General features: G+C 68.2%; 32 protein-coding genes and 1 pseudogene (2 of these 33 cut by a window edge). 6 read left to right on the forward strand and 27 right to left on the reverse strand.

Annotated elements, in window-relative coordinates; genetic code table 11:
• The 10 genes from trpB to AC07OY_RS22065 form a co-directional block, all read right to left on the reverse strand.
• Positions 1–497, reverse strand: partial view of a tryptophan synthase subunit beta gene (gene trpB / locus AC07OY_RS22020; RefSeq protein WP_495044715.1) — the beginning only. 757 nt of this gene lie to the left of the window's left edge; 497 of the gene's 1,254 nt are visible here — the first part of the coding sequence; it begins with the start codon at positions 495–497; its stop codon lies off the left edge, out of view.
• Positions 498–506: 9 nt separating this feature from the next.
• Positions 507–1,136: a phosphoribosylanthranilate isomerase gene (locus tag AC07OY_RS22025; protein WP_495044716.1), complete on the reverse strand. Its 630-nt coding sequence runs from the start codon at positions 1,134–1,136 to the stop codon at positions 507–509.
• Positions 1,133–1,915 carry a tRNA pseudouridine(38-40) synthase TruA gene (gene truA / locus AC07OY_RS22030; protein WP_495044717.1) on the reverse strand — a complete coding sequence of 261 codons (783 nt, stop codon included), beginning with the start codon at positions 1,913–1,915 and terminating at the stop codon, positions 1,133–1,135. The genes AC07OY_RS22025 and truA overlap by 4 nt, the downstream gene beginning before the upstream one ends.
• 56 nt (positions 1,916–1,971) lie before the next feature.
• Complete coding sequence (locus AC07OY_RS22035; protein ID WP_495044718.1) at positions 1,972–4,482, reverse strand: motility hub landmark protein FimV; 2,511 nt, start codon at positions 4,480–4,482, stop codon at positions 1,972–1,974.
• Between the two features lie 324 nt (positions 4,483–4,806).
• Positions 4,807–5,919 carry an aspartate-semialdehyde dehydrogenase gene (gene asd, locus AC07OY_RS22040; RefSeq protein ID WP_495044719.1) on the reverse strand — a complete coding sequence of 371 codons (1,113 nt, stop codon included), beginning with the start codon at positions 5,917–5,919 and terminating at the stop codon, positions 4,807–4,809.
• Between the two features lie 92 nt (positions 5,920–6,011).
• Positions 6,012–7,106: a 3-isopropylmalate dehydrogenase gene (gene leuB, locus AC07OY_RS22045; protein WP_495044720.1), complete on the reverse strand. Its 1,095-nt coding sequence runs from the start codon at positions 7,104–7,106 to the stop codon at positions 6,012–6,014.
• Position 7,107: 1 nt separating this feature from the next.
• Complete coding sequence (gene leuD / locus AC07OY_RS22050) at positions 7,108–7,755, reverse strand: 3-isopropylmalate dehydratase small subunit (RefSeq protein ID WP_495044721.1); 648 nt, start codon at positions 7,753–7,755, stop codon at positions 7,108–7,110.
• A 4-nt stretch (positions 7,756–7,759) separates the two neighbouring features.
• Positions 7,760–9,172, reverse strand: coding sequence for a 3-isopropylmalate dehydratase large subunit (gene leuC, locus AC07OY_RS22055; RefSeq protein ID WP_495044722.1), 1,413 nt, complete (start codon positions 9,170–9,172; stop codon positions 7,760–7,762).
• Positions 9,169–10,062, reverse strand: a complete 894-nt coding sequence (locus tag AC07OY_RS22060; RefSeq protein ID WP_495044723.1) for a LysR family transcriptional regulator — start codon at positions 10,060–10,062, stop codon at positions 9,169–9,171. The genes leuC and AC07OY_RS22060 overlap by 4 nt, the downstream gene beginning before the upstream one ends.
• Positions 10,063–10,146: 84 nt before the next feature.
• Positions 10,147–11,478 carry a hypothetical protein gene (locus AC07OY_RS22065; RefSeq protein WP_495044724.1) on the reverse strand — a complete coding sequence of 444 codons (1,332 nt, stop codon included), beginning with the start codon at positions 11,476–11,478 and terminating at the stop codon, positions 10,147–10,149.
• A 286-nt stretch (positions 11,479–11,764) separates the two neighbouring features.
• Between AC07OY_RS22065 and AC07OY_RS22070 the strand changes: the two genes are divergently transcribed.
• A complete protein-coding gene (locus AC07OY_RS22070; protein ID WP_495044725.1) occupies positions 11,765–12,997 on the forward strand; it encodes a Yip1 family protein in 1,233 nt (410 codons plus the stop codon).
• A 13-nt stretch (positions 12,998–13,010) separates the two neighbouring features.
• On the opposite strand, the gene AC07OY_RS22075 is transcribed toward AC07OY_RS22070, so the two are convergent.
• The 9 genes and pseudogenes from AC07OY_RS22075 to scpA all read right to left on the reverse strand — a co-directional run bounded on the left by AC07OY_RS22075 (position 13,011) and on the right by scpA (position 22,499).
• Positions 13,011–13,472 carry a VOC family protein gene (locus AC07OY_RS22075; protein ID WP_495044726.1) on the reverse strand — a complete coding sequence of 154 codons (462 nt, stop codon included), beginning with the start codon at positions 13,470–13,472 and terminating at the stop codon, positions 13,011–13,013.
• A pseudogene (locus tag AC07OY_RS22080) lies at positions 13,472–15,570 on the reverse strand (ATP-binding protein). Before AC07OY_RS22080 ends, AC07OY_RS22075 begins: the two are co-directional and overlap by 1 nt.
• A 10-nt stretch (positions 15,571–15,580) precedes the next feature.
• Complete coding sequence (locus AC07OY_RS22085) at positions 15,581–15,871, reverse strand: helix-hairpin-helix domain-containing protein (RefSeq protein WP_495044727.1); 291 nt, start codon at positions 15,869–15,871, stop codon at positions 15,581–15,583.
• On the reverse strand, positions 15,868–17,040 hold the full coding sequence (locus AC07OY_RS22090; RefSeq protein ID WP_495044728.1) for a hypothetical protein: 1,173 nt from the start codon (positions 17,038–17,040) through the stop codon (positions 15,868–15,870). The genes AC07OY_RS22085 and AC07OY_RS22090 overlap by 4 nt, the downstream gene beginning before the upstream one ends.
• Positions 17,010–18,542 (reverse strand): acyl-CoA carboxylase subunit beta, encoded by a 1,533-nt coding sequence (locus AC07OY_RS22095; protein ID WP_495044729.1) that lies wholly within the window; start codon positions 18,540–18,542, stop codon positions 17,010–17,012. The genes AC07OY_RS22090 and AC07OY_RS22095 overlap by 31 nt, the downstream gene beginning before the upstream one ends.
• 6 nt (positions 18,543–18,548) lie before the next feature.
• On the reverse strand, positions 18,549–18,944 hold the full coding sequence (locus AC07OY_RS22100; protein ID WP_495044730.1) for a VOC family protein: 396 nt from the start codon (positions 18,942–18,944) through the stop codon (positions 18,549–18,551).
• A complete protein-coding gene (gene meaB / locus AC07OY_RS22105) occupies positions 18,941–19,903 on the reverse strand; it encodes a methylmalonyl Co-A mutase-associated GTPase MeaB (protein WP_495044731.1) in 963 nt (320 codons plus the stop codon). The genes AC07OY_RS22100 and meaB overlap by 4 nt, the downstream gene beginning before the upstream one ends.
• Positions 19,900–20,325 (reverse strand): GNAT family N-acetyltransferase, encoded by a 426-nt coding sequence (locus AC07OY_RS22110; RefSeq protein ID WP_495044732.1) that lies wholly within the window; start codon positions 20,323–20,325, stop codon positions 19,900–19,902. The genes meaB and AC07OY_RS22110 overlap by 4 nt, the downstream gene beginning before the upstream one ends.
• Positions 20,325–22,499 carry a methylmalonyl-CoA mutase gene (gene scpA, locus AC07OY_RS22115; protein WP_495044733.1) on the reverse strand — a complete coding sequence of 725 codons (2,175 nt, stop codon included), beginning with the start codon at positions 22,497–22,499 and terminating at the stop codon, positions 20,325–20,327. Before scpA ends, AC07OY_RS22110 begins: the two co-directional genes overlap by 1 nt.
• A gap of 82 nt (positions 22,500–22,581) precedes the next feature.
• Between scpA and AC07OY_RS22120 the strand changes: the two genes are divergently transcribed.
• From AC07OY_RS22120 to AC07OY_RS22135, 4 genes are all read left to right on the forward strand, one after another.
• A complete protein-coding gene (locus tag AC07OY_RS22120) occupies positions 22,582–23,244 on the forward strand; it encodes a GntR family transcriptional regulator (protein WP_495044734.1) in 663 nt (220 codons plus the stop codon).
• A 323-nt stretch (positions 23,245–23,567) separates the two neighbouring features.
• Positions 23,568–33,911, forward strand: a complete 10,344-nt coding sequence (locus AC07OY_RS22125; protein ID WP_495044735.1) for an SPM autocatalytic domain-containing protein — start codon at positions 23,568–23,570, stop codon at positions 33,909–33,911.
• Between the two features lie 343 nt (positions 33,912–34,254).
• Positions 34,255–48,045 carry a beta strand repeat-containing protein gene (locus AC07OY_RS22130; RefSeq protein WP_495044736.1) on the forward strand — a complete coding sequence of 4,597 codons (13,791 nt, stop codon included), beginning with the start codon at positions 34,255–34,257 and terminating at the stop codon, positions 48,043–48,045.
• 194 nt (positions 48,046–48,239) lie between these two features.
• Positions 48,240–49,007 (forward strand): DUF2306 domain-containing protein, encoded by a 768-nt coding sequence (locus tag AC07OY_RS22135; RefSeq protein WP_495044737.1) that lies wholly within the window; start codon positions 48,240–48,242, stop codon positions 49,005–49,007.
• A 4-nt stretch (positions 49,008–49,011) separates the two neighbouring features.
• Here AC07OY_RS22135 and AC07OY_RS22140 read toward each other — a convergent pair whose 3' ends face one another.
• The 5 genes from AC07OY_RS22140 to AC07OY_RS22160 are packed head-to-tail and all read right to left on the reverse strand — an operon-like array spanning position 49,012 to position 53,939.
• Positions 49,012–50,058 (reverse strand): GSCFA domain-containing protein, encoded by a 1,047-nt coding sequence (locus tag AC07OY_RS22140; RefSeq protein WP_495044738.1) that lies wholly within the window; start codon positions 50,056–50,058, stop codon positions 49,012–49,014.
• Positions 50,042–50,875, reverse strand: coding sequence for a hypothetical protein (locus AC07OY_RS22145; RefSeq protein WP_495044739.1), 834 nt, complete (start codon positions 50,873–50,875; stop codon positions 50,042–50,044). Before AC07OY_RS22145 ends, AC07OY_RS22140 begins: the two co-directional genes overlap by 17 nt.
• Entirely contained in the window at positions 50,872–51,552 is a 681-nt protein-coding gene (locus tag AC07OY_RS22150; RefSeq protein ID WP_495044740.1) for a class I SAM-dependent methyltransferase, read from the reverse strand. The genes AC07OY_RS22145 and AC07OY_RS22150 overlap by 4 nt, the downstream gene beginning before the upstream one ends.
• Positions 51,553–51,573: 21 nt before the next feature.
• A complete protein-coding gene (locus AC07OY_RS22155) occupies positions 51,574–53,031 on the reverse strand; it encodes a hypothetical protein (RefSeq protein WP_495044741.1) in 1,458 nt (485 codons plus the stop codon).
• Positions 53,031–53,939 (reverse strand): glycosyltransferase family 2 protein, encoded by a 909-nt coding sequence (locus AC07OY_RS22160; protein WP_495044742.1) that lies wholly within the window; start codon positions 53,937–53,939, stop codon positions 53,031–53,033. The genes AC07OY_RS22155 and AC07OY_RS22160 overlap by 1 nt, the downstream gene beginning before the upstream one ends.
• A gap of 108 nt (positions 53,940–54,047) precedes the next feature.
• Here AC07OY_RS22160 and AC07OY_RS22165 point away from each other — a divergent pair, with 108 nt between their 5' ends.
• Positions 54,048–54,845 carry a glycosyltransferase family 2 protein gene (locus AC07OY_RS22165; protein WP_495044743.1) on the forward strand — a complete coding sequence of 266 codons (798 nt, stop codon included), beginning with the start codon at positions 54,048–54,050 and terminating at the stop codon, positions 54,843–54,845.
• Between the two features lie 121 nt (positions 54,846–54,966).
• On the opposite strand, the gene AC07OY_RS22170 is transcribed toward AC07OY_RS22165, so the two are convergent.
• The 3 genes from AC07OY_RS22170 to AC07OY_RS22180 form a co-directional block, all read right to left on the reverse strand.
• Positions 54,967–55,518: a hypothetical protein gene (locus tag AC07OY_RS22170; protein ID WP_495044744.1), complete on the reverse strand. Its 552-nt coding sequence runs from the start codon at positions 55,516–55,518 to the stop codon at positions 54,967–54,969.
• A gap of 128 nt (positions 55,519–55,646) precedes the next feature.
• Positions 55,647–56,321 carry a hypothetical protein gene (locus AC07OY_RS22175; RefSeq protein ID WP_495044745.1) on the reverse strand — a complete coding sequence of 225 codons (675 nt, stop codon included), beginning with the start codon at positions 56,319–56,321 and terminating at the stop codon, positions 55,647–55,649.
• A gap of 196 nt (positions 56,322–56,517) precedes the next feature.
• Positions 56,518–57,671: the 3' portion of a hypothetical protein gene (locus AC07OY_RS22180; protein ID WP_495044746.1), read on the reverse strand. Its footprint extends 193 nt past the window's final position; the window shows 1,154 of its 1,347 coding nt (coding positions 194–1,347); its start codon lies off the right edge, out of view; it ends in the stop codon at positions 56,518–56,520.

The following is a 57,671-nucleotide window of genomic DNA, read 5'->3' on the forward strand; positions in this document are numbered from 1 at the left end:
ACGGTCGCACCGAGCAGCTTCATGCGGTAGACGTTGGGGCTCTGGCGCTTGACGTCCTCGCTGCCCATGTAGACCACGCATTCCAGGCCGTAGCGGGCGCAGATGGTGGCGGTGGCCACGCCATGCTGGCCGGCGCCGGTCTCGGCGATGACGCGCGGCTTGCCCATGCGCTTGGCGAGCAGGGCCTGGCCGATGACGTTGTTGATCTTGTGCGCGCCGGTGTGGTTGAGGTCCTCGCGCTTCAGATAGATCTGGGCGCCGCCGAGTTCACGGCTCAGGCGGTCGGCGTGATAGATGGGGCTGGGTCGGCCGACGAAGTGCTTGAGCTCCTTCTTGAACTCGGCGAGGAACTCCGGATCGTTCTGGTAGTGCGCGTAGGCGTCCTTCAACTGGTCCAGCGCGTGGACAAGGGTCTCGGAGACGAAGCTGCCGCCATAGGTCGGCTGGCCGAGCGCGCGGAAATGCCCGGTCGCGTCGGGCTGGTCGTACTGGAACATGGTCTTCCCCTATCGGGACAGTTCCGCATCGGCGCATCGCACCGCTTTGCAGAACTCGTAAATCAGGTCGGCGCTCTTGATGCCCTTGGACACCTCGACGCCGGAACTCACATCAACGGCCCAAGGCCGCACCCGGGCGATGCCATCGCCGACGTTTGCTGCATTCAACCCACCAGACAAAACGAGGTGAGAGGCTGCGTTTGGTGGAATGAGTGACCAATCGAAGACCTTGCCGCCGCCGCCATAACCTTCGACGGGGGCGTCGAGCAGGATGGCCTGGGCGCTGGAAAAACGAGAACTGAAGTCTACCAAGTCCAGGTCGGGCGCCATGGCAGCGGCGCGCAGATAGGGGCGGCGCACCCGCTCGCAGTCGGCCGGCGTCTCGTCGCCATGGAACTGGACAAGCATGTTCGGCAATGCTTCCAAGCCCGCCTGCAACTCGGCATCCGTCGCATTGACGAAGAGGCCGACCGGCGTCACGAAGGGCGGCAGCAGGCGCGCCAGCGCCCTCGCGCGCTCCGGTGTCACGGCGCGCTTGCTCTTGGCGTAGAAGACAAAGCCGATGGCGTCGGCGCCGGCCTCGACGGCAGCTTCGACGTCGGCCTCGCGCGTCAGGCCGCAGATCTTGATTCGGGTCATGGCAACCAGTCGAGGGCGGCGACATGCCGCGGGATGTCCAGCTCGGCATCGTAGGTCGGGCCGAGGAAGTAGAGGCCGTCAGGGGCAAAGGTCGGCGCCGCCACCTTGCGGTCGCGCGCGGCCAGCACCTCGCTGACCCACTCCGGTGAGCGCGTGCCGCTGCCGACGGCCAGGATGCAGCCCATCAGGTTGCGCACCATGTGATGCAGGAAGGCGCTGGCCTCGAACTCGAAACGCCAGTAGACGCCGCGGCGCTGCACCTTGATCTCGCGCAGGGTCTTGATGGGCGACGCGGCCTGGCATTCGGAGGACCGGAAGGACGAGAAATCGTGCTCGCCGATCAGGCGCTCGGCGGCCGCTTCCAATGCGGCTTGCTCCAGCGGCCGGAAGATCCAGCCGCATTGGCCGGACTCGATGGCCGGCCGCACGGCCGACTCCAGCAGCAGATAGGCATAGCGCCGCCCGCGCGCGGAGTTGCGCGCATGAAAGCTGTCGCCCGGGAAGCGGCACCACTGGATCGCAATGTCGGGCGGCAGATAGCGGTTGCTGCCGCGCACCCAGGAGAAGGGCTCGCGCTCGACCTCGGTGTCGAAGTGGATGACCTGGTTGATGCCATGCACGCCGGTGTCGGTACGGCCGGCGCAGAGGGTACGGATGGGCTGGGCCGCGAAGGCGGACAGGCCCTTCTCGAGGGCGTCCTGCACGGTGCGGCCATTGGGCTGGCTCTGCCAGCCGTTGTAGCCGCCGCCGCGGTAACTCACGCCAAGTGCAACTCTCATGGATTCGGAAATAAAAAACGCCCGGCCAGGCCGGGCGTTGAGTATCGAGGCTGGGATCAGCGCAGCTCGTTGAGCATGGCCTGCGCCTTGTCGCGCAGCGGGCCGGAAGCGCGCTGGATCAGCTCCTGCAGCACCTCTCGGGCGCCTTCGGTGTCGCCGATCTGGCGGAACTCGTCGGCCAGCTCGAGCTGGCGCATCAGCGGGTCGCCCTCGTCGTCACCCAGGGCATCCAGAGCCTGGCCGAGCACGTCCGGATTGGTCTCGCCGGGCTGGGTGGGCTCGCCGAGATCGAAGTCCAGGTCGGTCGACGCCTCGGCCGGTGCCGCGGGCGACAGGCTGCCCATGCTGCTGATGTCGAAGCTCAGGTCCGGCGCGGGCGGCGCGGTGCGCGTGCCACGGCTGGAGATGTCGAAATCCATCGTCATCGGCGCCTGCTCGATGGAAGCCGGCATGGCCTGGGTGGCGGCCATCGCGTTCGGCGAGACCGGCTCGGGCGCATCCAGGTCCAGGTCCAGGGCCAGGTCGAAGCCGCTCACCGGTCCGGTGTCCGGGCCGCCGCGCATGGCGTCGGTGGCCAGATGAGCCGCGGCCGCGGCAGCGGCGGCGGCACCGCTCGGCAGAGCCGTCTGCGGCAGCGTGCTGGCGTTCATGGGCTCGGGACGCAGCTCGGGGCCGTCTTCCACATGGGCAGGGGCGCCACCGGGCTGGTAGAGCGGATTGTCCGGGTCGATGCCACGGCCCAGCTCCTGGGCCTTGGCCCAGTCCTCGCCAGCACCCTTGGTCTCGGCGTAGAGCTGCACGGCCAGTTGCTCGAAGCCCTTGGTGTCGCGGCGCTTGGCGTAGACCTCCAGCAGCTTCAGGCGGATGGCCAGGCGCGTCGGGTTGGCGCGCAGGGCTTCCTTGAGGATTTCCTCGGCCTGCAGATCGCGGCCATAGGCCAGGTAGACGTCGGCCTCGGCGACCGGATCCACATCGCCGATGGCGTCGAGCTGGCTGAGCGAATAGCTCATCGACGACTGCCCGCTGTTCTGTGCGTCGCGCGTGTCGACGCGCTGGCCACCGGTGCCACCGAAGAAGGAATCGGGCTGCAGGCGGCTTTCGTGGAAGCCGGTCTCGGCCGCATTGGGCGGCCGGCGCGAACGCAGGCGGTACAGGCCCAAGCCGCCGAGCACGGCGACCAGGACACCGGCCAGAGGCAGCACGATGGGGCTGTCGAGCAGCTGCTCAATGAAGCCCGGCGGCTCGGCAACCGGCGGCGGTGCCAGCGGGGCGCTGGCGCGCGGCGCGGGACGGGAAGCGGCGGCACTGGCGGCAGCCGCAACCGGCGCCGATGCAGGGACGGAAGCAGGCTCGGCCGTGGCCACGACGGGCGCGGGCAATGCGGGAGCCGGCGCCGGCGTCGCGGCGGCGGGCGCCGCGGAAGCCGTGGGCGCGGGCTTGGCCGCGCTGGAGAGCTTCTTCAGTTCCTCGACATTGCGGGTCAGCTCGGCCACGCGGGCCGCGGCATCCTTCTTCTCAGTGTCCTTGGACAGCTTGGCCTCGGCCGCACTGGCGGCATTGCTGCCGGCCTTGCTGAGGGTGAGCTTGTCGGGCGTCGGCGCGGCAGCGGGCTTGCGGTCCTCGACGGCGGCCTGCACCTGGCCCTTGGACTGGCGCTCGCTTTCGGTGTTCTGCAGCGTCGGGGCGGCAGAGGCGAGGCGCTGGCGGTAGGCCGAGAAATCGGCGCTCTGGGCCAGGATGATGCGGCGCGCTTCGGGCGCGGGCACGGTGGCCAGGGACTCGCTGGAAGGCACCTGCAACACGCTGCCCGCCTTCAGCAGGTTCATGTTGCCGTCAATGAAGGCGTCGGGGTTGTTGCGGAACAGGCCGACCAGCATCTGGTCCAGCGAGATGCCGCTGACCTGGGTGCGGGCCGCGACCTTGGACAGCGAATCGCCCGGGCGCACGGCGTACTCGGAAGCCGCGGTGACGGGCGGGCGGACAGCCACCGGCGCTGCGGCAGGCGGACGGGCCGCTGCGACGGGCGCGGGAGCCGGCGCGGAACCATTGCGCGGCAGGGCCGTCGTGACGGCCGGCGCCGGTGCCGGCACGGCCTCACTGGAGGCCGCCGTGGCGGGCGCGGGCGCGGCTGCAACGGCCGGCGGCGCGGTGATGACGGGGGCGGGCTTGGGCAGGCTCGGCGGATCGAACAGCAGCGTGTATTCGCGCACCAGGCGACCACTCGACCAGGTCAGCTCGAGGATGACATCGACGAACGGCTCCTGCACCGAGCGGTCGCTGCTCACGCGCAACACGGTCCGGCCGTTGTTGCGCACGATCTGCACCTGGGTCGAGGTGAGCACCGAGTTGTATTCGACGCCACTGGCGCGATACGACTCGGGCGGCGCGACGCGCACTTTCAGCGTGGCCGCCTCCTCGGAGCTGAGGCTGGTGATGTCGATCTCGGCGCGCATGGTCTCGCCAAGGGCCGATTGCACGTTCAGCCGACCCAGGCCCAGTGCCTGCGCGCCACTACCGGCTACAAGCAGTGCAGCAGCGAGAGCGAGATGGTGGCGAGCAAATCCCATGGGTCGAACTCCCTCGAGTGCGTCGCGGATGTGGTCTTTCAAGGCATTCCCCAAAGCAACAAGGCGGGGCAATGGGCCCCGCCTGTCTCGATCTTCAGCAAGCGCTGCACGAACCTGGTCTGCACGCTGGTTTGCACGATATGGCCTGCGTCGAGTTTCGAATCAAAAACACAACGGTATCAAGCATATACGCTGAAATGCTCAAGGGGTACCTGATGTGTCGTTTCGATTCAATATCGACGCCCGGGTGAACCCTTAGTCAAGTCGTAAAAGACCGTAAGCGAAACCTAAGTGAAACTGGCCCCGAGGGGCCAGCTTCATTCATCAACGTTCGAGCAGGATGCGCAGCATGCGGCGCAACGGCTCGGCGGCGCCCCACAGCAGCTGGTCGCCGATGGTGAAGGCACCCAGGTACTCGGGGCCCATGGCCAGCTTGCGCAGGCGACCGACAGGAATCGTCATCGTGCCGGTGACGGCCACGGGCGTCAGGTCGCGGATGGTGGCTTCGCGCGTGTTGGGCACGACCTTCACCCAGGCGTTGTCGGCGGCGATCATGGCCTCGATGTCGGCCAGCGGCACGTCCTTCTTCAGCTTGAAGGTCAGAGCCTGGCTGTGGCAGCGCATGGCGCCGACGCGGACGCAGAAACCGTCGACGGGAATGGCGTTGGAACCGAGGATCTTGTTGGTCTCGGCCATGCCCTTCCACTCTTCCTTGGATTGGCCGTTGCCCAGGTCCTTGTCGATCCAGGGGATCAGCGAGCCGCCCAGCGGCACGCCGAAGTTGGCCACTTCGTCGGGCGACAGCGTGCGCTGCTTCTCGGCCAGCAGGCGGTCGATGTCGAGGATGGCGCTCTTGGGATCGTCCAGCAGCGACTTCACCGAGTTGTTCAGCGTGCCGTACTGCGTCAGCAGCTCGCGCATGTGCTGGGCACCGCCGCCGGAAGCGGCCTGGTAGGTCTGGGTGGACATCCACTCGACGAGGCCGGCCTTGTACAGCGCGCCCACACCCATCAGCATGCAGCTGACGGTGCAGTTGCCGCCGATCCAGTTCTTGCCGCCGTTGCTCAGCGCCTGGTCGATGACGGGGCGGTTGACGGGGTCCAGGATGATGACGGCGTCATCGGCCATGCGCAGCGTGGAGGCGGCGTCGATCCAGTGGCCGTTCCAGCCCGCGGCGCGCAGCTTGGGATAGACCTCGGTCGTGTAGTCGCCGCCCTGGGCGGTGATGATGATGTCGCAGCGCTTGAGCTGTTCGATGTCGAAGGCGTTCTGCAGCGACTTCTCGTTCTTGGCCTGGGCCGGGGCAGCGCCGCCGGCGTTGGAAGTCGAGAAGAACAGCGGCTCGATCAGGTCGAAATCGCGTTCGGCGGTCATGCGGTCCATCAGGACCGAGCCCACCATGCCACGCCAGCCTACGAGGCCTACCAGAGTCGTCATCATCAAATCCTTTGTCTGTCGTTCACCAAACCCCATCCACTTTGGGCCCCGGCTCGTTCGCCGGGTTTGGAGGGGCGAGACGAGACGGAGCTTCAGCTCTTGATGGTTTTGGTGGTCGTAATGGCTTTGACGACGGCGTCGCCCATCTCGAGGGTCGTGACCTTCGAGGTGCCTTCGGACCAGATGTCGGCAGTGCGCAAGCCCTGGGCCAACACCGACTGCACGGCATGCTCGATACGAGCGGCAGCGTCGGCTTGGTTGAGGGAGAACTTGAGCATCATGGCAGCGGACAGGATTGTAGCCAGAGGATTGGCAATCCCCTTGCCCGCGATGTCCGGTGCGCTACCGTGGCTGGGTTCGTAGAGGCCCTTGTTGTTGGCATCGAGCGACGCCGAGGGCAGCATGCCGATGGAGCCCGTCAGCATCGCGGCTTCGTCGGACAGGATGTCGCCGAACATATTGCCGGTCACCACGACGTCGAACTTCTTCGGCGCCTTGACGAGCTGCATGGCCGCGTTGTCCACATACATGTGGTCCAGCTCGACATCGGGGTACTGGGCGTGGACCTCGATGACGATGTCCTTCCAGAACTGCGAGGTCTCCAGCACATTGGCCTTGTCGACGCTGGTCAGGCGCTTGCCACGCTTGCGGGCGGCCTGGAAGGCGACGTGGGCGATGCGCTCGATCTCGGGGCGCGAGTAGCGCATGGTGTCGAAGGCTTCGTCAGCACCGGGGAAATGGCCGTCCACGGCCGTGCGGCGGCCGCGCGGCTGGCCGAAGTAGATGTCGCCGGTCAGTTCGCGGATCAGCAGGATGTCGAGACCCGCCACCAGTTCGGGCTTCAGCGACGAAGCGTGCGTCAGCTGCTCATAGCAGATGGCAGGGCGGAAATTGGCGAACAGGCCCAAGGCCTTGCGCAGGCCGAGGATGGCCTGCTCGGGGCGCAGCGAACGCTCGAGCTTGTCGTACTTCCAGTCGCCCACGGCGCCGAACAGCACAGCATCAGCCTCTTGCGCCAGCTTCAGCGTGGCGGGGGGCAGCGGGTGGCCGCTGGTCTCGTAGGCCTTGCCGCCCACATCGGCCCAGTCGAGCTGCAAGGGCAGGTCCAGGGCCTTCAGCACCTTGACGGCCTCGGCCATGATTTCTGGGCCGATACCGTCGCCCGGCAGTACTGCAATCTTCTTCATCTCAAATCACTCGGTTGTTCAGCCAGGGCTTCGCGGCGATGCGGGCAGCCTCATAAGCGCGGATCTTGTCGGTGTGCTGCAGGGTCAGGCCGATCTCGTCGAGGCCGCCGATCAGGCATTCCTTGCGGAAGGGCTCGATGTCGAAGGGCAGCTCGGCGCCGTCGGGTTTCACAACCACCTGGCGCGGCAGGTCGACGACCAGCTGGTAGCCCGGGAAGGCATGGACCTCGTCGAACAGCTGCGCGATCGCCCGCTCGGGCAGGACGATGGGCAGCAGACCGTTCTTGAAGCAGTTGTTGAAGAAGATGTCGGCGAAGCTGGGCGCCAGGATGGCGCGGAAGCCGTACTGCTGCAGGGCCCAGGGCGCATGCTCGCGGCTGGAGCCACAGCCGAAGTTGCTGCGCGCGATCAGCACGCTGGCGCCGGCATAACGCGGCTGGTTCAGCACGAAGTCGGGATTGGGCTTGCGGCTGGCCGGATCCTGGCCGGGCTCGCCGTGGTCCAGATAGCGCCATTCGTCGAACAGGTTGGGGCCGAAGCCCGAGCGCTTGATCGACTTCAGGAACTGCTTGGGGATGATGGCGTCGGTGTCGACGTTGTCGCGGTCCATGGGCGCGACCAGCCCTTTGTGGAGGGTGAACTTGTCCATGGGGTCAGCTCAGTGTGCGGACGTCAACGAAATGGCCGGTCATCGCGGCCGCTGCGGCCATGGCCGGGCTGACGAGGTGGGTGCGGCCACCCGCGCCCTGGCGGCCTTCGAAATTGCGGTTGCTGGTGGACGCGCAACGCTCGCCCGGCTCCAGCCGGTCGGCGTTCATGGCCAGGCACATGGAGCAGCCCGGCTCGCGCCATTCAAAGCCGGCGGCCTTGAAGACCTGGTCCAGGCCTTCGGCTTCGGCCTGCGCCTTGACGAGGCCCGAGCCCGGCACGACGAGGGCCAGCTTGATGTTCTTGGCCACACGGCCACCGACGCGGCGCACGACGGCCGCGGCCTCGCGCATGTCCTCGATACGGCTGTTGGTGCAGGAGCCGATGAAGACCTTGTCGACATGGATATCGTTGATGGCCTTGTTGGGCTCCAGCGCCATGTAGGTCAGCGCGCGCTCGATGGCGCCGCGCTTGACGGCGTCCTTTTCCTTGTCGGGATCGGGCACGCGGTCGTCGATGGCCAGCACCATCTCGGGCGAGGTGCCCCAGGTGACTTGCGGACGGATCTGGGCGGCATCGATCTCGACGATCTTGTCGAAATGGGCGCCAGCGTCGGAATGCAGCGTGCGCCAGTAGGCGACGGCCTGGTCCCATTCCACGCCCTGCGGCGAGAAGGGGCGGCCCTTGACGTAGGCGATGGTCGTGTCGTCCACGCCGATCAGGCCGGCGCGGGCACCGGCTTCGATGGCCATGTTGCAGACCGTCATGCGACCTTCCATCGAGAGTGAGCGGATGGCCGCACCCGCGAACTCGATGGTGTAGCCATTGCCGCCGGCCGTGCCGATCTTGCCGATGATGGCCAGCACGATGTCCTTGGCGCCGCAGCCCTTGGACAGGGTGCCCTCGACCTTGACGAGCAGGTTCTTGGCCTTCTTGGCCGACAGCGTCTGCGTGGCCAGCACATGCTCGACCTCGCTGGTGCCGATGCCGTGGGCCAGCGCACCGAAGGCGCCATGCGTGGACGTGTGGCTGTCACCACAGACGACGGTCATGCCGGGCAGCGTGGCGCCCTGCTCCGGGCCGATCACGTGCACGATGCCCTGGCGCTTGTCGTTCATCTTGAACTGCGTGATGCCGACGCGGTCGCAGTTGGCGTCCAGGGTGTCGACCTGCAGCTTGGAGACCGGGTCGGCGATGCCTTGACTGCGGTCCGTGGTCGGCACGTTGTGGTCGCTGACGGCCAGGTTGGCACTCAGGCGCCAGACCTTGCGGCCGGCCAGGTCCAGGCCTTCGAAGGCCTGGGGGCTGGTCACCTCATGGACGAGGTGGCGGTCGATGTAGAGCAGCGCCGTGCCGTCGGGCTCGGTGTGCACGACATGCTCATCCCAGAGCTTGTCGTAGAGAGTACGTGAGGTCATTGCTTGTCTCGAGGAATCAAGGTGTCCACGAAGCGTTGCACCACAGTGGGCAAACGCTGCTGGCGCAGCACACCCAATACATATTCGCGCTCCGCCCAGGGCTCTTCAAGGCGGATGCTGCGCACGCCGAAGACGCGGGTGAAGCGCTCGGCCGGCTGCTCGGGCAGCACGGCCACGCCCAGGCCCGCCTCGACGAGCTGGGCGATGGCGTCGAAGCCCCGCACCTGCCAGCGTGCATTCAGCGTCTTGCCGCGGGCCGCGGCCTGTTCCCGCATCAGTTCCTGCGCGCTGGCGCCGGCATGCAGGCCGATGAGGTCATAGGCCAGCAGGTCGTCGAAGGTGACTTCCTCGCGGGCGCTCAAGGGGTGCTTCAGCGGCACGACGGCGGCCAGGCGGCCGTGGCCGACCACCCAGGTCTGCAGGCGGTTGTCCACCAGCGGCGGCGTGAAGACGCCGACGTCCGCGCGCCCTTCAGCCACCGCGGCTTGCACCTCGGCGCTGGTCAGGTCTTCCATGCTGATGCGGATCTGGCTGTGCGCCTGCGAGAAGCCCACCAGATGAGGCGGCAAGGCCTCGGTGATGGCGCTGCTGTTGGCGGCGATGCGCAGATGGCCCTTGATGCCGCGCGAGAACTCCATGACCTCGGTCTCGAGGGCATACAGCGACGCGTGCAGCGAACGGATATGGCGCACCAGCGCCCGGCCGGCTTCGGTGGGTTCGACACCCCGGGCGCGCCGCTCGAAGAGCTGCACGCCGAGGCGGCTTTCCAGGTCAGACAGGCGCTTGCTGGCGGCCGCCAGCGCCAGGTGTTCCTGGGCGGCGCCGCGCGTGATCGAGCGGGTCTGCTCGATGGCCAGCACAAGATTGAGGGTGGTGAGGTCGTGGCGCATGGTGATCGTCCAACTCCAGCATAGCCTTCGTGAAGAACGTCATTCTGCGCCAATAACTGACTTTTGTTTCGTCGTTCGCGAAGCTCAGCGTGACGCGGCACCGACCTGTTTCAGCAGGCCTCGCAGGGCATTGCGGCTGTGAGCACCGAAATGGCCCAGCAACTCGGCGACCTGGCGCTGCAGCCCGTCGCGCTGGCCCTGCATGTCCTTGGCGAGCTCCGGCCCCAGCTGGGCCTCATTGGCAGCAAAGTCGAAATGGGGGTCAGTGACGAATTTCGCCGGCGCGCCGACAACCACGGCCGCGTCGGTCGCCGGCCCGGCCGCAAAGGCCTCGGCCGCGACCACGTCGCGCACATAGCCAGCACTCCAGGCCGGGTAGCGCGCATCCCGGGCGGCGTCGCGCAGCGCCAGCTCCAGAGGGCCGTCGCGCTTGTGCCGGGCCGCCTCGATGATCCAGCGCGTCTGGAACTGCTCCAGCACGAAGTGGCGATTGCCCTGCAGCACCACCAGGCCCTGGCGGTCGGCGGGCGCGCCGACCTGGGCCTTGAAGTTGACCCACATCATGTGGCCCAGCGTCGCGCCCGGCGCGGCGCTCGAGTGATAAGGCTGGGTCAGGTCCTCGACATGGTGCAGGGCCAGGCCGGCGAAGCGCCAGCCCCAATAGGCATGGCCGGTCTGCCAGGCCAGCACGGCCAGGCCGGCGTACTGCCGCACGCGCAGCTCGGTGAAGGTGCGGGCAAAGCTCGGCGCCAGCGTGTTGAAGATGGCCCCCTGATGGAAGAAGGCCATGTGGAAAGGCGCCTGCGAGCCGATGGCGACCGCCGGATTGCCGAAGGGCTGCTTGCCGAAGCCATAGCCGGCGTTGCCGGGGTTGTCGTCGAAGAGATTCAGGTCGTGGCCATAGTCGGGCTCGTCGCAGGCCGAGGCCAGCACGGCCAGCGGCGCGACGGCCTCGCCGGGCTGCAGCGCCACGAAGCGCTGGGTCGCGCCCTTGCTGTTCGCCACGGCACTGACCTGGCTGGCCTCCAGCGCCGGCCGCACGGCATCGGGCTCGCGCGGGTCGACCTGCAGGTAGAGGGCGAGCTTGGTCTGGGGCGAAAGGCGCAAGGCGCGCAGGAAGGCGGCTCGGCGGTCGGCATCGCTGCGCTTGGCGTCGGCCACGAAGCGCAGGGCGTCGGGCCGGGGTGCGTGGCCCTTGAGCTGTTCACGGAGTTGGGCTTCCTGGCTGTCGAGGCGGGCGGCAATGGCCGTCTCCTGGTCGCGCAGGAAATCGACGAGGGGTTCGGCCTTGACCGCCGCGGCGTTGGCCACCTCGGGCATGCGCTCGAAGGCGCGATAGCACATGGGGCTGTGATTGCCCCAGGCCTGGGCCAGGGTGGGCAGCAGCAGGGCGAGCAGGAAGGAGGTGGAGCGCATCGCCAGGATTCTGGCGCCTGCCTGAGCAAAGCCTTGCGACCGAACTCGCGAAACGGCTTGTGGCCCCCTCGCCTCCCGGTGTGCCACGGGCCGGTCAGCCCAGCGCGGCACGCGCAAGTTTTGCTGCTGCGCAGGTTACGGGCGGGTAGCACTTTGCAGAAGCGGCGATTGGGGAAGCGGCGCTTCGCGAGCGTTCAAGCCGAAGCCGACCCGGCAGCTTCATGAAAGCCCCGAGTGCCGCGCGGGAACGGGCTTCTACGATGGGTCATCTCACACGGAGACCTCCATGAATCTGGTCCAGCGCATCCAAGACATCCTGCTCAAGCCCAAGGACACCTGGCCGCAGATCGCCGCGGAGCCCGCCACGGTGCAGTCCCTCTACAAGGAATGGCTGCTCATCCTGGCGGCGATACCGGCGGTGGCCGGCTTCATCGGCCTGTCGGTGGTGGGTGCGGGCGCCTTCGGCTTCAGCTATCGCATGCCCTTCGTCAGCGGCCTGGTCCACATGGTGTTCAGCTATGTGCTGTCTCTGGGCATGGTCTATGTGCTGGCGCTGCTGGTGAACGCGCTGGCGCCCACCTTCGGCGGCACGCCCGACCGCCTGGCGGCGCTCAAGCTGGTGGCCTATGGCTGCACGGCAGGCTTCGTCGGCGGCATATTCCAGCTGCTGCCCGCCCTGAGCATGCTGGGCCTGCTGTGCGGCCTCTACTCCATCTACCTCATCTACCTCGGCCTGCCGGTGCTGATGCGCAACCCGCCGGAGAAGTCCGCCGGCTACACCGCCGTGGTGGTGATCGCCGGCATCGTGGCCGGCATGGTGGTGGGCGCCGTGAGTGGCGCCGTGCTCGGCATGGGTGCCTGGGGCGGCCGGCATGCCGATGCCGGCTCGGTGACCATCAAGGGCCCGGGCGGCGACGTCACGCTGGACACCAGCAAGATGGAGGCCGCCGCCAAGCGCATGGAGGCCCTGGGCAAGGAAATGGAAGCGGCCCAGGCCAAGGGCGACGGCGCCGCCGCGGGCAAGGCGCTGGGCGAGATGATGGGCGCGATGTCGGGCGTGACGGGCGGGGCCAAGCCGATGCCGGCCGCCGACCTCAAGGCCCTGCTGCCCGAGAACCTTGGCGACTACAAGCGCACCAGCATCGAGGCCCAGAGCGGTGGCGCGATGGGCATCAACTCCTCCTCCGCCAAGGCCCGCTACGGCAATGGCGACAAGTCCCTCAGCCTGGACATCACCGACATGGGCAGCCTCGCCGGCATGGTCGGCCTGGCGGGCTGGGCCAACATGACGCTGGACAAGGACGCCGACGGCCGCATCGAGCGCGTCTTCAAGCAGGGCGACCGCACGGTGCGCGAGGAGTACCGCAAGGACGGCTCGCATGCCGAGCTGACGGTGCTGCTGCCCAACGGCGTCATCGTCGAGGCCAAGGGCGATCAGGTCGGCATCGACCAGCTGCGCGGCGCCCTCAACGGCGTCGACCTCAACAAGCTGGCCAGCACGCCGCGCCAGCCCGGCTGAGATCAGCCGCCGCTCAGCCCAGGGCCGCGACGACCTCGGGCGGCGCCTGCACCAGCTCGATCAGCACGCCTTCGCCGCCGATGGGGAACTCGTCGTTGCTCTTGGGGTGGATGAAGCAGATGTCGTAGCCCGCGGCGCCCTTGCGGATGCCGCCCGGCGCGAAGCGCACGCCGTTGGCGCTCATCCACTCGACGGCCTTGGGCAGGTCGTCCACCCACAGGCCCACATGGTTGAGCGGCGTGGCATGCACGGCCGGCTTCTTGTCGGGGTCCAGCGGCTGCATCAGGTCCACCTCGATCTTGTGCGGCCCGCTGCCTACTGAGCAGATGTCCTCGTCCACGTTCTCGCGCTCGGAGACGAAGTTGCCGGTCACGGTCAGGCCCAGCACGTCCACCCAGAGCTTGCGCAGGGCCTGCTTGTCGGGGCCGCCGATGGCAATCTGCTGGATGCCGAGGATCTTGTAGGGCTTGCTCATCACGCGAACCTCAGGATGGGTTGATCCACCGCCAGGCTCTCGCCCGGCTTGGCCAGCACCTCGGCCACGGTCACGTCCTGGACGGCGCTGAGGATGTTCTCCATCTTCATCGCCTCGATGACGGCCAGGCGCTCGCCGGCCTGCACGGTCTGGCCCACCTGGGCCGCCAGATGCACCAGCAGGCCCGGCATGGGCGACAGCAGCAGCTTGGAGGTGTCGGGCGGGGCCTTGTAGGGCATCAGGGCCTGCAGCTCGGCGGCGCGCGGGCTCAGCACGGCCAGCTCGATGGAGCGGCCGCCATGCTGGATGCGGTAGGCCAGCGGGTTCTTCGCCGTGCCGCGCTCGGCCTGGGCGGTGAAGCTCAGGCCGTTGACGGTGCCGGTGATGCGCACATCGTTCAGACGCGAGCTGGAGACGATGCGGTAGTCCTTGCCACCCACCTGCACCCTCGCCTCGCCCAGGGCGCCGGCGAATTCACTGATGTGCAGGGGATGCTGCTCGCTGCGGCCACCGCCCAGGTTCACCACGGCAACATAGTCGTGCTCGATCTGCACCTCGTGGCCACGCAGCTGGCCGCTGATGCCGGCCTCGCGCTCGCGCGCCTTGCGGCGGATGAAGCCGGCCAGAGCGACGAGGAAGAGCGGGTCGGCATGCGGCACGTCCTCGGCCTTGAAGCCGCCGGCGTAGTGCTGGGCGATGAAGCCGGTGTTGAAGTTGCCGCTGCCGAAATCCGGATGGGCCAGCAGCGCCGCCTGGAAGGGGATGTTGCTGGACACGCCACGGATGACGAAGCCGTTCAGCGCCTCGCGCATCTTGGCGATCGCTTCGTTGCGATCCTTGCCGTGCACGATGAGCTTGGCGATCATCGAGTCGTAGAACATCGGGATCTCGCCGCCCTCGTAGACGCCGGTGTCCACGCGCACGCCGAAGCGGCCGGCCTCGGCCTGCTGCATCGTCGTCTCCGGCGGCTGGTAGCGCACCAGGCGGCCCGTGCTGGGCAGGAAGTTGCGGAAGGGGTCTTCCGCATTGATGCGGCATTCGATGGCCCAGCCGTCGCGCTTGATGTCGGTCTGCGTGAAGGTCAGCGCCTCGCCGGCGGCGACGCGGATCATCTGCTCGACGAGGGCGTGAAGGTCAGCGCCTCGCCGGCGGCGACGCGGATCATCTGCTCGACGAGGTCCAGGCCGGTGATGCACTCGGTGACCGGATGCTCCACCTGCAGCCGCGTGTTCATCTCCAGGAAATAGAAGTCCTGGTCCTTGCCGACGACGAACTCCACCGTGCCGGCACTCTCGTACTTCACCGCCTTGGCCAAGGCCACCGCCTGCTCGCCCATGGCGCGGCGCGTGGCCTCGCTGATGAAGGGCGACGGCGCCTCCTCGATGACCTTCTGGTGGCGGCGCTGGATGGAGCACTCGCGCTCCCACAGGTAGACCACATTGCCCTGGGAGTCGCCCAGCACCTGGATCTCGATGTGGCGCGGCTGCTCGACGAACTTCTCCATGAAGACGCGGTCGTCGCCGAAGCTGTTGCGCGCCTCGTTGCGGCAGGAGGAGAAGCCCTCGAAGCATTCCTTGTCGTTGAAGGCCACGCGCAGGCCCTTGCCGCCACCGCCGGCGCTGGCCTTGATCATGACCGGGTAGCCGATGCCCTGGGCGATCTGCACCGCCTCTTCCGGCGTCAGGATGGGCTCGTTGTGGCCGGGAATGGTGCTGACCTTGGCCTCGTTGGCCAGCTTCTTGGACGCGATCTTGTCGCCCATGGCCGCGATGCTGTAGTGCTTGGGCCCGATGAAGGCCATGCCTTCCTCTTCCACGCGGCGGGCAAAGTCCTCGTTCTCGGACAGGAAGCCATAGCCGGGATGGATGGCCTGGGCGCCGGTCTGCTTGGCCGCGGCGATGATCTTGTCGGCGACCAGATAGCTCTCGCGCGACGGCGCCGGGCCGAGCAGCACGGCCTCGTCGGCCAGCTCGACATGGCGGGCGTCCTTGTCGGCTTCGGAATAGACGGCCACGGTCTGGATGCCCATCTTCTTGGCCGTGGCAATCACGCGGCAAGCGATCTCGCCACGGTTTGCAATCAGGATCTTGGTGAACATGTGATGCCTCTTATTTCGTTTTCGCGAGCAGCTTCTTGCGCTGCTCGGTGAAGTGCCACCACGGCTGGGCGGGCCCGCCGTTCATGAAGTCGTGCGCGGCCATGAAGGTGTCGAGCACGCAGGGGTCGTGCAGCCGGCCCTGGGCGTCGCGCAGGCGGTCGTAGGTCTTGAAGGGGTCCATGGCCTTCACATGTGCGGGCGTCGGCAAACCCAGGCCCACCAGGTCGGCGGCCATGGCCTTGCCGATGTTGGGGATGTCGGTGAGCTTGAAGGCCTCGGCGGCGCAACTGGCCTTGTTCATGGCAGCGCCTCACCGTCGCGCAGCCGCTCGGGCAGGTACAGCCGGTCGCCGCAATCGCCTTGCGTGCAGGGCAACTGGGCCACCAGCTGCAGATGCAGGCCGGCGGGCAGGTCGGCGTCCGTATTGGGCAAGCGCCCCAACACCTTGACGGCCAGCAAGCGAGCACCGGGCTCCCATTTCGCCAGGCCCTCGCCCTCGATCAGGGCATAGGGGCTCTGGTAGCCGCTGTTGATGCCCACCACGCGTGCACGCGTCGGCGCGACCACTTCGTCCAGACGCGCGGCTGTCAAAACCAGCTGGCCCTGATAGCGGAAGGGGTTCTGGCCCAACGATGACAGGCTGACCCACACCGCGGCGCCGGTCGGCTTGGCGAAAGCCTTCAGGCCCTGTGCATTCGCCAGCTTCTGCGCGTCCCGCTCTTCGCGCTCCTTGCGCTGGCGCTGCTGGCTGGCCACGCTGTTGCTGTACTGGTTGAAATCCTTGCCAGCGTCCAGCGGCAGCGAGGCCTCGACGACGATGCCCTTGGGGTTGCCGTATGGATCCATCTCCAGCTCGGCCTGCGGCGCCATCCGCACGCGGACATGGCTGCGTTCGCCGCCCGGCCGGCCGCGCTCGCGCAGGCGGTCATCGCCGCAGCGCAGTTTCAGCTTGTCCAGGGCTGAGCGCAGCATCTGCCTGGCCACGTCGTCTGACACCAGCGCGGCACCGTCGGCCTGCAGCACGAACAAGGTGTCCGGCTTGCACGGATCGGGATATCGGGCCAGCTCGCTGGTGGCCTCCACGGCCAGCCGTGGGCTCATGCCTTCGAGCTTGGGCAGAGGGCCGAGGTCGAAGAGCACGTTGTCACCCCGCAGCGCACGCGCCTTGAGGCCTTGCGAGGGCTCGGGCAGATAGACGCCGGCACTGAAGCGCCCCGCCCATTCCTCGCGATGCGTAGGCGCGTTCTTCAGCGTCCAGATGGCCTTGCCCTGGCCCTCGGCGAGCCCCTCGCGGCAGGCGCCCTGGTAGCTGAAGATGTAGTCGCTGCTGGCCAGATAGGCCGGTGCCGAGACCGCACAGCCGCTGGCCGGGTCCTTGTGCTGGGCCGCCTGCGCCTGGGCGGCCAGGCCGACCGCCAGCGCCAACCACCACGGCGTCTTCACAGCGGGATGTTCCCGTGCTTGCGCCACGGGTTCTCCAGCTTCTTGTCTTTCAGCATCGACAGGCTGCGGCAGATGCGCTTGCGTGTCTCGTGGGGCTGGATGACGTCGTCGATGAAGCCGCGCGCGCCGGCCACGAAGGGGTTGGCGAAGCGGGCCTTGTATTCGGCCTCGCGCTCGGCCAGCTTGGCGGGGTCCTTCTTGTCCTCGCGGAAGATGATCTCCACCGCGCCCTTGGCGCCCATCACGGCGATCTCGGCGTTGGGCCAGGCGAAGTTGACGTCGCCGCGCAGGTGCTTGGAGGCCATCACGTCATAGGCGCCGCCGTAGGCCTTGCGCGTGATGACGGTGATCTTGGGCACGGTGCATTCGGCATAGGCATAGAGCAGCTTGGCGCCGTGCTTGATGATGCCGCCATATTCCTGCGAGGTGCCGGGCATGAAGCCGGGCACGTCGACGAAGGTGACGACCGGGATGTTGAACGCGTCGCAGAAGCGCACGAAGCGCGCTGCTTTGATGCTGCTCTTGATGTCCAGGCAGCCGGCCAGCACCAGGGGCTGGTTGGCGACGATGCCCACCGTCTGGCCTTCCATGCGCGCAAAGCCGGTGACGATGTTCTTGGCGTAGTCGGGCTGCAACTCGAAGAAGTCGCCGTCGTCGACGACCTTGAGGATCAGCTCCTTGATGTCGTAGGGCTTGTTGGGGTTGTCAGGCACCAGGGTGTCCAGCGACAGGTCCAGGCGCGTGGCCGGGTCGCCGCTCGGGCGGCAAGGCGCCTTCTCCCGGTTGGACAGCGGCAGGTAGTTGAAGAAGCGGCGCAGCATCAGCAGCGCCTCCACATCGTTCTCGAAGGCCAGGTCGGCCACGCCGCTGCGGCTGTTGTGCGTGGTCGCGCCGCCCAGCTCTTCGGCCGTCACTTCCTCGTGCGTCACCGTCTTCACGACCTCGGGGCCGGTGACGAACATATAGCTGCTGTCCTTCACCATGAAGATGAAGTCCGTCATCGCAGGCGAATAGACCGCGCCGCCGGCGCAGGGGCCCATGATCATGCTGATCTGCGGGATGACGCCCGAGGCCATGACGTTCTTCTGGAAAACGTCGGCATAGCCGCCCAGCGAGGCGACGCCCTCCTGGATACGCGCGCCGCCCGAATCGTTCAGGCCGATGACGGGAGCGCCGACCTTCATGGCCTGGTCCATCACCTTGCAGATCTTCTCGGCGTGCGACTCGGACAGCGCACCGCCGAAGACGGTGAAGTCCTGGCTGAAGGCGAAGGCCAGGCGGCCGTTGATCATGCCGTAGCCGGTCACGACGCCGTCGCCGGGGATCTTGTTGTCGGCCATGCCGAAGTCGACGCAACGGTGCTCGACGAACATGTCCCATTCCTCGAAGCTGCCTTCGTCGAACAGCAGTTCCAGCCGCTCGCGAGCGGTCAGCTTGCCCTTGGCGTGCTGGGCGGCGATGCGCTTCTCGCCACCGCCGAGCCGGGCGCGGGCGCGCTTGGCTTCAAGTGCTTGCAGGATGTCTTGCATATCGGTTCAACCCTCGAACGGGAAATTGATCTCCACGCCATTGCCGGCGGGGTCTTGGAAGAAGAACTGGTGCTGGCCGGTGACGGCCGAGCGGGATTCATGGAAGCGCACGCCCAAGGAGCGGAGCTTGGTGGCCGTCGCGACGGGGTCGGTGCCGTGGAAGGCCGTGTGGTCGTAGGTCGTCGGCGCTGCCGGATCGACAGGGCCGCGCAAGGGCTCGTCGGCGCGCTGGGTCGACAGGTGCACGATGGGGTGGCCGCCGGCATAGAGCCAGAAGCCCGGGCTGCCGAAGTCCGGCCGTGGGCCCTGCTCCAGGCCGAGCGCGTCGCGGTAGAAGTCGCGCAGCACGACAAGCAGGTCGGCCGGGGCGCGCAGATTGATGTGATGCAGGCCGGTGATCAAGTGGGGCTCCTGAAGGCGGCCAGCAACTGGCGTGCCGCGGTCGACGCAGGTGTACGCCCTTCGCGCACGGCGGCCGTGGCGGCGTCGAGCTGGCCCTTGACGGCAGGATGCGCCACAAAGGCCTGCCTGAGCCCCGACTGGATGCGCTCCCACATCCACGCCAGCGACTGCTCGCGGCGCTTGGCGCTCCAGGCGCCGCTGGCCTCGCGCTCTTTGCGCAAGGCGCTCAGCGCGGCCCACACCGGCTCGATGCCGCTGGACTTCAACGCGCTGACCTTCATCACGCGCTGCGTGGCATGCGCATGCGTGGGCAGCAGCCGAAGCGCCGACGTGATCTGGGCCTGGGCTCGCGTGGCCGCCACATCGTCGATATCGGCCTTGTTGATGACGACGAGGTCGGCCAGTTCCATGACGCCCTTCTTGATGGCCTGCAGGTCGTCGCCCGCATTGGGCAGTTGCAGCAGCAGATAGAGGTCGGTCATGCCCGCCACGGCGGTCTCGCTCTGGCCGACGCCGACGGTCTCGACGATGACGACGTCATAGCCCGCCGCCTCGCACAGCAGCATGGCCTCGCGCGTCTTCTCGGCCACACCGCCCAGGGTGCCGCTGCTGGGGCTGGGGCGGATGAAGGCGCGCAGGTCCATGGAGAGCTTCTCCATGCGCGTCTTGTCGCCCAGGATGGCGCCGCCGGACAAAGTGCTGGACGGGTCCACCGTCAGCACGGCGACGCGATGGCCCTGCTCCAGCAGAAACATGCCGAAGGCCTCGATGAAGGTGCTCTTGCCCACGCCTGGCACGCCCGAGATGCCCAGGCGCAGCGCGCCGCCGGTGGTCGGCATCAGCTCGGTCAGCAGCGCATCGGCCTGCTCGCGGTGGTCGACCCGGGTGGACTCGATCAGCGTGATGGCCTTGGCCAGCGCGCGGCGGTCACCGGCTTGCAGCGGCGCGCTCAGGCTCAAGCAGCCTCCCAGCGGTATTCGATGTCGAAGTCCTGTTGCTCGACGACCTTGAAGCCGTGGCGCAGATAGAAATCATTGGCGCGGCTTTCGCGCAGCGCGGCCAGCGTGATCGGCAGGCCTTGCGACTTGATCTGTTCCAGCACCCAGGCGCCGACGCCCTGCCCTTGCGCGGCCGGCCGCAGATAGAGGTGATGCAGGCGCAACTCGCCCTCGCGCGGCTCGACGGTGAAATAGCCGACACGCTCGCCATCCAAAACCAGATGCTGCATCCACTCCGGACGGAACTGGCTCTTCAGCCGCGCCCGCGCCACTTCGGGGTTGAAGCGGCCCAGCCGCTCCAGGCTCTCGCGCAGCGCCTCGATGCGCAGGGCCAGCATGGCCTCGAAGTCGGCGTCGGCGACCGGCGCCAGCGTCGGTGTCATCAGGCCGCCACCTTGATGCGGATCTGCTCCAGCACATCCTTGGCGCTGGCCGGAATCGGCGTGCCCGGGCCGTAGACGCCCTTGACGCCGGCTTGGTAGAGGAAGTCGTAATCCTGGGCCGGGATGACGCCGCCGACGAAGACGATGATGTCGTCGGCACCCTGCTTCTTCAGCTCTTCGATGATGGCCGGCACCAGCGTCTTGTGGCCGGCGGCCAGCGTGGAGACGCCCACGGCGTGCACGTCATTCTCGATGGCCTGGCGGGCGCATTCCTCGGGGGTCTGGAAGAGCGGGCCGATGTCGACGTCAAAGCCAAGGTCGGCGAACGCGGTCGCGACGACCTTGGCGCCGCGGTCATGGCCGTCCTGGCCGAGCTTGGCGATCATCACGCGCGGGCGGCGGCCCTGTTCGTCGCCGAAGGCGGCGATCTCGCCCTGCAGCTTGGCCCAGCCCTCGGCCGAGTCGTAGGCGGCCGCATAGACGCCGCTGACCTTGTGCGTGTCGGCACGGTGGCGGCCGAAGACGGCCTCCAGCGCGTCGGACACCTCGCCCACCGTGGCACGCAGGCGCACGGCCTTGATGGCGAGGTCCAGCAGATTGCCTTCGCCGGTCTCGGCGGCCTGGGTCAACGCCGCCAGTGCGGCCTGGACGGCAGCCGTGTCACGCGTGGCCTTGATGCGCTTGAGCCGCTCGATCTGGCCGTCACGCACCTTCACGTTGTCGACGTCCAGGATGTCGATGGGGTCTTCCTTGGCCAGCTTGTATTTGTTGACGCCGACGATGACGTCCTGGCCGGAGTCGATGCGGGCCTGCTTTTCGGCGGCACTCGCCTCGATCTTCAGCTTGGCCCAGCCCGAGTCCACCGACTTGATCATGCCGCCCTGGGCATTCACTTCCTCGATGATCTCCCAGGCCTTGTCGGCCATGTCCTGGGTGAGCTTTTCCATCATGTAGCTGCCGGCCCAGGGGTCGACGACGCTGGTGATGTGGGTCTCTTCCTGGATGATGAGCTGGGTGTTGCGCGCGATGCGGCTGCTGAACTCGGTGGGCAGGGCGATGGCCTCGTCCAGCGAGTTGGTATGCAGGCTCTGCGTGCCGCCGAACACGGCGGCCATGGCTTCGATGGTGGTGCGCACCACGTTGTTGTACGGGTCCTGGGCGGTCAGGCTCCATCCCGAGGTCTGGCAGTGGGTGCGCAGCATCAGGCTCTTAGGCGCGGTCGCGCCGAAGCCCTTCATGATGCGGCACCACAAGAGCCGGGCGGCACGCATCTTGGCGATCTCGAGATAGAAGTTCATCCCGATGGCCCAGAAGAAGGACAGGCGCGGCGCGAAGTCGTCCACGCTCAGGCCCTTGGCCATGGCCGTCTTCACATACTCCTGGCCGTCGGCCAGCGTGAAGGCCAGTTCCAGCGCCTGGTTGGCGCCCGCCTCCTGCATGTGATAGCCGGAGATGGAGATGGAATTGAACTTGGGCATCTCCCGCGCCGTGTATTCGATGATGTCGCCGACGATGCGCATCGACGGCTCGGGCGGGTAGATATAGGTGTTGCGGACCATGAACTCCTTGAGGATGTCGTTCTGGATGGTCCCGGCCAGCTTGTCCTGGCTGACGCCCTGCTCTTCCGCCGCCACCACATAGCCGGCCAGCACCGGCAGCACGGCGCCGTTCATGGTCATGGAGACCGACACCTTGTCCAGCGGGATGCCGTCGAACAGGATCTTCATGTCCTCCACCGAATCGATGGCCACGCCGGCCTTGCCGACGTCGCCGGTCACGCGCGGGTGGTCGCTGTCATAGCCGCGGTGGGTGGCCAGGTCGAAGGCGACCGACACGCCCTGTCCGCCGGCGGCCAGGGCCTTGCGGTAGAAGGCATTGCTCTCCTCGGCGGTCGAGAAGCCGGCGTACTGGCGGATGGTCCAGGGCCGGGCGGCGTACATCGTCGCCTGCGGGCCACGCAAGAAGGGCTCGAAGCCGGGCAACGTGTCGGCATGCGGCAGGCCGGCGGTGTCGGCGGAGGTATAGAGCGGCTTGACGGTCAGGCCCTCGGGCGTGACCCAGTTGAGCGCGCTGACGTCGCCGCCGGGGGCCGACTTGGCGGCGGCCTTGTTCCACTGCTCCAGCGTGGCGGCATTGAACTCCGGGGTGCCCCCGGTGCGGCTGGCGTCCGACATCGAAACTCTCCTGTAACTGGGCCGGCATCATAGCCGGGTCGTTATTCATAATTATGAATTCAGAATCGCTACACTCGGCCCCATGCCCGCTGCCGGTTCCCTCGACCACGCTCCGCTCGCCGCCTCTGCTCTATATGAGCAGGTGGCCGACCGGCTGCGCCAGCAGATCCTGGCACGGGAACTGGAGCCGGGGGCCTGGATCGATGAACTGAAGCTCTGCGCGGAACTGGGCATCAGCCGCACGCCCATGCGCGAGGCCCTAAAGGTGTTGGCCGCCGAAGGCCTGGTGACGATGAAGCTGCGCCGCGGCGCCTATGTGACCGAGATGAGCGAGCGGGACGTCAGGGAAGCCTATCAACTGCTGTCCCTTCTAGAAAGTGACGCCGCGGCCGAAGTCGCCGTCCGGGCCAGCGACGCCGAGCTGCAGGAACTCGGCGGCCTGCATCGCGACCTGGAGGAAGCCCTGCCCGACCGCGACGCCTTCTTCGCCGCCAACGAACGCTTCCATCTGCGCGTGCTGGAGATCGACGGCAACCGCTGGAGGCTGCAGATCGTCGGCGACCTGCGCCGGCTGATGAAGCTCAACCGCCACCATTCGCTGTTCCGGGAGGGACGGCTGGCGGAGTCTTTGGAGGAGCACCGGGCCATCGTCAGGGCCTTGCTGTCGCGGGATGCGACGGCCTGCCGGACCCTGGTTTCAGCCCATTTTTGTAACGGACTGAGCGCGACGCAGACAGCTCCGTGAAAGCAAACGGGCGGTGCGTGAACTGCCACCGAAAGCCCGTCCTTATCGGCGAGTGACTTCGCTAAGTCCTTACTAGCATGGCGATTACTGGGTAGACCACCCCCGGTCTGAGTGTTCGGGCCGCGGTTGGCAGGCCCGTTTTTGGGCCATCCGGGCCGATTTGAGACTTTGTTCCTCAAGTCAAGCCAGGGTGACCCGATAACCGATCGAAGCACTTGAAATCTAGGGATACGACTGGCCTGCGCGCGACGGCTGGTTCTCCCTGGGTTGCAAGCCCTGCCCTTTCCCGAGGCAGCGGCCGTCAGAACAGCAGGTAGAAAACCATGGCAAGCATCGTCCCCTTCATTCCGGTTTCGAAGATCCCCGGCCTGACGACCACGTCGATCCGGGATTTCACGACCGAGGACTGGGCTGCCTTCAGCACCGACCAGCTGATTGCCCTGACCACCATCCAGGCCGCTGTGATCACATCCAGCGGCCTTTCTGTCTTGAGCAGCGACCAGCTGCGGGCCTTCCAGACCGAGGATCTGCGCGCCATCTCGACGGCCTCCATCGGCGGCTTCAACTCCGACCAGATCGGTGCCTTCACGACCGAGCAGGTCCAGGCCTTCAGCACCGGCCAGATCCAACAGCTCAGCACCGCCCAGCTGCGCGGCCTGAATGCCGCCGACATGGTGGCCCTGACCACCGCCCAGGTCGGCGCCCTGACGTCGGCCCAGGCCAAGGGCCTGTCGACCGACCAGCTGTCGGCCATGGAGGCGTCGGACGTCCGCTTCCTGACGACGGGCGCCCTGCGCGCCCTGACCAGCACCCAGCTCGACGGCCTGACCAGCGACCAGCTGCGCGGCCTCTCGTCCAGCCAGATCATGGCCATGACGACGGCCCAGGTCAGCACGCTGAACACCGATGACCTCAACAGCCTGGGCACCGACCAGGTCAACAAGCTCACCACCGCCCAGGTCCAGTCGCTGACGGCTTCCCAGCTCAGCCACCTGACGACGGACAGCCTGAACGCCATGGGCTCGGCCCAGTTCGCGTCGCTGTCGTCCAGCCAGGTCGCCTCGCTGACCACCGACCAGCTGCCCAAGATGGAGACGGCGGACCTGCGCGCCATCACGACGACCGCCCTGCGCGGCCTGAGCTCCGACCAGATCCAGTCGCTGAGCTCCGACGAGGTCGCCAGCCTGAGCACGGCCCAGATCGGCGCCCTGCTGACGGCCCAGATCCAGGGCCTGGAAGCCGCCGACATGGCCGCCATGGACACGGCCCAGATCGCCGTGCTGAGCTCGGCCCAGGCCCAGTCGCTGAACACCGACCAGCTGTCGGCCATCGAGGCCGGCGACATGCGCTCGCTGACGACGGGCGCCCTGCGCGCCCTGTCCAGCACCCAGCTCGACGCCCTGACCAGCGACCAGCTGCGCGGCCTGACTTCCGGCCAGATCAACTCGCTGACCACCGCCCAGGTCAGCACGCTGAACACGGACGACCTGAACAGCCTCTCGTCCGACCAGTTCAACAAGCTCTCGACCGCCCAGGTCCAGGCGCTGACGGCCAGCCAGCTCAGCCACCTGACGACGGACAGCCTGAACGCCATGGGCTCGGCCCAGTTCGCGACCCTGTCCTCGGCCCAGTTCAGCGCGCTGACCACTGATCAGCTGTCGGCCCTGGAAACCGCCGACCTGCGCGCCGTCACGACGACGGCCCTGCGCGGCCTGTCTTCCGACCAGATCCAGTCGCTGACTTCCGATGAGGTCGGCTCGCTGAGCACCGGCCAGATCGCCGCGCTGACGACCGCCCAGGTCAAGGGCCTGGAGGCCGGCGACATGACGGCCCTGGGCACCGCCCAGGTCGCGGCCCTGAGCTCGGCCCAGGCCCAGGCCCTCTCCACCGACCAGCTGTCGGCCATCGAAGCGGCCGACATGAAGTCGCTGACGACGGCCGCCCTGCGCGCCCTGTCCAGCACCCAGCTCGACGGCCTGACCTCCGACCAGCTGCGCGGCCTGACCTCCGGCCAGGTCAATTCGCTGACCACGGCCCAGGTCAGCACCCTGAACACCGACGACCTGAACAGCCTGGCGTCCGACCAGTTCAACAAGCTGTCCACGGCCCAGGTCCAGGCGCTGACGACGACCCAGCTCAGCAACCTGACCACGGACAACCTGAACGCCCTGGGCACGGCCCAGTTCGCGACCCTGTCCTCCAGCCAGTTCGGTTCGCTGACGACCGATCAGCTGTCCAAGATGGAGTCGGCCGACCTGCGCTCGGTCACGACGGCCGCCCTGCGCGGCCTGTCCTCCGACCAGATCCAGTCCCTGGCCTCCGACGTGGTGGCCAGCCTGACGACCGCCCAGATCGGCGCGCTGACGACCAGCCAGGTCAAGGGCCTGGAAGCCGCCGACATGGCCGCCCTGGGTACCGCCCAGGTCGCCGCCCTGAGCTCGGCCCAGGCCGCGGCCCTGTCCACCGACCAGCTGTCCGCCATCGAGGCGGCCGACATGAAGTCGCTGACGACGGGCGCCCTGCGCGCCCTGACCAGCACCCAGCTTGACGGCCTGACCAGCGACCAGCTGCGCGCCCTGTCGTCCGGCCAGATCAATGCGCTGACCACCGACCAGGTCCGCACGCTCAACACGGACGACCTCAACGTCCTGACCTCCGACCAGTTCAACAAGCTGTCGACCGCCCAAGTCCAGGTGCTGACGACGGCCCAGCTCAGCAACCTGACCTCGGACAGCCTGAACGCCATGGGCTCGGCCCAGTTCGCCACGCTGTCCTCGACGCAGTTCGGTTCGCTGACGACCGACCAGCTCTCCACGCTGGAGACGGCCGACCTGCGTGCCGTCACGACCGGCGCCCTGCGCGGCCTGTCTTCCGACCAGGTCCAGGCGCTGACCTCCGATGAAGTCGCCAGCCTCAGCACCGCCCAGATCGGCGCGCTGACGACCGGCCAGATCCAGGGCCTGCAGGGCGTCGACATGACGGCCCTGTCCACCGCCCAGGTCGCCGTGCTCAGCTCGGCCCAGGCCCAGTCGCTGAACACCGACCAGCTGTCGGCCATCGAAGCGGCCGACATGAAGTCGCTGACGACGGCCGCCCTGCGCGCCCTGAGCAGCACCCAGCTCGACGGCCTGACCAGCGACCAGCTGCGCGCCCTGTCGTCCAGCCAGATCAACTCGCTGACGACGGCCCAGGTCAGCACGCTGAACACCGACGACCTCAACGTCCTGACGTCCGACCAGTTCAACAAGCTGTCGACGGCCCAGGTGCAGGCGCTGACGACCAGCCAGCTCAGCAACCTGACGACGGACAACCTCAATGCGATGGGCTCGGCCCAGTTCGCCACGCTGTCCTCCGGCCAGTTCGGCTCGCTGACGACCGACCAGCTGTCCAAGCTGGAAACGGCCGACCTGCGTGCCATCACGACGGGCGCCCTGCGCGGCCTCTCCTCCGACCAGGTCCTGTCGCTGACTTCTGACGAAGTCGCCAGCCTGAGCACGGCCCAGATCAGCGCGCTGACCACCGGCCAGATCCAGGGCCTGGAAGCCGCCGACATGGCCGCCCTGTCCACCGCCCAGGTCGCCGTGCTGAGCTCGGCCCAGGCCCAGTCGCTCTCCACCGACCAGCTGTCGGCCATCGAAGCCGCCGACATGCGCTCGCTGACCACGGCCGCCCTGCGTGCCCTGTCCAGCACCCAGATCGATGCGCTGACCAGCGACCAGCTGCGCGGCCTCACCAGCACCCAGCTGAATGCGCTGACCACGGCCCCGCAGGTCGTCGGCCTGAACACGGACGACCTCAACGTCCTGACGACCGACCAGATCGCCCGCCTGTCGACCACGCAGATCCAGGCGCTGACGACCACCCAGCTCAGCAACCTCGCCACCGACAGCCTGAACGCGATGGGCTCGGCCCAGTTCGCGACGCTGTCCTCCGGCCAGTTCGGTTCGCTGACCACCGACCAGCTGTCCCGCATGGAGACGGCCGACCTGCGCTCGGTCACGACCGGCGCCCTGCGCGGCCTGTCCTCCGACCAGGTGCAGTCGCTGACCTCCGATGAAGTCGGCTCCCTGTCGACGGCCCAGATCGCCGCGCTGACGACGGCCCAGGTCAAGGGCCTGGAAGCGGCCGACATGACGGCCCTGGGCACCGCCCAGGTCGCCGCGCTGAGCTCGGCCCAGGCCGCGGCTCTCTCCACCGACCAGTTGTCGGCCATCGAGGCCGCCGACATGCGCTCGCTGACGACGGCCGCCCTGCGCGCCCTGACCAGCACCCAGCTCGACGGCCTGACGTCCGACCAGCTGCGCGCCCTGTCGTCCAGCCAGATCACGGCGCTGACCACCGACCAGGTCCGCACGCTGAACACGGACGACCTCAACGTCCTGACGTCCGACCAGTTCAACAAGCTCTCCACCGCCCAGGTGCAGGTGCTGACGACGACCCAGCTGAGCAACCTGACGACGGACAACCTCAATGCGATGGGCTCGGCCCAGTTCGCGACGCTGTCGTCCACGCAGTTCGGTTCGCTGACCTCCGACCAGTTGCCCAAGATGGAGACGGCCGACCTGCGCGCCGTCACGACGGGCGCCCTGCGCGGCCTGAATTCCGACCAGATCCAGAGCCTGACCTCGGATGAGGTCGCCGGCCTGTCGACGGGCCAGATCGGCACGCTGACGACCGCCCAGATCCAGGGCCTGGAAGCCGCCGACATGGCGGCCCTGGGCACCGCCCAGGTCGCCGTGCTGACTTCGGCCCAGGCCCAGTCGCTGAACACCGACCAGCTGTCGGCCATCGACGCCGCCGACATGAAGTCGCTGACCACGGCCGCCCTGCGCGCGCTGTCCAGCACCCAGCTCGACAGCCTCACGTCCGACCAGCTGCGCGCCCTGTCTTCCAGCCAGATCGCCTCGCTGACGACGGCCCAGGTCAGCACACTGAACACGGATGACCTCAACACCCTGGCCACCGACCAGTTCAACAAGCTGACCACCGGCCAGGTCCAGTCGCTGACGACGACCCAGCTCGGCAATCTGTCGACGGACAACCTCAACGCCCTGGGTTCTTCCCAGTTCGCCACGCTGTCGTCCAGCCAGTTCGCCGCGCTGACGACCGACCAGCTGTCCCGCATGGAGACGGCCGACCTGCGCGCCGTCACGACCAACGCGCTGCGCGGCCTGTCCTCCGACCAGATCCAGTCGCTGACCTCGGATGAGATCGCCAGCCTGAGCACCGGCCAGATCGGTTCCCTGCTGACGGCCCAGATCCAGGGCCTGGAAGCCGCCGACATGTCGGCCCTGTCCACCGCCCAGGTCGCCGTGCTGAGCTCGGCCCAGGCCCAGTCGCTGAACACCGACCAGCTGTCCGCCATCGACGCGGGCGACATGCGCGCACTGACCACGGGCGCCCTGCGCGCCCTGTCCAGCACCCAGCTCGACGCCCTGACCAGCGACCAGCTGCGCGGCCTGACCAGCACCCAGCTGAACGCGCTGACGACCAGCCCGCAGGTCGTCAACCTGAACACCGATGACCTGAATGTCCTGACGACGGACCAGATCGCCCGCCTGTCGACGACGCAGATCCAGGCGCTGACGACCACCCAGCTCAGCAACCTGGCCACCGACAGCCTGAACGCCATGGGCACGGCCCAGTTCGCCACGCTGTCCTCCGCCCAGTTCGGCTCGCTGACGACCGACCAGCTGTCGCGCCTCGAGACGGCCGACCTGCGCGCCGTCACGACCAACGCGCTGCGCGGCCTGTCCTCCGACCAGATCCAGTCCCTGACCTCGGATGAGGTGGCCAGCCTGTCCACCGGCCAGATCGCCGCGCTGACGACCGCCCAGGTCAAGGGCCTGGAAGCCGCCGACATGTCGGCCATCGGCACCGCCCAGGTCGCCGCGCTGAACTCGGCCCAGGCCCAGGCCCTGAACACCGACCAGCTGTCCGCCATCGACGCCGCCGACATGCGCGCGCTGACGACGGCCACGCTGCGTGCCCTGTCCAGCACCCAGCTCGACGGCCTCACCAGCGACCAGCTGCGCGGCCTGACCAGCACCCAGCTGAACTCGCTGACCACCAACCCGCAGGTCATCAGCATCAACACGGACGACCTCAACGTCCTGACGACCGACCAGATCGCCCGCCTGTCCACGGGCCAGATCCAGGCGCTGACGACCGTCCAGCTCAGCAACCTCGCCACCGACAGCCTGAACGCCATGGGCACGGCCCAGTTCGCCACGCTGTCCTCCAGCCAGGTCGGCTCGCTGACGACCGACCAGCTCTCCCGCATGGAGACGGCCGACCTGCGTGCAGTCACCACCGCCGCCCTGCGCGGCCTGAGCTCGGATCAGGTCCAGTCCCTGACCTCCGACGAGGTCGGCTCGATGTCGACGGCCCAGATCGCCACGCTGACGACCACCCAGGTCCAGGGCCTGGAAGCCGCCGACATGACGGCCCTGTCCACCGCCCAGGTCGCCGTGCTGAGCTCGGCCCAGGCCCAGTCGATGAACACCGACCAGCTGTCGGCCATCGAAGCCGCCGACATGCGCTCGCTGACGACGGCCGCCCTGCGCGCCCTGAGCAGCACCCAGCTCGACGGCCTGACGTCCGACCAGCTGCGCGCCTTGAGCTCGGGCCAGGTCAACTCGCTGACGACGGCCCAGGTCAGCACGCTGAACACCGACGACCTCAACGTCCTGACGTCCGACCAGTTCAACAAGCTGTCGACGGCCCAGGTGCAGGCGCTGACGACCACCCAGCTCAGCAACCTGGCCACAGACAACCTCAATGCGATGGGCACCGCCCAGTTCGCGACGCTGTCGTCCAGCCAGTTCGCCGCGCTGACCACCGACCAGCTGTCCAAGCTGGAGACGGCCGACCTGCGCGCCGTCACCACCGCCGCCCTGCGTGGCTTGTCCTCCGACCAGGTCCAGTCGCTGACCTCGGACGAGGTCGCCGGCCTCAGCACCGGCCAGATCGGCGCGCTGACGACCAGCCAGATCCAGGGCCTGGAGGCCGCCGACATGTCGGCCCTGTCCACCGCCCAGGTCGCCGTGCTCAGCTCGGCCCAGGCCCAGTCGCTGAACACCGACCAGCTGTCGGCCATCGACGCGGCCGACATGCGCTCGCTGACGACGGCCGCCCTGCGCGCCCTGAGCAGCACCCAGCTCGACGGCCTCACGTCCGACCAGCTGCGCGCCCTGTCCTCCGGCCAGGTCGCCGCCCTGACGACGGCCCAGGTCAGCACACTGAACACGGATGACCTCAACACCCTGGCCACCGACCAGTTCAACAAGCTGACCACCGGCCAGATCCAGTCGCTGACGACGACCCAGCTCGGCAATCTGTCGACGGACAACCTCAACGCCCTGGGTTCTTCCCAGTTCGCCACGCTGTCGTCCAGCCAGTTCGCCGCGCTGACGACCGACCAGCTGTCCCGCATGGAGACGGCCGACCTGCGCGCCGTCACCACCACCGCCCTGCGCGGCCTGTCCTCCGACCAGATCCAGTCGCTGACCTCCGATGAAGTGGCCAGCCTGTCCACCGGCCAGATCGCCGCGCTGACGACCGCGCAGATCCAGGGCCTGGAGGCTGCCGACATGGCGGCCCTGTCCACCGCCCAGGTCGCCGTGCTGAGCTCGGCCCAGGCCCAGTCCCTGTCGACCGACCAGCTGTCGGCCATCGATGCGGGCGACATGCGCTCCCTGACCACGGCCGCCCTGCGCGCCCTGTCCAGCACCCAGCTCGATGCCCTGACCAGCGACCAGCTGCGCGGCCTGAGCAGCACCCAGCTGAATGCGCTGACGACCAACCCGCAGGTCGTCAACCTGAACACGGATGACCTCAACGTCCTGACGACGGACCAGATCGCCCGCCTGTCGACCTCGCAGATCCAGGCGCTGACGACCAGCCAGCTCGCCAACCTGGCCACCGACAGCCTGAACGCCATGGGCTCGGCCCAGTTCGCCACGCTGTCGTCCAGCCAGTTCGGCGCCCTGACGACCGACCAGCTGTCCAGGCTGGAGACGGCCGACCTGCGCGCGGTGACGACCAATTCGCTGCGCGGCCTCTCCTCCGACCAGATCCAGTCGCTGACGTCCGACCATGTGTCCGGCCTGTCCACCGGCCAGATCGCGGCCCTGACGACGGCCCAGGTCAAGGGACTGGAAGCCGCCGACATGACGGCCCTGTCCACGGGCCAGGTCGCGGCGCTGAGCTCCGCCCAGGCCCAGAACCTGTCGACCGACCAGCTGTCCGCCATCGACGCGTCCGACATGCGCGCGCTGACGACGGCCACCCTGCGCGCGCTGTCCAGCGCCCAGCTCGACGGCCTGACCAGCGACCAGCTGCGCGGCTTGACCAGCGCCCAGCTGAATGCGCTGACCACCAGCCCGCAGATCGTCAATCTCAGCACTGACAACCTGAACGTGCTGACGACCGACCAGGTCGCACGCCTGTCGACGGGCCAGATCCAGGCGCTGACGACGACGCAGCTGAGCAACCTCGCCACCGACAGCCTGAACGCCATGGGCTCGGCCCAGTTCGCCACGCTGTCGTCCAACCAGTTCGCCTCGCTGACGACCGACCAGCTGTCCAAGCTGGAAACGGCCGACCTGCGCGCCGTCACGACGGCGGCCCTGCGCGGCCTGTCCTCGGATCAGGTGCTGTCGCTGACCTCGGAGGAAGTGGCCGGTCTGTCCACGGGCCAGATCGCCTCGCTGACCGCGACCCAGGTCAAGGGCTTGGAGGCCGCCGACATGACGGCCCTGGGCACCGCCCAGGTCGCCGTGCTGAGCTCGGCCCAGGCCCAGGCGCTCTCCACCGACCAGCTGTCGGCCATCGACGCCGGTGACATGCGCTTCCTGACGACGACGACGCTGCGCGCCCTGTCCAGCACCCAGCTGGACGGCCTGACCAGCGACCAGCTGCAGTCGCTGACGACGGCCCAGGTCAACTCGCTGACGACGGCCCAGCTGTCGACGCTGAACAGCGATGACCTGAACGCCTTCACGACCGACCAGTTCTCCCGCATGACGACGGGCCAGGTGCAGGCGCTGACGGCCGGCCAGCTGTCGAACATGACGACGGACGACCTGACCGCCTTCGGCACCCAGCACTTCGCCGTCATGAGCTCGACGCAGTTCGGCGCGCTGACGACCGACCAGCTGTCCAATCTGCAGACGGCCGACCTGCGCGCGGTGACGACGGCCGCCCTGTCCAGCCTCAGTTCCGACCAGATCGCCTCGCTGCAGACCGAGCACATCGCCGGGCTGAGCACCGCCCAGGTGATGTCGCTGTCCACTGCCCAGGTCCAGGGCCTGGCCCCGGCCGACCTGACGGCCATGGGCTCGGCCCAGGTCGCGGTGATGACCACCGCCCAGGTGAACTCGCTGTCCACCGACCAGATCGTGGCCATCGACTCCGATGACCTGGCCAGGCTGTCCTCGGCCTCGCTGCAGGCGATCAGCAACAACCAGCTGGGCGCCCTGACCACCGACCAGCTGACCGGCCTGGGCACCCGCGTGGCCGTGCTGACGACCAGCCAGATCACCAACCTGGCGACGGACGACCTCAACACCTTCACGACGGCCCAGTTCGCGGCGCTGACGACCAACCAGGTCAAGGCCTTCACGGTCTCGCAGATCGCGTCCCTGGAAACCGACGACCTGCGCGCGCTGACGACTGCCCATGTGGCGGCCATGAGCAACGCGCAGATCCAGGCCATCACCAGCGACCAGTTCGGCACACTGAAGGCGACCCAGATCACCGCCCTGACCTCGGTCCAGGCCGCCGCGCTGACGACCGCCCAGGTCAACAGCCTGACGACGGACCAGATCTCCGGCCTGGAGACCCGCGACATCGTCGCCATGAGCATGGCCCAGCTCGACGCGCTGCAAGGCACGACCTTCGGCGAGATGAGCGCGGCCCAGATGAACGCCTACTTCAATGTGACGCCCATCGTGCTCGACCTGGACGGCCACGGCGTCAACACGCTGGCCGCCGCACAAGGCGTCAACTTCGACCTGCTGGGCACCGGCCAGGTCAACAAGGTGGGCTGGGTGGCGGGCGGCGACGGCCTGCTCGTCATGGACCGCAACCACGACGGCCTCATCAACAACGGCGCCGAGCTGTTCGGCATGGGCACGGTGCTGGCCAATGGCAAGCACGCCAAGGACGGCTATGTCGCCATGGCCGAGCAGGACAGCAACCACGACGGCAAGCTCGATGCGCATGACGCCAACTGGAAGCAGCTGCAGGTCTGGGTCGACGCCAACCACGACGGCAAGACCGACGCCGGCGAGCTCAAGACCCTGGATGAGGCGGGCATCGCCTCGCTGGACCTGAACGCCGCCAAGGGCACGGGCACGGACAACGGCAACCTGATCGGCTTGGTGTCCGGCTACACGACGACCGACGGCAAGCAGCATGAAATGGCCGACGTCTGGTTCGCCAAGGACGTGCAGCCGCAGACGACCAGCGATGGCAAGGACGCGGCGGTTGGCCTGCAGGACCTGCTGGCGCCGCCGAGCGGCCCGCTGCTGGGCTCCGAGCATGTCGACCTGGCCAAGGCCGCCATCCCGAATCCGTCCGCCGACGCCCATCTCGCGGCCATCGACCGCAAGCTGGCCGAGGAAGACGAGCTGAGGCGCAACAACGGAGGCAGCTGGTTGTGACAACTGTGAAATCCTCCAGCGCCGGCGGGGGATCCCGCCGAACGGTCGGCCCGTGGCCGGGAAAGCCGGTCTTTTTGCCGGTTGACGTCACGGACTCGTCCCTAGCATGAAAACACGGGAGCCCTCCGTCTTGGCGCTCCGGTCGGGCTTGCCCGGCCGTTGCCAGGCCGGACCGGCTCCCGCGTGCGGATTTTTCGTGTCCTGGACTCGCCGGGTGGACCACCCGACGGGGCCGGGCACGGACTCAGATCAAGACAACGCCTTCAGTGTCGGGGGCGGGCCAGCAATGGCCCAGGGCCGCCATGTCGCAAGACATGGCGGCCATCAGTACAGGTGAGAAAACATGGCAACCGTCATCCCCAACATTCCGGTCTCTGTCATTCCGACGTTGTCCACGACAACGATCCGGGACTGGACGACGGAGGACTACGCCGCGCTCAAGACGGATCAGCTGCAGGCCCTGACCACGCTGCAGGCCTCGGTCATCCTGTCCAGCAGCCTGGCCGTCCTGAGCAGTGACCAGATCCGCGCCTTCCAGACCGAAGACCTGCGGGCCATCACCACCACGGCCTTCGGCGGCTTCAACTCCGACCAGATCCAGGCCCTCAAGACCGACCAGCTGCAGGCCCTGAGCACCTCGCAGATCGCGTCGCTGAGCACGGTCCAGATCCAGGGCCTGACGACGGCCGACATGGTGGCCCTGACGACGGGCCAGGTCGGCGCGCTGACGTCCAACCAGCTCGGCAAGCTGTCCACCGCCCAGCTCTCCACCATCGAGACGGGTGACATCAAGTCCATCACGACCGGCGCCCTGCGCAATCTGTCTTCCACCCAGCTCGACGCCTTCACCAGCGACCAGCTGCGCGCCCTCTCCAGCGGCCAGATCAATTCGCTGACGACGGCCCAGATCAACACCCTGGGCACGGCCGACCTGAACAGCCTCTCCAGCAGCCAGTTCGCCAATCTGTCGACGGTCCAGGCCCAGGCCCTGACCGCCACCCAGCTCGGCAACCTCGCCACCGACAACCTGAATGCCCTGGGCACGGGTCAGTTCGCGGTGCTGTCGTCCGCGCAATTCGGCGCGCTGACCACAGCCCAGCTGGGCAAGCTGGAGACGGCCGACCTGCGTGCCGTCACCACCACCGCCCTGAACGGCCTGTCCTCCGACCAGATCGGAGCCCTGGCCAGCGACGCCGTCGGCTCCATGACGACGGCCCAGATCGCCTCTCTGGGTGCCAACCAGGTCAAGGGCCTGACGACCGGCGACATGGTCGCCCTGACGTCCGCCCAGATCGCGTCCCTCAACTCGACCCAGGCCGCGGCCCTGTCGACGGCCCAGATCGCCGCCATCGAGACCGGCGACATCAAGTCGCTGACCACCGGCGCCCTGCGCAACCTGTCGTCCGACCAGCTGGACGCCTTCACCAGCGACCAGCTGCGTGCCCTGTCCAGCGGCCAGGTCAATTCGCTGACGACCGCCCAGATCAACACCCTGGGCACGGCCGACCTGAACAGCCTGTCCAGCAGCCAGTTCTCCAACCTGTCCTCGGGCCAGGTCCAGGCGCTGACCAACAGCCAGCTGTCCAACCTGGCGACCGACAACCTGAATGCCCTGGGCACGGCCCAGTTCGCGGCCCTCTCGTCCAGCCAGTTCGGCGCCTTGACCACCGGCCAGCTCGGCAAGCTCGAAACCGCCGACCTGCGCGCCGTCACGACCACGGCCTTGAAGGGCCTGTCCTCTGACCAGGTGGGTGCGCTCGCCAGCGATGCCGTCGGTTCCATGACGACGGCCCAGATCGCGGCCCTGGGTACCGCCCAGGTGCAAGGCCTGACGACGGCCGACATGGTCGCCCTGACCTCGGCCCAGGTCGCCTCGCTGACCTCGGCCCAGGCCGGCAGCCTGTCCACCGCCCAGATCGCCGCCCTCGAGACGGCCGACATCAAGTCCATCACGACGGGCGCCCTGCGCAATCTGTCTTCCGACCAACTGGACGCCTTCACCAGCGACCAGCTGCGTGCCCTGTCCAGCGGCCAGGTCAATTCGCTGACGACAGCCCAAGTCAACACCCTGGGCACGGCCGACCTGAACAGCCTGAGCAGCGGCCAGTTCGCCAACCTGTCCACGGGCCAGGTCCAGGCCCTGACCAACAGCCAGCTGTCCAATCTGGCGTCCGACAACCTCAACGCCCTCGGCACGGCCCAGTTCGCCGCGCTGTCGTCTTCGCAGTTCGGTGCCCTGACCACAGCCCAGCTCGGCAAGCTCGAAACGGCCGACCTGCGCGCCGTCACGACCGCGGCCTTGAAGGGCCTGTCCTCCGACCAGGTGGGAGCCCTGGCCAGTGACGCCGTCGGCTCCATGACGACGGCCCAGATCGCTTCCCTGGGCACGGCCCAGGTGCAGGGCCTGACCACGGCCGACATGGTCGCCCTGACCTCGGCCCAGGTCGCCTCGCTGACCTCGGCCCAGGCCGGCAGCCTGTCCACCGCCCAGCTCGCCGCCATCGAAACCGGTGACATCAAGTCGCTGACGACGGGCGCCCTGCGCAATCTGTCCTCCGACCAGCTCGACGCCTTCACCAGCGACCAGCTGCGCGCCCTGTCCAGCGGCCAGGTCAATTCGCTGACGACCGCCCAGATCAACACCCTGGGCACGGCCGACCTGAACAGCCTGTCCAGCGGCCAGTTCGCCAACCTGTCCTCGGGCCAGGTCCAGGCCCTGACCAACAGCCAGCTGTCCAACCTGGCGTCCGACAACCTCAACGCCCTGGGCACGGCCCAGTTCGCCGCGCTGTCGTCTTCGCAGTTCGGTGCCCTGACCACCGCCCAGCTCAGCAAGCTCGAGACCGCCGACCTGCGCGCCGTCACCACGGCCGCACTGAACGGCCTGTCCTCCGACCAGATCGGGGCGCTGGCCAGCGACGCCGTCGGCTCGATGACGACCGCCCAGGTCGCGGCCCTCGGCACCGCCCAGATCAAGGGCCTGACGACGGGTGACATGGTCGCCTTGACCTCATCCCAGGTTGCCGCCCTCAATTCCGCCCAGGCCGGCACGCTGTCGACCGCCCAACTGGCGGCCATCGAGACCGGCGACGTCAAGTCGCTGACGACCGGCGCCCTGCGCAATCTGTCCTCCGACCAGCTGGATGCCTTCACCAGCGACCAGCTGCGCGCGCTGAGCAGCGGCCAGATCAACAATCTGACCACCGCCCAGATCAACACCCTCGGCACGGCTGACCTGAACAGCCTGTCCAGCGGCCAGTTCGCCAACCTGTCGACGGCCCAAGTCCAGGCGCTGAACACGACCCAGCTCGGCAATCTGGCGACGGACAACCTGAACGCCCTGGGCACGGCCCAGTTCGCGGCCCTGAACTCCGGCCAGTTCGGCTCGCTGACCACCGCTCAGCTCGGCAAGCTCGAGACCGCCGACCTGCGCGCCGTCACGACGGCCGCGCTGAACGGCCTGTCCTCCGACCAGATCGGGGCGCTGGCCAGCGATGCCGTCGGCTCGATGACGACCGCCCAGGTCGCCTCGCTCGGCGCCAACCAGATCAAGGGCCTGACCACCGGCGACATGGTGGCCCTGACCACCGGCCAGGTCGCGGCCCTGACCTCGAACCAGGCCGGCAATCTGTCCACGGCCCAGCTCGCCGCCATCGAGACCGGTGACATCAAGTCGCTGACGACCGGCGCCCTGCGCAATCTGTCGTCCGACCAACTGGACGCCTTCACCAGCGACCAGCTGCGTGCCCTGTCCAGCGGCCAGATCAACAGCCTGACGACCAGCCAGGTCAATACGCTCGGTACGGCTGACCTGAACAGCCTCTCCAGCGGCCAGTTCTCCAACCTGTCCTCGGCCCAAGTCCAGGCCCTGACCAACGGCCAGCTGTCCAACCTGGCGTCCGACAACCTGAACGCGCTGGGCACCGCCCAGTTCGCGGCGCTGAACTCCAGCCAGTTCGGTGCGCTGACGACCGGCCAGCTCAGCAAGCTCGAAACCGCCGACCTGCGCGCCGTCACGACGACGGCCCTGAACGGTCTGTCCTCCGACCAGATCGGGTCGCTGGCCAGCGACGCCGTCGGCTCGATGACGACGGCCCAGATCGCGTCCCTGGGCACCGCACAGATCAAGGGCCTGACGACCGGCGACATGGTCGCCCTGACGTCCGCCCAGGTCGCCGCCATCAACTCGACCCAGGCCGCGACCCTGTCCACGGCCCAGCTGGCCGCCATCGAGACCGGTGACATCAAGTTCCTGTCCACGGCCGCCCTGCGCAATCTGTCGACCGACCAGATCGACGCCCTGACCAGCGACCAGCTGCGCGCCCTGTCGTCCACCCAGCTGAACGCGCTGAGCACCAGCCCGCAGCTCGTCAACCTGGGCACGGCCGACCTGAACTCGCTCAGCACCGGCCAGATCGCCAATCTGTCGACGGCCCAGGTGCGCGCGCTGACGACCGACCAGCTCGGCAACCTGACGACGGACAACCTCAACGCCATGGGCTCGGCCCAGTTCGCCGCGCTGAGCTCCAGCCAGTTCGGCGCGCTGACGACCAGCCAGCTCGGCAAGCTGGAGACGGCTGACCTGCGTGCCGTCACCACGGGCGCGCTGAACGGCCTGACCTCGACCCAGATCGGGGCGCTGGCCAGCGACGCTGTCGGCGCCATGACGACGGCCCAGATCGCATCTCTCGGCACCGACCAGGTCAAGGGCCTGACGACGGGCGACATGATCGCCCTGACTTCGGCCCAGGTAGGCGCGATCAACTCCGCACAGGCCGGCACGCTGTCGACCGCCCAACTGGCGGCCATCGAGACCGGCGACATCAAGTCCATCACGACCGGTGCCCTGCGCAATCTGTCGTCCGACCAGCTCGATGCCTTCACCAGCGACCAGCTGCGTGCCCTGTCCAGCAGCCAGATCAACAGCCTGACGACTTCCCAGGTCAACACCCTGGGCACGGCCGACCTGAACAGCCTCTCCAGCGGCCAGTTCGCCAACCTGTCCTCGGGCCAGGTGCAGGCCCTGACCAACGGCCAGCTGTCCAACCTGGCGACTGACAACCTCAACGCCCTGGGCACCGCCCAGTTCGCGGCGCTGAACTCCAGCCAGTTCGGTGCCCTGACCACCGCCCAGCTCGGCAAGCTCGAGACCGCCGACCTGCGCGCCGTCACGACCACGGCCTTGAAGGGCCTGTCCTCCGACCAGGTCGGCGCGCTCGCCAGCGACGCTGTCGGCTCGATGACCACCAACCAGGTCGCGGCCCTGGGCACCGCCCAGATCCAGGGCCTGACCACGGCCGACATGGTGGCCCTGACCTCGGCCCAGGTCGCCTCGCTGACCTCGGCCCAGGCCGGCAGCCTGTCCACCGCCCAGCTCGCCGCCATCGAGACCGGCGACATCAAGTCCATCACGACCGGTGCGCTGCGCAACCTGTCGAGTGACCAGCTCGACGCCTTCACCAGCGACCAGCTGCGCGCCCTGTCCAGCGGCCAGATCAATTCGCTGACGACGGCTCAGATCAACACCCTGGGCACGGCCGACCTGAACAGCCTGTCCAGCAGCCAGTTCGCCAATCTGTCGTCCGCCCAGGTCCAGGCCCTGACCAACGCCCAGTTGGCCAACCTGACGACGGACAACCTCAACGCCCTGGGCAGCGCCCAGTTCGCGGCCCTGAGCTCCAGCCAGTTCGGCGCACTGACGACCAGCCAGCTCGCCAAGCTCGAGACCGCCGACCTGCGCGCCGTCACCACGGCCGCGCTGAACGGCCTGTCCTCCGACCAGATCGGGGCGCTGGCCAGCGATGCCGTCGGCTCCATGACGACGGCCCAGATCGCTTCGCTGGGCACGGCCCAGGTCCGCGGCCTGACCACGGGTGACATGGTCGCCTTGACCTCGTCCCAGGTCGCTTCGCTGAACTCCGCCCAGGCCGGCACGCTGTCGACGGCCCAGCTCGCCGCCATCGAGACCGGCGACATCAAGTCCATCGCGACCGGCGCCCTGCGCAACCTGTCGTCCGACCAGCTCGACGCCCTCACCAGCGACCAGCTGCGCGCCCTGTCCAGCGGCCAGATCAACAGCCTGACCACGAGCCAGGTCAACACCCTGGGCACCGCTGACCTGAACAGCCTGACCAGCGGCCAGTTCGGCAATCTGTCGTCCACGCAGGTCCAGGCGCTGACCAACACCCAGCTCGCCAATCTGGCGACGGACAACCTGAACGCGCTGGGCACCAGCCAGTTCGCCGCGCTGAACTCCAGCCAGTTCGGTGCGCTGACCACCGGCCAGCTCGGCAAGCTCGAAACCGCCGACCTGCGTGCCGTCACGACAACGGCGCTGAACGGCCTGTCCTCCGACCAGATCGGTGCCCTGGCCAGCGACGCCGTCGGCTCTATGACGACCAACCAGGTCGCGTCCCTGGGCACGGCCCAGATCAAGGGCCTGACGACGGCCGACATGGTCGCCCTGACCTCGGGCCAGATCGCCGCCATCAACTCCAACCAGGCCGGCGCGCTGTCGACGGCCCAGATCGCCGCCATCGAGACGGGCGACATCAAGTCCATCTCCACCGGTGCCCTGCGCAACCTGTCCACCGACCAGCTCGACGCCCTCACCAGCGACCAGCTGCGCGCCCTCAGCTCCACCCAGCTGAATGCGCTGACCACCAACCCGCAGCTGGTCAACCTCGGCACGGCCGACCTGAACTCGCTGAGCACCGGCCAGATTGCCAATCTGTCGACGGCCCAGGTGCGCGCGCTGACGACCGACCAGCTGAGCAGCCTGACGACGGACAACCTCAACGCCATGGGCACCGCCCAGTTCGCGGCGCTGAGTTCCAGCCAGTTCGGCTCGCTGACGACCGCCCAGCTCGCCAAGCTGGAGACGGCTGACCTGCGTGCCGTCACCACGGGCGCCTTGAATGGCCTGACGTCCGCCCAGATTGGCGCCCTCGCCAGCGACGCCGTCGGCTCCATGACGACGGCCCAGATCGCCGCCCTGGGTACCGACCAGGTCAAGGGCCTGACGACCGCCGACATGGTCGCCCTGACCTCGGCCCAGGTCGCCTCGCTGAACTCCGCCCAGGCCGGCACGCTGTCGACGGCCCAGCTCGCGGCCATCGAGACCGGTGACATCAAGTCCATCACGACGGGCGCCCTGCGCAATCTGTCGTCCGACCAGCTCGACGCCTTCACCAGCGACCAGCTGCGTGCGCTGTCCAGCGGCCAGATCAACTCGCTGACCACAGCCCAAGTCAACACCCTGGGCACCGCCGACCTGAACAGCCTGACCAGCGGCCAGTTCTCCAACCTGTCCTCGGGCCAGGTCCAGGCGCTGAACACCAGCCAGCTCAGCAACCTGACGACGGACAACCTGAACGCCCTCGGCACGGCCCAGTTCGCCGCGCTGAACTCCAGCCAGTTCGGTTCGCTGACCACGGGCCAGCTCGGCAAGCTCGAGACCGCCGACCTGCGTGCGGTCACGACGGCCGCCCTCAACGGCCTGAACTCCACGCAGATCGGTGCCCTCGCCAGCGACGCCGTCGGCTCGATGACGACGCAGCAGATCGGCTCCCTGGGCACGGCCCAGGTTCAGGGCCTGACCACCGGCGACATGATCGCCCTGACCTCAGGCCAGATCGCTGCCATCAACTCCAACCAGGCCGGCGTGCTGTCCACCGCCCAGCTGGCCGCCATCGAGACGGGCGACATCAAGTCCATCTCCACCGGCGCCCTGCGCAACCTCTCCACCGACCAGCTCGACGCCCTCACCAGCGACCAGCTGCGCGCCCTGTCGTCCACCCAGCTCAATGCGCTGACGACGACGCCGCAGGTCATCAACCTGTCGACGGCCGATCTGAACGTGCTGACCACCAGCCAGATCGCCAATCTGTCGACGGCCCAGGTGCGTGCGCTGACGACCGACCAGTTGAGCAGCCTGACGACGGACAACCTCAACGCCATGGGCACCGCCCAGTTCGCGGTGCTGTCGTCCTCGCAGTTCGGCGCGCTGACGACCAGCCAGCTGGCCAAGCTCGAAACAGCCGACCTGCGCGCCGTCACGACGACGGCCCTGGGCGGCCTGTCCTCCGACCAGATCGGCGCTCTGGCCAGCGACGCCGTCGGCTCCATGACGACGGCCCAGATCGCCTCTCTGGGTGCCAACCAGGTCAAGGGCCTGACCACGGGCGACATGATCGCCCTGACCTCGGCCCAGGTGGCCGCCATCAACTCGACCCAGGCCGCGGCCCTGTCCACGGCCCAGCTCGCCGCCCTCGAGACCGGTGACATCAAGTCCATCGCGACCGGCGCCCTGCGCAATCTGTCTTCCGACCAGCTCGACGCCTTCACCAGCGACCAGCTGCGCGCCCTCAGCAGCGGCCAGATCAACAGCCTGACGACAACCCAGGTCAATACGCTCGGTACGGCCGACCTGAACAGCCTCACCAGCGGCCAGTTCGGCAACCTGTCCTCCGGCCAGGTGCAGGCGCTGAACACCACCCAGCTGAGCAACCTGTCCACCGACAACCTGAACGCGCTCGGCACGGCCCAGTTCGCGGCCCTGAACTCCAGCCAGTTCGGTTCGCTGACCACCGGCCAGCTGGGCAAGCTCGAGACCGCCGACCTGCGCGCCGTCACGACGGCGGCCCTCAACGGCCTGAACTCCACGCAGATCGGCGCCCTCGCCAGCGACGCCGTCGGTTCCATGACGACCAACCAGGTCGCGGCCCTGGGCACGGCCCAGGTGCAAGGCCTGACCACCGGCGACATGGTGGCCCTGACCTCGGGCCAGATCGCCGCCATCAACTCCAACCAGGCCGGTGTGCTGTCCACCGCCCAGCTGGCTGCCATCGAGACGGGCGACATCAAGTCCATCTCCACCGCGGCCCTGCGCAACCTGTCCACCGACCAGCTCGATGCGCTGACCAGCGACCAGCTGCGCGCCCTGAGCTCGACGCAGCTGAATGCGCTGACGACCAGCCCGCAGGTCAACACCCTGGGCACGGCCGACCTGAACGTGCTGACCACCGGCCAGATCGCCAATCTGTCGACGGCCCAGATCCGCGCGCTGACGACCGACCAGCTCGGCAACCTGACGACCGGCAACCTGAACGCCATGGGCACCGCCCAGTTCGCGACGCTGTCGTCCTCGCAGTTCGGCGCCCTGGGCACGGCCCAGCTGTCCAAGCTCGAGACCGCTGACCTGCGCGCCGTCACGACGGCCGCCCTGGGTGGCCTGTCCTCCGACCAGATCGGCGCCCTCGCCAGCGATGCCGTGGGCTCCATGAGCACGGGCCAGATCGCTTCCCTGGGTGCCAACCAGGTCAAGGGCCTGACGACCGCCGACATGGTCGCCCTGACCTCTTCCCAGGTCGCGTCCATCAACTCGACGCAGTCCGCCGCCCTGTCCACGGCCCAGCTGGCCGCCATCGAGACGGCCGACATCAAGTCGCTGACGACCGGCGCCCTGCGCAATCTGTCGTCCGACCAGCTCGACGCCTTCACCAGCGACCAGCTGCGTGCGCTGTCCAGCGGCCAGATCAACAGCCTGACGACGGCCCAGATCAACACCCTGGGCACGGCCGACCTGAACAGCCTGTCCAGCGGTCAGTTCGCCAATCTGTCGACGGCCCAGGTCCAGGCGCTGACGAGCACCCAGCTCGCCAACCTGGCGACCGACAACCTGAACGCCCTGGGCACGGCGCAGTTCGCCGCGCTGAACTCCGGCCAGTTCAGCGGCCTGAGCACCGCCCAGCTCGCCAAGCTCGAGACCGCCGACCTGCGCGCGGTGACGACGGCGGCCCTCAATGCGCTGAGCTCCGACCAGTTCGGCGCCCTCGCCAGCGACGCCGTCGGCGCCATGAGCACGGCGCAGATCGCCTCCCTGGGTGCCAACCAGATCAAGGGCCTGACCACGGGTGACATGGTCGCCCTGACCTCGGCCCAGGTTGCGGCGCTGAACTCGACCCAGGTCGCCAACCTGTCGACCGCCCAGATCGCTGCCATCGAAACGGCCGACATCAAGGCCCTGTCGACCAGCGCCCTGCGCAACTTCTCGACCGACCAGCTCGACGCGCTGACCAGCGACCAGCTGCGCGCCCTGTCCTCGGCCCAGCTGAACGCGCTGACCACCGCGCCCCAGGTCGTCAACCTGGGCACGGCCGACCTGAACGTGCTGACCACCGGCCAGATCGCCAACCTGTCCACCGCTCAGGTCCAGGCCCTGACCAACACCCAGCTGTCCAACCTGACGACAGACAGCCTGAATGCCCTCGGCACGGCCCAGTTCGCGACGCTGAGCTCCAGCCAGTTCGGCGCCCTGAGCACCAGCCAGCTCGCCAAGCTCGAGACGGCTGACCTGCGCGCCGTCACGACGGCGGCCCTGGGTGGCCTGTCCTCCGACCAGGTCGGTGCCCTGGCCAGCGACGCCGTCGGCGCCATGTCCACGGCCCAGATCGCCTCCTTCGGCGCCACCGCCATCAAGGGCCTGACCACGGGTGACATGGTCGCCCTGACCTCGGCCCAGGTCGGCGCGCTGACCTCGGCCCAGGCCGGCAACCTGTCCACCGCCCAGCTGGCCGCCATCGAGACCGGCGACATCAAGTCGCTGACCACCGGCGCCCTGCGCAACCTGTCCTCCGACCAGCTGGACGCCTTCACCAGCGACCAGCTGCGTGCCCTGTCCAGCAGCCAGATCAACAGCCTGACGACGGCCCAGGTCAACACCCTGGGCACGGCCGACCTGAACAGCCTGTCCAGCGGCCAGTTCGCCAATCTATCGACGGCCCAGGTCCAGGCGCTGAACACCGATCAGCTGTCCAACCTCGGCACCGCCAGCCTGAACGCCCTGGGCACGGCCCAGTTCGCGGCCCTGAGCTCCGGCCAGTTCGGCTCGCTGAGCACCAGCCAGCTCGGCAAGCTCGAGACGGCCGACCTGCGTGCCGTCACGACGGCCGCCCTCAACGGCCTGTCGTCCGCCCAGATCGCGGCACTGGCCAGCGATGCCGTCGGCTCGCTGACCACCGCCCAGGTCGCCAGCCTCGGCACGGCTCAGATCCAGGGCCTGAGCACCGCCGACATGGTGGCCCTGACCTCGGCCCAGATCGCCGCGATCAACTCGACGCAGGCCGCCAGCCTGTCGACGGCCCAGATCGCCGCCATCGAGACAGCCGACATCAAGTCCCTGTCGACGGCGGCCCTGCGCAACCTGTCCACCGACCAGCTCGACGCCCTCACCAGCGACCAGCTGCGCGCCCTGTCCTCGGCCCAGCTGAACTCGCTGAGCACCAGCCCGCAGTTCGCCAACCTGGGCACGGCCGACCTGAACTCGCTGACGACAGCCCAGGTCGCCAACCTGTCCACGGCCCAGGTCCAGGCACTGACCAACACCCAGATCGCCAACCTGACGACCGACAGCCTGAACGCGATGAGCTCGACGCAGTTCGCCGCCCTGTCGTCGACGCAGTTCGGTTCGCTGACCACCAGCCAGCTCGCCAAGCTCGAGACCGCCGACCTGCGCGGCGTGACGACGGCGGCCCTGAACGCGCTGAGCTCCGACCAGATCGGCGCCCTGGCCAGCGATGCCGTCGGCTCGCTGACGACGGCCCAGATCGGATCCCTGGGCGTCAACCAGGTCAAGGGCCTGACGACGGCTGACATGGTCGCCCTGACCTCGTCGCAGGTCGCCGCCCTCAACTCGGCCCAGGCCGGCACGCTGTCGACCGCCCAGCTGGCCGCCATCGAGACCGGCGACATCAAGTCGATGTCCACGGCCGCGCTGCGCAACCTGTCTTCCGACCAGCTCGACGCCTTCACCAGCGACCAGCTGCGCGCCCTGTCCAGCACCCAGGTCAACGGCCTGACCACGGCCCAGATCAACACCCTGGGCACGGCCGACCTGAACAGCCTCACCAGCGGCCAGTTCGGCAATCTGTCGTCCACCCAGGTCCAGGCGCTGACCAACAGCCAGCTTGCCAACCTGGCCTCCGACAACCTGAACGCGCTGGGCACGGCGCAGTTCGCCGCGCTGAACTCCAGCCAGTTCGGTGCGCTGACCACCGCCCAGCTCGGCAAGCTCGAGACCGCCGACCTGCGTGCGGTGTCCACCGCCGCGCTGAACGCGCTGAGCTCCGACCAGGTCGCCGCCCTGGCCAGCGATGCCGTCGGCTCCATGCTGGCGACGCAGATCGGCGCCCTGGGCACGACCCAGATCGTCGGCCTGAGCACCGCTGACATGGTGGCCCTGACCTCGACGCAGATCGCCGCCCTCAACTCGGTGCAGGCCGATGTGCTGTCGACGGCCCAGATCGCCGCCATCGAGACGGCCGACATCAAGTCCCTGTCCACGGCCGCCCTGCGCGCCCTGACGTCCGAGCAGCTGGACGCCTTCACCAGCGACCAGCTGCGCGCCCTGTCCAGCACGCAGATCAACAACCTGACGACGGCCCAGATCAACACCCTGGGCACGGCTGACCTGAACAGCCTCAGCACCGGCCAGTTCGCCAACCTGTCGTCGGCCCAGGCCCAGGCGCTGAACACCACCCAGCTGGGCAACCTCGGCACCGACAGCCTCAACGCCCTCGGCACGGCCCAGTTCGCCGCCCTGAACTCCGACCAGTTCGGCGCGCTGACCACCGCCCAGCTCGGCAAGCTCGAGACCGCCGACCTGCGCGCGGTGACGACGGCGGCCCTGGCCGGCCTGGATTCCGATCAGATCGCCGCCCTGTCGACCGACCACGTCGCCGCCTTCAGCACCGCCCAGATCCTGGCGCTGACCACGGCCCAGTTCGACGGCCTCTCGGCCGCCGACATGACGGCGATGAACTCGGCCCAGGTCTCGGTGCTGACGACGGAGCAGGTGGCTTCGCTGTCGACCGACCAGGTCATGGCCATCGACGCCCTCGACCTCGCCAAGCTGTCCACGGCCTCGCTGCGCGCCCTCACCGACGCCCATCTGGCCGCGCTGACGACCGACCAGCTGACTGGCCTGAACGCTCGCGTCAATGCGCTGACGACCAGCCAGATCAACCACCTGGCGACCGAGGACCTGAACGCCTTCAGCGCCTCGCAGTTCCTGGTGATGACCTCGAGCCAGGTCCAGGCCTTCAGCACCGACCAGATCAAGGCGCTGGAGACCGATGACCTGCGCGCCCTGACCACGGCCAACTTCGCGGCCCTGAGCACGGCGCAGATCGAAGCCATCGCGACGGCCACGTTCGCGACGCTGAAGGTGACCCAGATCACCGCGCTGACGACCGACCAGGCCGCCGCGCTGACGACGGCCCAGGTCGCCGCCATCACGACCGACCAGATCCATGGCCTGGAAACCCGCGACATCGCCGCGATGAGCATGACCCAGCTCGACGCGCTGAGCAACGCGGCCGTCAGCGAGATGAACGGCGCCCAGTTCGACGCCTACTTCGCCAAGACGCCCATCGTGCTGGACCTCGACGGCCACGGCATCAACACGCTGGCCGCCGCCCAGGGCGTCAACTTCGACCTGGTCGGCACCGGCACCGTCAACAAGGTGGGCTGGATCGCTGGCGGCGATGGCCTGCTCGTCATGGACCGCAACCACGACGGCATCATCAACAACGGCAGCGAGCTGTTCGGCATGGGCACCATCCTGGCCAACGGCAAGCATGCCAAGGACGGCTATGTCGCCATGGCCGAGCAGGACAGCAACCACGACGGCAAGCTCGACAGCCATGACGTCAACTGGAAGCAGCTGCAGGTCTGGGTCGACGCCAACCACGACGGCAAGACCGACGGCGGCGAGCTGAAGTCCCTGGACGAGCTGGGCATCGCCTCGCTGGACCTGAACGCCACCAAGGGTTCGGGCAGCGACAACGGCAACCTGATCGGCCTGGTGTCCGGCTACACGACGACCGACGGCAAGCAGCATGAGATGGCCGACGTCTGGTTCACCAAGGACGTGCAGCCGCAGACGGCCGAAGCGGCCACGACGGTCAGCCTGGGCGACCTGCTGACGGCGCCGGCCGACGCGCTGCTGGGTGCGCCAGCGGCCGATCTGGCCAAGGCCACCGTGCCGAGCGCCGACGTCCACCTCGCGGCCATCGACCGCAAGCTGGCCGAGGAAGACGAGCTGCGCCGCAACAACGGCGGCAACTGGATCTAGACCTGATCTCCTGACGCCGGCGCTGGGGTGCCGGCCCCGCAGGCCCCGTGGAGCAATCCGCGGGGCCTGCTCCATTTGCGGCCTGTCGGCCACCGCTGCAGTTCGTCAAGGCCGCCGTGCAGCTCGTCGGCCCCTCAGCGACCCGACCGGGGGCGCTGCGAAGAATCCGCGCGCATCCCATCCCAGGAGCGTCCATGGACAACGTCGCCCGCCCCAGCCGCGCCCTCACCAACGCGGCCGGCCTCTGGTTTCTCGTCGCCGCCAGCGGCCTGGCCATCTTCGCCAGCTATATCGGCATCAGCTATGGGCGGGCCGCGCTGGGCGGGCCGCCGGGCGAGTCGCGCTGGGTGGCGGGCGACTGGCTGGGCAACTCCATGCTCAGCATGCACCTCATCTTCGCGCTGCTGATGACGGGCATCGGCGTGATGCAACTGATCCCGCCGCTGCGCCGGCGCATGCCCGCCCTGCATCGCAACCTGGGCCGCGTCTTCATGGTGGGCGCCGTGCTGGGCAGCCTCAGCGGCTTCTACCTGCTGTGGGTCAAGGGCACCGTCGGCGGCCTGCCGATGCACCTGGCCACCAGCCTGAACGGCGTCCTCATCGTGGCCTTCGCCTGGCTGGCCTGGCAGCATGCGCGGGCGCGCCGCTTCGTCGAGCACCGGCGCTGGGCCCTGCGCCTGTTCATGGTCGTCAACGGCGTCTGGTTCTTCCGCGTCGGCCTGATGCTGTGGCTGATGATCTGGCAAGCGCCGGTGGGCTTCGACCCCAAGACCTTTACCGGCCCCTTCGTCTATGCACTGAGCTTTGCGCAGTTCTTGCTGCCGCTGGCGGTGCTGGAGCTCTATCTGCGCGCACGCGGCCGGGCCCTGGCGCTGGCGCTGGCCGTGGTGGTGCTCGCGCTGGCGACGGCCGGCGGTATCTTCGGCGCGACGATGGGGATGTGGTTCCCGCGCGTGAGCTGACCGCTCAGGGCCGGTCGTTCAGCAGCTCTTCGCACTCCACCTGGGCCGCCGCGGCGGCCTGGGCGGCGATGCTGGGCGCGGCAGTGGCGATGCGTTCACCACCTTCGACAAAGGCGGCCGAGAACTGGCGCATCACATGGTCGACGCCGCGCGGCGACACCTCGCGCAGATCGCCCTCCAGGTACTGGCCGAAGCTCTGGGCCGACGAGATGATCTCGAAGGACGGGAAGTATTCGACGCCGTCATGCGAGTCGGCAAAGCGCCCCGCCACCGCGCGCAGCACGGCCTTGGAGTAGCTGGAGGCGACGATGACGGGGTGCTGCGTCGCCGTCGCCACCAGCGGCACGGGGGACACGGTGACGATCCAGCGCATGCCCGGGTTCACGCCGGCGACGAAGCCGCGCACCCATTCCAGGTCGGCCAGGATCTCCGGGTACTCGAAGTTCACGAAGCAATGCCGGGCCGCATCGAACTCGCCCGCCGCCGTGCCGGGGCAGACCGGGAAGACGATGCCGCTGCCCTGCTCCACCCAGGCCTCGGTCAGGCCCAGCGTGAAGACGAAGACGTCGCACTCGGTGAACAGGCGCCGGACCTGGGCCAGATGCCAGGCGCGGTCGGCGCGCAGGTCCGCCAGGCTGTCATAGCCGCCCGCCTGGATGCGCGGGCGCAGGCCGTCGAAGCTGCGGCCGTTCTCGGTCAGCACCGGACTTTCGTCGCCACGCAGGCCGAAGGCGAACTCGATGAGCTGACGCAGCTGGCGCACCGTGTAGACATTGGCATAGCGGGCCGAGAACACGCCATATTGCAGCTCGCGCGCCCGCTCCGGTGCGAGGCCGGCCGGGGCCTGCTCGACCACCCAGTGGCTGAGGCCGAAGCTCTCCAGCCGCTTGGCCATGTGCTGGGCAAAGCAGGAGCCGGCGGTCGCGATCTTCAGCGAAGGCGTCAGCTTGAATTTGGTGCTCGGCTTGAAATCGAGCTGGCCCCAGGCCTGGGCGCTGACGGTCTTGCGCCAGAAGGCCTGGGCCGGCATCTGTTCATAGGGATGCGACATGCGCAAGCACCTCCCGGATCTGGATGGCCAGGCCCTGGGCATAGCCCTCATTGCCATGCAGGCAGCCGCGCGCATGGTCGGCCTTGAGGCCGCCGTTGGGCGTCAAGGAGTCGGGCGGCGGTGCCAGGCTGGTGATGCCATGCACCGCGAGCTGGCGGTTCAGCTCGGCATACATCAGCCGGTACAGGCGCCGCCGCATCGCGAAGGGCTTGATGCCATGCTGGGCAAACAGGGCGCTGAAGCCCTCGGCATTGGCGCGGATATGGGCCTCGTCCTCGACCGGTGGCGGCGCCGGCAGATGCACGATGCGGGCGCGCGGGAAATGCTGGCGCAGGGCCAGATGGGTGGTCAGCAGGGGCTGGGCGATGTCGCGCACCCAGGCCAGCGCATCGGCGCGCGACATCCAGCGCCGCCCCGGCTCGAAGCCGCCGTCGTCATCGATGAAATCGGCCTGGGTCGGGTCGTCGACGATGGCCGCGATGGCGAACTCCTGGCCGCGCAGCTGCGAGAAGATGACCTCGGTGTCGGCCGGGATGTGGCGGAACACGGCCGCCAGTTGCTCGGGGATGAAGAGGGTCTGGCCCTGCAGCAGCGGCGCCGGACCGCTGGCAGCGGTGTTGTAGAGCACATAGTCGCCCTGCCAGGGCGGCGGCGCGTCCAGCGGCAGCGGCGCGACCAGCGGCACGCCAGTGCGCCAGGCCTGCTGGAAGACGTCGTCGGCGATGCGGCCGACGTACTGGTCCACCAGGCCGAAGAGATGCGAGCTGCCGATGGCGGCAAAGCGCCGCACCGTCGGCTGGGCGCCCGATGCCGTCAACGCCGCTCCCGCAGCGGCTCAGCGATCTGGCGCTTCTCGATGGCGATGATGGAGTCGTAGAAGGAGATGTTGAAGATCTGCTCGGCGGCGAAGTTGCCGGTCGAGCGCACGCCCTGGCGCTGCTCGCGCGGCTGCATGGCGCGGCCGTCGGCCATGCGGCGGTCGTAATGCCACATGGCCATCTTGTCGGTCAGGCCCTTGGCGAAGTCGTAGAAGTTGATGCCGAAGCGCGAGGCGCCATAGCCTTCCCAGAAGCAGCAGTGCAGGTCCTCGACGAGATAGACGCCGCCGAACTTCAGGCGCGGGAACAGCGTGAAGAAGGACACCAGCTGCTGGTCGGGCGTGTGCCCGCCGTCGTCGACGACGATGTCCAGCGGCCCGGTCTGCTCGGCGACCTGGCTCAGGAAGCCGGCATCAGACTGGTCGCCGATGAAGACCTGGTGGGTGGGGTTGTTGGCGCAGGCCGGGTCGATGTCGATGCCGACGACCTTGGCCTGGGGGCCGAGGTATTCCGACATCAGCGTCAGCGAGCCGCCGCGCTGCACGCCGATCTCGAGATAGGTGCAGGCCGTGCCCTTGAAGCGGGCCATGTGGCGCTCATAGACCTCGAAGTAATGGCGCCATTTGTCGGAGTTGCCGCCCAGGCCCTGCAGGAAGCGTTGTTCGAGTTCACCCATGAGGATCTTTCTTTCGCGGATTCAGTTCAAGGCGCCCAGGCGGGCGGTCAATGCATGTTCGGTGTGGTGGTGCTGCGGCAGCCAGGTGCGCAGCAGCTGCACCATCTGCGGCTGCAGCGCCGCGGCCGCATGGCTGACGACGCTGCACAGGCCAGGGGTGTCGCGCCGGATCTCATCCAACAGGGCCGGCCGCGCGAAGCGGGCCAGCTGCTCGGTGTAGCGGGCGACATAGGCGGCCTGGGCGCGCACGCCCTCCAGCACCTCGGGCGCGAATTCCAGCGGCTCGCGGCGGGGCACATAGCCGCCAGGCACTTGGATGACGCCGCTGACCATGCCCTCGGGCACATAGTTCAGCAGCTCCAGCACCTCGTTGTTGACCAGGTTGCGGTTGGTCCACAGCGCCGCGGGCGGCTGCCAGGTCTTCAGGCCATAGCGCTGCAGCGTGTTCATCGTGTAGTTGGGCGCATCGATGAACTCGCAGACGAAGAGCTGGGCCTGCTGGGCCGACATCCCGAGACGCTCGCGCAGGGCCATGACAGACGCCCCGGTGCCGCAGAGGTCGACCAGCCAGGCGGCGGCGCCGATCTTCTCGCGGCAATAGGCGTGATAGGTCTCGTCGTTGGACAGCCGCGCCAGCCGTGAGCTGTACCAGTAGTGGCTGCGCGGATGCCCGCCGGGCATGACCGGCGCCAGCGCGTCATAGACCTGCTTCAGATAGCGGGCGTCGCGGGCCGAGAACAGCAGGTTGAGCTGGGGCAGCTCGCCAGCCGTGGCCAGCAGGTGCAGGGCGCTGATGACGAGGACGGGCAGGTTGAGCTCGGTCTGCAGGCACAGCAGATTGGCGTCCAGGCCGCGGCCTGGCGTGGCCAGGCGGGCGGCGCGCAGCGTCTGCGCCAGCTCGGCGAAGCCGGACTCGAGCAGGGCTTTCTCGAGGCCTGTCGGCTCGGTCAGCGTGGCCAGGCGGGCCACCATGCCGGCGGCCTCGGGCTGGCGCACATCGGCCAGCAGGTTGTCGCCCTCGTGCTCCAGCTGCTGTCCGGCGGCGGCCAGCGCGGCCCAGACCCGCCCGGTGCGCTTGCCACTGGCGCTGCGCAGCAGCGGGTTGTGGCTGGGCAGGCCGGCGCGCTGCAGCAGGCGGCGGATGACATCCTCCGGCAGATACATGTCGGTGATGAGCAGGCTGTCGTCCTCCACCCTGGCCAGGGCGTCGGCGATGGGCAGCACGTTCTCCAGCTCGATGGCGATCTCCAGCTCCATCAGCGCCTGGCGGCGGCCGTCGTCCAGGGACTGGCTGCGGGCGATGACCTCGTAGATGTCGGCCAGCTGGTAGTCCAAATGGGCCACGCTGCGCTCGGCATTGATGCGCAGCGCGGCGAAACCGGCCGCGCCCAGGCGTCTCTCCATCTCCTCGAAGACGGCCACGGCGCGGATGCAGCGGCGCGCGATCAGCGTGTCGAAGATGTCGAAGCTCAGCGGCATCAGGCGGCCTCGGCGAGTTGCAGGTGGCGGGCGATGGCCGCGCTGGAAAAGGCCGCGTACTCGGTGGCATCCGGCACATGGGCCGCCAGCTCGACGAGGCGCGCGGCGCATTCGCGGTAGGCGGCCACGGCCGCGCCGACGTCGGGATAGCGGGTCTGCAGGGCCAGGAACTCGGGCAGGCGGCCCGGCTCGCCGCCGCGCAGGAAGGCGCGCATGTAGCGGTGCTTGATGGCCAGGTCATGCCCCCATTGCTGCTGGGCGCGCGACTGGCTGACCTGCTTGGCGTGCTTGCGGTAATAGGTCAGCGGCAGCTCGAGGTTGGCGAAGGTGGCGCCGGCCAGGCTGGCGCGGCACCAGAGCTCGTAGTCCTCGGCGAAATCGAATGCAGGGTCATAGGCGCCCACCCAGCCGAACAGGCTGCGGCGCGCCATCACCGAGGGGTGGGCGATGGCGCAGCGCTGGATGAAGGCGGTGCGGATGGCGGCGTCGCCGGGCGGGTGGCTGAGCAGGCCCAGCGGGTTCTGCAGGCCGCGGTCGTGGTCGAAGACGACCAGCTGGGTGCCGCAGACCTGCACGCCGGCGTGGGCCTGCAGGAACTCCAGCTGCAGGCGCAGGCGCTCGGGATGGGCGAGATCGTCGGCATCCAGGCGGGCGATGAATTCGCTGTCGCTGGCCTGCAGGCCGTCATTCAGCGAGCGGGCGACGCCCTGGGGGCTGTCATGGGTGATGCGGCGCAGGGTCAGCTGACCCTCGAAGCGGGCGGCCACCGCGGCAGTGTCGTCGGTGGAGCCGTCGTCGACCAGCACCACCTCGAAGTCGCGCAGGCTCTGCCCCGCCAGGCTTTGCAGCGTATCGCCCAGGGTCTGGGCGGCATTCAGCGCCGGGATGACGACGGAGATCAGGGGCATGTTGGCCCATGCTAACCAAGTGAACCGCGCGCCATTGCAAGAGAAAGCAGCGGCGGTGCTGCCAAATCGCCGCCAGCGCGCCCCCGCCCTGCCCTAGCATGCGCTCCGATGGCTGCTGCTCCCTTCTTCTCGGTCGTCATGGCCACCCACCACCGCCCGGCGACGCTGGCGCGCGCGATCGCGTCGCTGCGCGCCCAGCGCTGCGCGGACTTCGAGATCCTGCTCGTCGCCGACGCGCTGGACGCCGAGACGGCCGCCGTCGTCGCCCGCGACCTGGGTCCGGCCGACACCTTCCTGAAGCGCACCGGCCCGAACGGCCCGGCAGAGAGCCGCAATCAGGGCCTGTCCCTGGCGCGCGGCGAATGGGTGGTCTTCCTGGACGACGACGACAGCTTCGAGCCCCACCACCTCGCGACGCTGAAGCCGCATTGCGAGCGCGCCGACGCCCAGGTGCTGTTCACCGACATCACCGTCGTCACCGAGGACCGCCAGCAGGCCGGCATCCCGGAATTGAGCCGGCAGGCCACGCCGCTGGCGGGCGCCGACGTCAACACGCTGTGGGTCAAGAACTTCATCCCCCTGCACTGCCTGGCCTACCGGCGCAGCCTGCTGCAGGGCCTCACCTTCGACGCCCATCTGGCGTCCCAGGAGGACTGGGACTGGCTGCTCGGCGTCTGCTCGCGCGCCCTGCCCCGCCATGTGCCGGGCGGCGGCGCCGTCATGCACAAGGACTATGTCAACCCCGGCGCTCGCCGTGGCCAGCAGGAGGCGTCCAACAACACCACCGTGGTGCTGGATTTCCTGCATGTCTACCGGCGCTGGCCGGCACCGTCGCCCGAGTTGAAGGCGGCGCGGGCAGGCTTGCTGCAGGGCGTGGGGTTGGCGCTGCCGGTGGAGTGGTTCTAGGGCACTTCGCCAACGAGGTCTGAAGAACCCACTGGGAAGCGCGCGCGACGGCTGCTGCGCGACACGCACCGGCCGGTCACGGACGTGGCCTACGAGACCGGCCGCACCGACGCGATGGTGCCTAGCGCGCGCTGTTGCGGAGCTTGCGATGCCGAGCCGCGCCGACACCCAACAGTGCACCGAGCGTCAATGCCAGCACCCCAGGCTCGGGCAATGCCGAGGCCCTCTCGAATGTCGCAAACGCCGTCACGAACCTCGTGTTGGAACGGTCGCCTGGAAACTCGCCCCGCAAGCCAGGCGATATCGAATCCGCCGCCGCGCCGACGTAGAACTGGAAGTCGTCCGCCGTATAGCCGGAAACGAGGTTGAAGTAGTTGAAGTCAGAGTCGGCTGTCGCCGCCAGCATATGGAAATGGCTGGCGTTCACCGCGGCCAACAAATCGGCGGCAGCAGCGTGCGCCTGAGCCGAACTGAAGGTGAGGACCGGCGAGCCCCCGGCGCCAAAGACATTGTTGAACGTGGTGTAGCCGGACGAGTCCTGCCAGAACGTCACGTCGTAGATCGCGCCCAGGATGGACACGTTGTCGAACCGGGTGCTGACCAGGGCCGCATGGGCGCCAGACGCCAGGAGCGCCGAAAAAAGAACAACGAGTCGAACGAATGCCTTGTGCATGGAAACCTCCCTCAAGAATTCTTGTGTCGCGATCTTATGGGGCGAATGACCCTGCCCCGATGACACCGGCATCGACCGCCGTCCTCAAGATTCAGGAAGACGCGCTTCGCACCGAAAGACCGCTGTCGTCAGTCGCCCCACTTGGCGATGTACTGCTTGTAGTTCTCGATCCAGCCGTTGGAGCCGAAGCCACCCTCGCTCTGGTGCGTGATGGCGATGGGCCAGGTGGCCAGGCGCAGGCCGGCGGCGCGGGCGCTGCGGCAAAAGTCCATGTCGTAGAAATGGAAGTCGAAGCGCTCGTCGAAGCCGACGTTCAGCGCGCGCAGCTGGTCGCGCTTGGCCAGCAGCAGCACGCCGTCCAGCAACTGGCATTCGGCCGGCACCGGGCCGAAGGCCGAAATCTGGCCGAAGGGGCCCTGCCCATGGGAGACGATGCCGCTCAGATTGGCGCGGTCGTCCCATTCGAACTTCGTCGTCGGGAAGGCCCAGGAGGGCTGCATGGGCGCGCGGCGCTTGTTGCCGGCCACGCCGACGACATCAAAGGCATGCAGGGCCGCCATCGAGTGCTCGTAGAAGAAATAGTCGTCCAGCCAGACGTCGTCATGGATGAAGGCCAGGGCCGGCGCGGCATCGGGCGCGGCGATGCGCTCGTTGTAGAGGGCCGGCAGGCCGCGGCGGTTCTCGAAATAGATGCGCGGCCGCAGGCGATCGTCGTGGGCCATGCGGCGCAGCGACAGGCCCAGGGCGGCCTTGCCCCAGAACTCCTCGGCGGTCAGGCGGGTGGCGCAGACGAGGTCGATCATTCAGTTGTCCATGATGCTTTGCGCCACCCAAGCATGAAACGCGGCTATTCGGGCCGAGCGCCGGGCCGCTCCCAAGCCGGCCCGTTGGGCGATGTGCTTGCGGCTCGATGCCGCAAGCATCGCCGTCCCCCAGGGGGACCGACCGGGCTTGCCCGCGTTCAGCGGGGCAAGACGGGGCGAGGGGCTCATGTTCATGTCAGCGCAGATAGAGGGCCAGGGTGTCGCAGGGCGGATGGCGCACCGGCGGCACGGGGGCCGTGCGACGCGGGTTGTTCAGCGCATAGGCCAGCTCGCGCGGGTGGTGCCAACGCTCGTAGAAGCGCCGCGCCAGCAGGGCCTGCTCGGCCAGCAGTTGCGGCGTCAGCGACTGCAGCACGCGGATGAGGCCGTCGGGCGTCTCCCACCACAGCGCTTCCTCGTAGATCAGCTCGCGCGTCGAATGGTGCTTGGACCAGGCGCTCTCGTTCTGCAGCACCGGCAGGCCGGCGCCTTGCGTCTCGACCAGGCCCTTGGCACCCTGGATGGGGAAGGACGAGATGCAGAGGTCGACGCGGCTGTCGCGCAGATAGGCCCACAGGCCGTGCACGGGCGGCTGGTACTGGAAGCGGACAGGGTCGATGCCGGCGGCCTGCAGCCGCGTGCGCAAGCCTTCCAGCACCGCATCAGGCAACTGGCCGATGTGCAGATGGCTGCCGGCCACCTCGGCGAGGCGGCGCTGGATGACGTCGAAATAGGCATACCGCCCCGGCGACATGAACTTGCCGACCGAGCCGTGGGAGCAGGTCAGCAGCTCGCCACCTGGCATGAACTCGTGGTTGGTGCGCACGCCCAGGTCGGGCGAAACCAGCGGCCAGTAGACCGGGTTGTGCACGCCCAGGTAGTGCTGGCACTTGTGATGCGAGAGGTTGGTGCAGTCCACATGCAGGGCATGGGGCAGGAAGACGCCCAGGGCCATGTCGTGGTCGGCATGGTGGAAATAGGCAATCTCGCGCGCCACGCCAGGCTGCACGGCGGCCACCGTGGCCGAGTCGTAGTGGTGGTTGAACAGCGTCAGCAGGCCGGGCTTGAGCGCCGCCAACTGCATCTGCAGCCATTGCAGCTTGTGCGGCAGCGGCATGGCCGGCGCGCCGATGACCTGCACCGGCATGGCCAGATCGCGGCCGAACTTGTCCAGCGGCAGCTGGCGGTCGTGCAGATTGGTCACCAGCACGATGTGGGTCATGTCGGGCCGGGCGCGGATGACGTCCTTCAGCGCCAGCGAATGGCCACCCATGCCGTCGTAAAGCTCGGTGGCCAGGTGGACGGCGATGTGGGCGTTGTAGTCGGTGGGCGGCTGCAGGTTCAGGCGCT

This window comes from Roseateles sp. GW821-FHT09H10 (genome assembly GCF_059415865.1).

What these genes read in the sequence shown, in the direction of transcription:
- AC07OY_RS22025 (WP_495044716.1), bottom strand. Translation starts at nt 1,136, where the DNA reads ATGACCCGAATCAAGATCTGCGGCCTGACGCGCGAGGCCGACGTCGAA.
- truA (WP_495044717.1), bottom strand. Translation starts at nt 1,915, where the DNA reads ATGAGAGTTGCACTTGGCGTGAGTTACCGCGGCGGCGGCTACAACGGC.
- AC07OY_RS22035 (WP_495044718.1), bottom strand. Translation starts at nt 4,482, where the DNA reads ATGGGATTTGCTCGCCACCATCTCGCTCTCGCTGCTGCACTGCTTGTA.
- asd (WP_495044719.1), bottom strand. Translation starts at nt 5,919, where the DNA reads ATGACGACTCTGGTAGGCCTCGTAGGCTGGCGTGGCATGGTGGGCTCG.
- leuB (WP_495044720.1), bottom strand. Translation starts at nt 7,106, where the DNA reads ATGAAGAAGATTGCAGTACTGCCGGGCGACGGTATCGGCCCAGAAATC.
- leuD (WP_495044721.1), bottom strand. Translation starts at nt 7,755, where the DNA reads ATGGACAAGTTCACCCTCCACAAAGGGCTGGTCGCGCCCATGGACCGC.
- leuC (WP_495044722.1), bottom strand. Translation starts at nt 9,172, where the DNA reads ATGACCTCACGTACTCTCTACGACAAGCTCTGGGATGAGCATGTCGTG.
- AC07OY_RS22060 (WP_495044723.1), bottom strand. Translation starts at nt 10,062, where the DNA reads ATGCGCCACGACCTCACCACCCTCAATCTTGTGCTGGCCATCGAGCAG.
- AC07OY_RS22065 (WP_495044724.1), bottom strand. Translation starts at nt 11,478, where the DNA reads ATGCGCTCCACCTCCTTCCTGCTCGCCCTGCTGCTGCCCACCCTGGCC.
- AC07OY_RS22070 (WP_495044725.1), top strand. Translation starts at nt 11,765, where the DNA reads ATGAATCTGGTCCAGCGCATCCAAGACATCCTGCTCAAGCCCAAGGAC.
- AC07OY_RS22075 (WP_495044726.1), bottom strand. Translation starts at nt 13,472, where the DNA reads ATGAGCAAGCCCTACAAGATCCTCGGCATCCAGCAGATTGCCATCGGC.
- AC07OY_RS22085 (WP_495044727.1), bottom strand. Translation starts at nt 15,871, where the DNA reads ATGAACAAGGCCAGTTGCGCCGCCGAGGCCTTCAAGCTCACCGACATC.
- AC07OY_RS22095 (WP_495044729.1), bottom strand. Translation starts at nt 18,542, where the DNA reads ATGCAAGACATCCTGCAAGCACTTGAAGCCAAGCGCGCCCGCGCCCGG.
- AC07OY_RS22110 (WP_495044732.1), bottom strand. Translation starts at nt 20,325, where the DNA reads ATGACACCGACGCTGGCGCCGGTCGCCGACGCCGACTTCGAGGCCATG.
- scpA (WP_495044733.1), bottom strand. Translation starts at nt 22,499, where the DNA reads ATGTCGGACGCCAGCCGCACCGGGGGCACCCCGGAGTTCAATGCCGCC.
- AC07OY_RS22120 (WP_495044734.1), top strand. Translation starts at nt 22,582, where the DNA reads ATGCCCGCTGCCGGTTCCCTCGACCACGCTCCGCTCGCCGCCTCTGCT.
- AC07OY_RS22125 (WP_495044735.1), top strand. Translation starts at nt 23,568, where the DNA reads ATGGCAAGCATCGTCCCCTTCATTCCGGTTTCGAAGATCCCCGGCCTG.
- AC07OY_RS22130 (WP_495044736.1), top strand. Translation starts at nt 34,255, where the DNA reads ATGGCAACCGTCATCCCCAACATTCCGGTCTCTGTCATTCCGACGTTG.
- AC07OY_RS22135 (WP_495044737.1), top strand. Translation starts at nt 48,240, where the DNA reads ATGGACAACGTCGCCCGCCCCAGCCGCGCCCTCACCAACGCGGCCGGC.
- AC07OY_RS22140 (WP_495044738.1), bottom strand. Translation starts at nt 50,058, where the DNA reads ATGTCGCATCCCTATGAACAGATGCCGGCCCAGGCCTTCTGGCGCAAG.
- AC07OY_RS22150 (WP_495044740.1), bottom strand. Translation starts at nt 51,552, where the DNA reads ATGGGTGAACTCGAACAACGCTTCCTGCAGGGCCTGGGCGGCAACTCC.
- AC07OY_RS22155 (WP_495044741.1), bottom strand. Translation starts at nt 53,031, where the DNA reads ATGCCGCTGAGCTTCGACATCTTCGACACGCTGATCGCGCGCCGCTGC.
- AC07OY_RS22160 (WP_495044742.1), bottom strand. Translation starts at nt 53,939, where the DNA reads ATGCCCCTGATCTCCGTCGTCATCCCGGCGCTGAATGCCGCCCAGACC.
- AC07OY_RS22165 (WP_495044743.1), top strand. Translation starts at nt 54,048, where the DNA reads ATGGCTGCTGCTCCCTTCTTCTCGGTCGTCATGGCCACCCACCACCGC.
- AC07OY_RS22170 (WP_495044744.1), bottom strand. Translation starts at nt 55,518, where the DNA reads ATGCACAAGGCATTCGTTCGACTCGTTGTTCTTTTTTCGGCGCTCCTG.
- AC07OY_RS22175 (WP_495044745.1), bottom strand. Translation starts at nt 56,321, where the DNA reads ATGATCGACCTCGTCTGCGCCACCCGCCTGACCGCCGAGGAGTTCTGG.